Source organism: Xenorhabdus sp. PB61.4, from assembly GCF_963894935.1.
Taxonomy (GTDB): domain Bacteria; phylum Pseudomonadota; class Gammaproteobacteria; order Enterobacterales; family Enterobacteriaceae; genus Xenorhabdus; species Xenorhabdus stockiae.
Genome location: NZ_CAWQJR010000144.1, coordinates 1 through 48,413 on the forward strand (window position 1 = coordinate 1; position 48,413 = coordinate 48,413).

The window sequence follows — 48,413 nt, forward strand, 5'->3', positions numbered from 1 at the left end:
GATGAGCATGACTCGATCCTTTTTTCTGTGATTTTGCGTTTTGGGAACAAAAATTTCGCAAATTTAGGATCGAGTTTCTTTGATACTCCTACCATTTTGACAAGCTATTTAGGCGAGGAGTACGGCTTTCTCTCTTCTTTTATGAGATCTCTGATTTCAACTACATTTCATCTTGAAAAAATGAGAGTTACCGACTTTGGTTAAAGGTGTCAAAACTTAAATCAAAACAAAAAAACAGCTCTCGTATATCATACTGATACACCGCATAAATTTATTTTAATCAAATAGTTATTTTCATTACTCATGCCGTGGTGCAACAGATTAAAAAAGTTTGCTCACAACTACACCACATATTAAGCAAAGACAATCATGCTTCTGCAAGGTAATCAGTATTATTACAGATCATTAAATTTAGCGGGGAGGGATTGCCACGTTAATCAATCAATTCCATGGCATATACAGTGCCGACATCGGGTATCAACTTTTATTCGTGCTAATAGCTGACCTGAGGAATATAAAATTCTTCATCTTTTATTTAAGAAAATGGATCGCCATATTTATTACAATAATTATAATAACCTACCTTGAATAGCTCGTGTTCCTTCTCTATCTCTTCTTTTTTATTGCTATATATTACTTTCAGGATTTGTTCAGAAAACTCTATTGCGGCTGTTCCATTTGCAGTAATAAGGTTTCTATCAGTGACGGATTGTTCTTTGATGAAATTTTTTCCATTTTTATACTCTTGGTATCCATTCCATAGATATTGCGAATTACCCGTATGCTGAAAATTATTTAATAAACCATTTTTAGCTAAAAAGTCTACCGCACCACAAATTGCACCAACAATAACTCCCGAAGTGAGGTAAAAAGTTATCAGGCTTTTCAGTTCGCTATTGTCTATATTCCATGAATTACCTCCAATTAAGATAAAAAGTTCAATATCACGAGGGATCATAGCTAAAGAGTAGTCAATAACTGTGTTAAAGCCTCCTATTGATTTACAGGTTCCTTTGTCTAAAGAGGCGGTTTCCACCAGCCATTCTTTGCTTATATTAAGCCTGGAAGCAAGATACGCACTTTCCCAATCAGCATAATCATTCAATAAGAAAAAAATGGCTTTTTTCATACATTATCCTTTTGTATAAGATATCTGGCTGGCAATAGACTGAATTAACTGGTTATAACCCATGGATAAAGTACGTACTAATTGCGCATAGCCGTTTTCTGTCTGTTTCAACTCTAAATTAAATGCCCGCTTAATCGTCTCTTTTTGATTAGATAAAAGCCAGTATCCCTGAATGATAACCCGACCATCATAGCGCCCATGAAAAGCTGTGATTGTGATATTCAATATGTCAGCATTTTTTTCCAGAAGCTGGTCAGAGACCAGCCTTTGCGGAAATGCGGCGCTCAACTGAGTAGTCAGAATTTGTTGTAACTGCTGTTCCAGCGGGCTAGCCCATAAATGATTCGTAGCATTGATGTAACTAACATCCCCTGTTTGATAAACAATACCCGGTGATGCTAGGTAATCAGCAAGACTGACCTTTTTTATCCATAGTTGAGGTTCATGTTCGATATTTACCCGTTTTACCTCTGAGGATTTTGTGACAACAGGTAGTTGATAATAAGTTTTCTGCGGTTGACTGCTACATCCTGAAAGTAACATTCCCCCCATCAGCAAGAAACCAGCAGGTATAAAAAATGCCAATCTTAACATCAGTTTTTTCATTAATGACTCGCCTTTTTCGGTTCAGGATCCTGTGTGGCTTCCGCTTCAAATACCAGTGCATTGCTCTTATTGTTCAGGGTTTTCAATATCGGCTGCAATTCACGCAAGACCTGATCCAACCGTTGCATATTATCAACCAGTTTATTGTAAGCCTGTGAACCCGGCTGAATCCCCTGCATACTACGGTTTAATTCATTCAAGGTATTATGTAGATCTTTAGGCAGCCCCTGCGCTTCTTTGCTCGCAAGAATACGATTTAACTCATCCATCGTCTTCTGCGCAGCCTTGATGGTTTTCTGACTTTCTTCTAATGTTTGTGTTGCCTGAATAAAGAGAGGTTCAATCGGCATTTGATTAATTTTATCCAGCGCCATGGTGACTTTTTGTTGTATCTGAGCCAATCCGCTACTTGTAGTAGGTAAAATCTCATAACCTGCTATTTCTCTCGGGCCTTTCCATGTCTTTTCATCAGCGTAAAAGTCCAGATCGATGAACAGTGCTCCTGTCAGTAAATTGCCGGATTTCAGAGAAGCTCTTAAGCCCCGGGAAATAATTTTTTCCAGTTCTTTATCTGTGTAAAAGCCATCACCAATTTCTCTCTCAAACCGTTCAGGCTCCATATGAATTAAGACAGGAATGCGAAAATCGTTATCAAGGCGTTGCTTGATCCCGTCAGCGTAAAAAGGAACTTTGGCAACTGTACCCACTCTTATCCCCCGAAACTCGACAGGCGCTCCCGGCTGTAGGCCTCTGATTGAATCAGAGAAGAACAGCAAAAAATCCCTATGTTCGGTATACAGTGAGTTCTCAATATTTCTTTCGTTATCGTAAAGCCTAAATATTTCTTTTTCTTGTACCGGTTTGCCTAAATCCCAGCCTTTGGGCACATCAAAACTGACTCCACCAGCAAATAAAGTGGATAATGCCGCGACCTCAACCCTGACTCCCTGTGATGACACATCAAAAGCAACACCACTGTCTTTCCAGAATCGAATATTGGTTGTTAATAGTCCGTCATAAGGTGAATTAATGAAAATCTGATATCTGGCGAGACGGGATTTAGGATCGAAAGTACTTGTTTCCACTGAACCAACACGATAACCCCGAAACAAAACAGGGTCGCCTGCGGATAATCGCCCTGCTTTTTCACTGGTTAAGATCAGCCGCATACCTTTTGCATCAGGTGAGGCTAATGGTGGTGAATCCAATAGTGAAAATTTTCTTTCTCCACTTCCTTCGCTACCGGGCTGTAATTCAATAAATACTCCCGATAACAATGTACTCAGGCCAGAAACCCCTTCACGCCCAATTTGAGGTTTAACGACCCAAAATGCGGTATCTTTATGTAATAGTCTCTCCATACCATCATTCAGACGAGCTTTGATGATCACTTCACCTAGGCTATCGCTTAATGACACTCTTTCAACCACACCTACATTAACACTGCGACTTTTTATTTTCGTTTTTCCGGCTTCAATACCTTCAGCATTAGAGGTTATCAGTATTACTTCAGGCCCCTGATGGCTAAAGTGATAAAATAGTATCCAGGCACCGATGAGCACAGTAATAATTGGTACGATCCATATAGGTGACCAACTCTTAAGTTTGCTGATCTTGGCTTGAGCCAACGTTTCTTCTTTATCCGTCACCTTATGATTCCCCACTGTTCCGTAACTCAAATTTCTTATTTGCTTTGTCCCATGTCAGGCGCGGATCAAAGGTCATTGATGCAAACATCGTTAAAATTACCACTGAAGCAAACAGTATTGCTCCCGTTGCGGGATAGATACTCATAAACTGCCCCATGCGTACTAATGCCGATAATACTGCGATAACAAAAACATCAATCATTGACCAGCGGCCAACAAACTCCACTATTTCATAAATAAAATGCATAGTTTCAGAGTTGTATCTGCCATGCCTTTTTGCATCCCAGCATAACCAGCAAATAGCGAGCATTTTCAGTAAAGGTACCATAATACTGGCGATAAAAATAACCAGAGCAACGGGATAAGACCCCGTGCTCCAAAGCAAAATAATACCTTCCAGAATGGTTGAATTAATGTCACTTCCTAATGTTTGTGTCACCATTATCGGTAACATATTTGCTGGAATATAAAGTATGGCTGATGTAATCAATAGTGCCATTGTCCACTGAAGACTGTAATGGCGACGGGCATGGCCCTTTGAGTGGCAACGGGGACATTGATGTTTCTGCGCTGGTAGAATAGCAGTACAGCACTGACATAGCCTGACCCCCTGAATTAAGCCGGGTTTTCCCGTTTGTAGGGGAACCCGTATTTTCGGTGCAGATTCTATATCATTCCAGATCCAATACCGGTCCAGACATTGAAAGGCCCTGATCTGAAACAGACAAAAAAGACAGTAAGGCAGAAAACTGAGGCCAACCGCAATATCGCCATACGCCATGAGCTTAACAAAGCTGACTAACACGCCAGCTAAAAATATTTCGGCCATGCACCAAGTTTTCATCTGAAATAAAATGCGCGCCAACTCAATTTTCAGCCGAAGCGCCATTTTTATGTTCTGGCATAAAAGGATGATAGAAAGCATGCAGAATGCAGGTACAAGCTGCACAAAGATCAGGAAGAATACAGCTATACTCGAATAATCTTCACTGAACATGGTCTTGGGGATTTCTGTCAGTGTAATTTCACTGACAATCCCCGCAACATTCATGCTGACAAAAGGGAACAGACAGGCGAGGAATAACATAAATAATGCACTGACTGCATAACCTGTCGGTTGATTACGTGGTTCTTTCCACTTTGCAGTCAGTAAAGTATCACATCGTGGACAAACAGCCTTTTTTCCTTCCTCCAGATCAGGCAATGCCACCAGCATATCGCATTGGTAGCATAAAACCAGCCTATCATGCTGATGATTGTCAGAACACAAGGTGCCTCTCCCATAAACAAAATCAATGCTGCCCTTTATATCATCAGGTTGTCAGATTACCGCGAGTATAGCGGTAATCTGTACACTGTCGGATATCACCGGCAAACATTATCCATTTTTCATCATTTCCAGTTCCTGCCAGCGATCAAAAGCTTTCTCTAACGACTGCTCTTTATTTGCCAGATCCTGTAGAACATTTTGTGTGACTTCGTGTGACTGATTAAAAAAGTCAGGATCACTGACCTTAGCTTGTAACTGTTCTATTTCTTGCTCTAACGTTTCCAATAATGATGGTAGTTGTTCTAACTCTCTGAGTAAATGGTAACTTATCTTATTATTTGAACGTTTTGTGGTTTCTTTAACCTTAGCCGGCTTACTCTCTGCCTTCTCTTTTTTTGCGGAAGACTGACGTAAAGAAACGGTTTGCGCCCGCTGTTGCTGAGCATCGAAATACCCACCAACATAGTTGTTGATCTCACCGTTGCCTTCAAAAATCCAGCATTCTGTCACTGAGTTATCAACAAACTGACGGTCATGGCTTACCAGAATAACCGTACCCGTGTAGCCATCCACTAATTCTTCCAGTAACTCCAGTGTTTCAACGTCAAGGTCATTCGTCGGTTCATCGAGAATAAGCAGGTTGCTGGGCTTCAGGAATAAGCGGGCTAACAACAAACGGTTACGTTCTCCGCCTGAAAGAGCTCGTACCGGTGTCATTGCGCGCTTAGGATGGAAAAGGAAGTCTTGCAGATAGCCTAAAACATGGCGCGGGCGACCGTTCACCATGACTTCCTGTTTACCTTCGGCAAGGTTATCCATCACTGTTTTGTCAGGATCAAGTGCAGCACGGTGCTGATCAAAATAAGCAACTTCCAGTTTTGTACCACAATGAAGCCGCCCACTGTCTGCCTTCAAATCCCCCAGCATCAGTTTCAGTAATGTTGTTTTACCGCAACCATTCGGCCCCACTAAGGCAATTTTGTCACCACGCTGAATCTGAGCCGAAAAGTTTTTAACTAACGTTTTGTCGCCAATCTGGTAATTAACGTTTTCCAGTTCAAATACAATCTTGCCGGAACGGGTTGCTTCTTCAACCTGCATTCTGGCACTACCCATAACGTTACGACGTTCTGAGCGCTCGACTCGCAACGCTTTTAGTGCTCTCACCCGTCCTTCATTACGGGTACGGCGGGCTTTAATTCCCTGCCGGATCCAGACCTCTTCCTGAGCCAGTTTTTTATCAAATTCCGCATTCTGCAAATCTTCAACCCGTAATGCTTCTTCTTTGCCTTCAAGGTACTTATCATAGTTCCCCGGCCAAGACGTCAGTTTTCCGCGATCCAAATCGATAATACGGGTCGCCATACTGCGAATAAATGAACGGTCATGGGAAATAAAAACCAGACTGCCATTAAAGTCTTTCAGGAAATTTTCCAGCCACTCAATCGTCTCAATATCCAGATGGTTTGTTGGCTCATCAAGGAAAAGAACTTTCGGTGAACTGACTAAAGCTCTCCCCAAAGCCGCTTTGCGTAACCAGCCTCCGGATAAAGAAGATAATTTCGCTTCCGCAGGTAAAGCAAGTTGCTTTAATACATCACTGATACGGCTGTCCAGTAACCAGAGGTTACGGGTATCCAACACTTCCTGTAATTCTGCCAGTCGGTTGAGGTTTTTCTCACTAGGATCTGTTTCCACCAATCGTGAAGTATGATGGAATGCCTTAATATACTCCGCCTGCTCTTTGACACCTTCCGCTACAAAATCAAAGACCGTACCTTCTACATCACGAGGCGGATCCTGTTGTAACCGGGCAACAATCAAATCCTGTTCATAAATAACCTGTCCGTCGTCCAGTGGCTGCTCTTTCGCCAACACACGCAGCAGGGTGGATTTCCCTGCGCCATTGCGGCCAACCAGACATACTCTTTCATTTTCTTCAATATGGAGTTCAGTATCATCCAATAATGGCGAATCACCGAATGACAGCCAGGCACCCGATAGATTAATCAATGACATAATATTATTTTCCCTCGCCAACGTGACGCAGTAGCCAGCAGTTGTGGATCTGGCGGTTACGGGCAAAATCCTGCGACAAAGTTTTTTCTGTAATATCTTCTGCTACCAGACCTAATTTCTCCAGTTCAGCAAAATCCATTTTGAAACCGCGTTTATTATTGGAGAACATTAATGTTCCTCCGCGACGGAGTAAGCGCTTTAATTGCTTCATTAAATCGATATGATCGCGCTGAACATCAAATGTATCTTCCATACGTTTAGAGTTGGAGAATGTCGGTGGATCAATAAAAATCAGGTCAAACTGTTCGCGTGTTTGGGCCAGCCAACCCAGACAATCTGCCTGAATCAGACGATGCTGACGGCCAGCCAGACCATTTACCTGTAAGTTTTTCTCCGCCCACTCAAGGTAGGTTCGGGACATATCCACTGTGGTCGTTGAGCGCGCACCACCCAGTCCGGCATGAACTGTTGCTGAGCCGGTATAGGAAAACAGATTGAGGAAGTCTTTACCCTGACTCATTTCCCCGAGTTTTTTGCGGGCAATACGGTGATCAAGGAATAATCCTGTATCCAAGTAATCTGTCAGGTTAACCCAGAATTTCGCGCCATATTCATTCACCAAAAAGAATTCTTTCTTTTCGGCAAGTTTTTCATATTGATTTTTGCCTTTCTGGCGCTGGCGGGTTTTCAGAATCAACTGATTAGATTGCAGCCCGAGTACATTCATTGTTGCGCTAATGACGTCAAACAAACGCTGGCGGGCTTTATTGGCATCTACCGATTTAGGCGGAGCATATTCTTGTACGATAACTTTGTCAGCATAACGATCAACGGCGACATTATATTCCGGCAAATCTGCATCATATAAACGATAGCAATCAATACTCTGCTGTTTCGCCCATTTACTGAGTTTCTTTTCATTTTTACGCAAACGGTTAGCGTAATCTTCAGCAATACCACCATCCAGTGGCTGAGGTTTGCCTGATGCTTGTTCATTTTGCTGAATCGCATCATTTTTTTGAATAGAATAATTTTTCTGAACACAATCTAAAGGGCCATTCTTCGCTTTAAACTCGCGTTCAGCACGCAATTGCAGGCAACTTAACAACTCTGGTGAAGCGCTGAACAGGGATAAACGCCAACCCGGAAAACGGTTTTTTATGATCCGACCGAATACATTGTGCAAAGCAATCAATGCCGGTTCACTTTCGAGACGCTCTCCATATGGCGGGTTACTTAATATCGTACCTGTTACTCCTTCCTGCAATGGATTTTCCAGCTTACTCGCATCGCCCTGCTGAAATTCAATCAGCTGCGAAACACCGGCTCTGCGAGCATTTGAACGCGCCATATCCATAACACGACGATCAATATCCAGCCCCCAAAAGCGTGATGAAGTTTCCTGTAACCCTCTACGGAAACGCACCTGTGCCTCAGTGATGACTTCACGCCAGATAGCTTCATCGAATTTCAGCCACGACGTGAAACCCCAACGCTGACGGTTTAAACCCGGCGCACAATCGGCAGCCATCATCGCCGCTTCGATCAACAGGGTTCCTGAACCGCACATCGGGTCAACCATCGGTGTTCCCATATTCCAGCCGGAACGCAACACAACTGCGGCTGCCAGATTTTCTTTCAGTGGAGCCTGCCCGGCTAAATCACGATAACCACGAATATGCAGCCCTTCTCCACTCAGATCGAGTGATACGCTTGCTTTTTCTTTATTAAGAAAGACATTAATACGCACATCCGGCTGTTGTTTGGCAACATCAGGACGCTGCTTTGTTTTCCGCATAAAACAGTCAACAATCGCATCTTTGACTTTCAGTGCACCATATTGTGTATTTCTGATTTCTTCATTTGTCCCACTGAAATGGACTGCGAATGTGCTATCTACTGAAAAAATTTCAGTCCAGTCAATAGACTGGACACCAAGATACAGATCAAGATCGCTATAAACCTTAAATTCATTAAGCGGTAGCAGGATACGGGATGCTAATCTGCTCCAGAGCAGACTTTTATACATCACCCGTTCGTCGCCTTTAAAATGAACCCCACCCTGAGCAATCTTACAAGATTGTGCCCCCAGCGTTTCCAGTTCGTTCTTTAACAGTTCTTCCAGTCCACGTGCCGTGCTGGCAAAGAGAGAGTTCATGTATTATTCACCAAGACTATTATTTACTAAAAAATGTACCACTAAAAAATTGCTGCCATTATAGCTAATACCAGCAACATGTCATAAGATTGCTCGCTTCAGGTAAAAATAAAGGTGAAAAATAGCCTGTGGCGCAGTGTTGAGGCGCTTATGTACGAAAAATACCGGCAGTTTTCGATGGTCAGGAGTAAGTTAAGATTTGATTAAGATTGAAAAAAACTGTCAGCCTTTAGCTGATTTTTGGATTTGTGTATTGGGATCAATCATAGAACCGGATTAATAAATAATTCTTTAAATCGCCTTATCATATATAGGGGCCTGAGTTGGTTCAGTATAAGGCATTAAACGGTCATTCATTATTTTTATCGGATCACAGAAATTCATTATACGATCTCCGAGATCTAATTTTTGCTCTACTAATAAACAAACACTGGCATTTTCACCTGCTTCAGCAACCATAAATAACGCTTCTGTGCCATCTTCCTGCAAACGAACCTGAATAATTTCACCCTGCTCAGGTTTGTTTATTAAAGAACAGATAGAAAAATACCAGCTCTTAGGCATCTGTGGTTTCATAAAACGAAATGCAACCAATCCATTTAACGCTAATTCAGCTCTGAGTTCTGGGGCAATATTAATACGGCGGGAATATTCTTCAAAAGTATAATAAAGCGCTGCATCATCGACAGAAAAGTTAATTTCTTTCATTGTGGTGACATAGGCAGTCAACATTCTGGCAGGAAAACGAGAACGAAAAACCATACCATTGGCAAGATCGAGCATGACACGATTATGCTCAGTATCAAAATACCAGCGCCATTGATCATCAGGCCTAATTTTCATTGGTTACCCTTTTCTGCTCAAAATAGTTTATTTGTTTAAAAATAAGCACCGCCCTAATGGGAATTTTAAAAAGTTGATAAACTTTTAATCTGTCAAACAAAATATAGACGAGTTGGGGGCAGAAATAAACCCCCAACGCCTTTAATACTAAACCTTAAACACCAGATTTCAGAAAATATTCAGATATGATTAACAATATCTTTGATTAATTTCGGCCCTTTATAGATAAAACCAGAGAATATCTGAATCAATGAAGCACCTGCTTCCATTTTCTCTCTGGCTGAAACTAATGAATCAATTCCACCCACGCCAATAATGGGGATTTCACCTTTTAATTCCTGAGAAAAACGGCGAATGATTTCTGTACTGCGTAGCTGCACCGGGCGGCCACTTAAACCACCAGCCTGCTGGCAGTGATTTAATCCTTCAATAATCTTTCTGTCCAAAGTGGTATTCGTTGCAATTACCCCATCAATTTGGTGGCGCATTAAACTATCTGCAACTTCTACTAATTCAGCTTCGGTAAGGTCTGGCGAAATTTTTACGGCAACAGGAACATACTTTTGATATTTTTGTTGTAGTTCACTTTGTTTATTTTTAATCGCAGACAGAAGATCATCCAGTGCTTCGCCATACTGTAATGTTCTCAGGCCCGGTGTATTAGGTGAAGAGATATTAATCGTAATATAACCAGCATGGGGATACACTTTATCCATGCAAATTAAATAATCATCTTTACCATTCTCTACCGGAGTATCTTTATTTTTGCCAATATTAATTCCGATAATCCCGTCGTATTTTGCTTTCTTAACATTCTCAACCAAATTATCAACGCCGAGATTATTAAAGCCCATCCGATTAATAATACCTTCTGCTTCAACAACACGGAATAATCTCGGTTTATCATTCCCTGCCTGCGGACGTGGAGTTACTGTACCAATTTCAACAAAACCAAAGCCCATTGCACCAAAGGCATCAATACAATCACCATTTTTATCAAGACCGGCGGCTAAGCCAAGAGGATTCTTAAATGACAACCCCATGCAGGTAACGGGTTTAGTGGCAACTGACTGGCGGATGAGGAATTCGAAAGGAGTACCGGTAACAAGTTTGAGCTGGCGAAAAGTAAGCTCATGGGCCTGTTCCGGATCAAGCTGGAACAATGCCTTCTTTAGAAGCGGATAATACATGCAATCTCCTGCGCTGCGAGCATAATGACAGGTTGTGGTGACTGTGAAATAAGCGCGGAGCATCTTAAAGAGATATTGTCAAAATGTAAATGTAACGCAGAAGATATTTATTAATTTCCTCCGGCTGAAGCCGGAGGAAATGTCATTACTCAGCTTTCCAGTGCTTTTGTGATTTTCTCAAATAAATCACCCGATAAGTTTTCCAGTGTTTTCAGTTCTTCTAGCGTTGTACGCATCAACGCCTGACGTTTTTCATCATAGCGTTTCAGGCGGATTAATGGCTCAATTAGACGTGAAGCCACTTGCGGGTTACGCGTGTTCAGATCAGTCAGAACTTCTTTCAGGAACTGATAACCACGACCATTCTCAGCATGGAATGCGACTGCGTTATTGGCAAAGAAGGTTCTCAGCAGTGAATAAGTGCGGTTTGGGTTACTCAGACTGAAAGAGCGATGGCTCATTAAACTACGTACTTTATCAAGTACATCAAATGCCGGGCTGGTTGCCTGAAGCATAAACCATTTATCCATGACCAACCCATCCTGATGCCAGCGTTGATCAAACTCATCCATTAGTTGATAACTGCAAGGCAATTCTGCCGCCATTGCCGCAGATAGTGCTGCAACAGTATCGGTCATATTATCTGCCTGATAATACTGAGCGGCGACTAGTTTATCAGCCTGTGCTTGGTCTTCAATAAAGGATAAATAATGCAGGCAAATATTACGCAATGACCGTTTAGCAATATCCTTATGCTCCACACGATATGCCCCTGTGTAAATACTATGGTACACAGCCGCAAATTCATCTGCCATTTCGTTTGCCAGACTACGTGTGATGACATCAAGCACTTCATGAATGGCCGGTGGATCAATCACTGTAAACAACTCTGCCACTTCATTTTCAGACGGCAGTGTCAGGATCAGGGCCGCCAGTGCTGGGTCAATATCTTTATCCAGCAATACAGCACGGAATGCATCAATAACATGCATTGGCAATTCTACCGACTGGGATTGCTGATAACGGGTAACATTCAGTTTTATATAATTCGCTAACAGTGCCTGTGCCGCATCCCAACGAGAAAATTCATTGCGGGCATATTTCATCAGGAAGGTCAACTGGCTGTCACTATATAAATAATCCAGTTTCACTGGTGCAGAGAATTCACGTAATAAAGAAGGCACCGGCTGTGACGGTACATCATCAAATACAAATGTCTGTTCTGTACTGATAACATTCAGAACATGATGCACAGGCTGCCCATCACGACGTAGCGGAATGACACGACCATGTTCATCATATAGTTCAATATCCAGCGGAATGTGCAGAGGCAATTTCTCTTTCTGATCTGCAGTTGGTGGTGTCATCTGACTGACATGCAACAGATACTGCTGTTTTTCCGCATCATATTCATCACGCACGGTCAGTACCGGCGTACCCGATTGACTGTACCAGCGGCGGAATAGTGTCAAATCAACGTTTGAAGCATCCTCCATTGCCTGTACAAAATCATCACAGGTTGCTGCGCTGCCATCATGACGGTGTACATAAAGCTGGATACCTGCCTGAAATTGCTCTTCACCCAGTAAAGTGTGGATCATTCGAATGACTTCTGAGCCTTTTTCATAAACAGTCAGCGTATAGAAGTTATTCATTTCCATCACCTGCTCAGGGCGGATAGGATGCGCCATCGGGCTGGCATCTTCAGCAAACTGAGCTGCACGCATAATACGCACATTGTTAATACGATTCACAGAGCGTGAACCCAAATCAGAACTGAATTCCTGATCACGGAAAACGGTCAGCCCCTCTTTCAGGCTTAACTGGAACCAGTCACGGCAGGTGATCCTGTTTCCTGTCCAGTTATGGAAATATTCATGCCCAATTACAGCTTCAATGCCAAGATAATCTTTGTCTGTTGCTGTTTCCGTTTTCGCTAAGACATATTTGGAGTTAAAGACATTCAGCCCTTTATTCTCCATCGCTCCCATGTTGAAGAAATCAACGGCAACAATCATATAAATATCAAGATCATATTCCAGACCAAAACGGCTTTCATCCCACTTCATGGAATTTTTCAGCGACGTCATAGCCCAGCCAGCACGATCCAGATTGCCCCGGTCAACAAACAATTCCAGCGCAACTTTGCGACCACTACGCGTAATAAACGTATCATGCAGGACATCAAAATCCCCTGCGACTAACGCAAACAGATAAGATGGTTTCGGGAATGGATCCTGCCATTTAACCCAATGACGGCCATCACTCAGCTCTCCCTGCTCAATACGGTTACCATTGGACAATAAATACGGGTATTTGGATTTATCCGCAGTGAGACGAGTGGTAAAACGGGCCAATACATCCGGCCTGTCCAGATAATAAGTGATATTGCGGAAACCTTCAGCTTCACACTGGGTGCACAAAGCATCACCTGATACATACAGCCCTTCAAGTGCACTGTTAGCCGCAGGATTATTTTCATTCACTATTTTCAGGGTAAACTGAGCAGGCAGTTGTTCAATGATTAATTTGCCATCCTGCTCCTGATAATGCTCCCATGCCTTATCATTAATATGGATACTCTTTAATGTCAGGTTTTCTCCATCTAAAATGAGTGGAGTAATATCATTAATCAGACGTTTTACTTGGCTGGTTGCTGTTACAGTTGTTTTATCTGCATCCAGTTCAAAATCGAGATCAATATCTGTAATAGTATAGTCTGGCGCTTTATAATCCAGACGATGTTTAACAAGCCGCTGTTGTGTCATAAGAAACCTTTTTTCATTACTTAATGTGAGAAGCTAACGCTGCCACAGAGACTCTATCCTTTCAATCCGGAAATCTCTTTTTTCAGATGTTAATCATTTATTAAATAAAGGTATAAAACCTGTTTTGAGAATATTGGTACTTTTGTGCTACTTGCCATCTCATATTGTATTTAACATGATATCATCTATAAATTGATCAACCTTAATCTGTATTGTCCGGAAAAATATATGCGATTATGTAGCTTTAATAACAGAATAATCGCGGTATACTCTTCGGACTTTATCGATTTAGCAGACACAAATGCTCCGCGAGGATGCCTGACGCGCCATGACTTTAGACGCTACCCCGATTATCAAATCACTGCTTGATACTGATGCTTATAAATTTCATATGCAGCAAGCAGTGTACCACCATTACAACGATATTCATGTTGTTGCAGAGTTCCGCTGCCGTGGTGATGAACTACTCGGTAAATACGCCGGGGCATTACGCCAGCAGATTAACATGATGGCTGATCTGACTCTGACAGAACAAGAAGCTGAATATCTGTCTGGTTTACCATTTTTTAAACAAGATTATCTGGACTGGTTCAAAACCTTCCGTTTTAACCCTGAACAAGTAGAAGTTTCTGTTACTGATAAAGGACAGCTTGCTATCAGAATTTCAGGTTTATGGCGTGAAGTTATCCTGTGGGAAGTACCGTTACTTGCCCTGATTAGTGAACTGGTACACCGCGATCGCTCGCCTGAGATTAAAGCAGAAGCGGCTGTCAGCCAGCTCAGAAAATTAATTGAGCTGTTCTATCAGGATGCCGCAGCAGAACATATCGATTTATCGGGTTTCAAACTGATGGATTTCGGCACCCGCCGCCGTTTTTCACACGAAGTGCAATATGCCATTGTTAAGGAACTGAAAGAGAGTTTTCCTTATCTGATTGGAACCAGTAACTACCAGCTGGCACAACAACTTGATCTGGCACCGCTCGGTACGCAGGCTCACGAATGGTTTCAGGCTCATCAGCAAATCAGCCCCGAACTCGCTAACAGCCAGCGCGCGGCGTTGCAGACCTGGCTGAATGAGTATCCGAACCAGTTAGGCATTGCCCTGACAGATTGTATCACTATGGATGCTTTTTTACGGGATTTCGATAAACCTTTTGCTGTTGCCTATAACGGCCTGCGCCATGATTCCGGTGATCCCGTTGACTGGGGCGAAAAAGCGATTGCTCATTATCTGTCACTGGGTATCGACCCACTGACTAAAACACTGGTATTTTCGGATAGTCTGGATTTGCAAAAATCACTGGCTCTTTATCGTCATTTCCATCAACGAATCAATGTCATGTTCGGCATTGGTACACGTCTGACCTGCAATATTCCGGGGATAAAACCGCTAAATATTGTAATCAAATTGGTTGAATGTAACGGTAAGCCTGTAGCCAAATTGTCTGATAGTCCGGGAAAAACCATCTGTGAAGATGTCGAATTTGTCAACAAATTACGCAGAGCATTTGATATCCCTGAAATGAAAAAAGCCGTGTAATTTTCAGGATAGTTTGTACCGCTCTTTAATTGGCGTAATCATCGTCTTTCTGGTTACGCCGATAAAAAACAACTTTTCCCTTTATTTCCGCCTTAACCCCCTTAATTTCTACTTGTTTCCTGTGAAAGGACAAGTAAGATAAGGAGTCATCGTGCCATTTGGCACGACTTACAGTAAGTCTAGTTATCTATATTAATTACCTATTATAAAGAAGAGAGAAATTTATGAGCGTAGCGCCTGTAGTCGATGTACTGCAAGGCCGTGTTCCGGTTGGCAGCGAAGTCACCGTCCGCGGCTGGGTACGTACAAGGAGAGATTCTAAAGCTGGTATCTCGTTCCTCGCCGTTTATGACGGTTCCTGCTTTAATCCCTTACAGGCCGTCGTTAATAATAATTTGCCTAATTATCAGGATGAAGTTCTGAACCTCACAACCGGCTGCTCTGTAGAAGTAACCGGTACTGTTGTGGAATCACAGGGTAAAGGTCAGAGTTTCGAATTACAGGCAACCAACATTGTGGTCGTTGGTATGGTGGAAGATCCCGATACTTATCCGATGGCAGCAAAACGCCATAGCATCGAGTATCTGCGTGAAGTCGCTCACCTTCGCCCACGTACTAACCTGATTGGTGCGGTTGCACGTGTTCGTCACACACTGGCGCAAGCACTGCATCGTTTTTACCACGAGAAAGGTTTCTTCTGGGTATCTTCACCTCTGATCACCGCCTCAGATACAGAAGGTGCAGGTGAAATGTTCCGCGTTTCCACTCTGGACATGCAAAACCTGCCATTGACTGATAAAGGTGAAGTTGATTTCAGTAAAGACTTCTTCGGGCGTGAAGCCTTCCTGACTGTATCTGGTCAGTTAAACGGTGAAACTTATGCCTGTGCATTAAGTAAGGTTTACACCTTCGGGCCGACTTTCCGTGCTGAAAATTCCAATACCAGCCGCCATCTGGCCGAATTCTGGATGCTTGAACCAGAAGTGGCTTTCGCTGATCTGAACGATATCGCTAAACTCGCTGAAGAAATGCTGAAATATGTCTTTAAAGTGGCTTTGGAAGAGCGTGCTGACGATCTGGCGTTCTTTGCAGAGCGCGTTGACAGTGAAGTTATTACCCGACTGGAAAAATTTGTCGATTCTGACTTTGTTCAATTGGATTACACAGATGCCATTGAAATTCTGGAAAACTGTAGTCATAAATTCGAAAACCCGGTTTACTGGGGTGTTGATTTGTCATCTGAGCATGAGCGTTATCTGGCAGAGAAGCACTTTGGTGCACCAGTCATCATGAAGAACTATCCAAAAGACATCAAAGCGTTCTACATGCGTATGAATGAAGATGGTAAAACTGTCGCGGCAATGGATGTTCTGGCACCGGGCATTGGTGAAATCATTGGTGGTTCTCAGCGTGAAGAGCGTCTGGATGTACTGGATGCGCGTCTGGAAGAGATGGGGCTGAATAAAGAAGATTACTGGTGGTATCGTGATCTGCGCCGTTACGGCACCGTTCCTCACTCTGGTTTTGGTCTGGGCTTTGAACGTCTGGTGGCTTATGTCACGGGTGTCTCAAACGTACGCGACGTTATCCCATTCCCAAGAACGCCAAGAAACGCAAGTTTCTAATGAATCCGTTCGAAAAATAACCAAAAATCAATCCTGAGAAAAGCCAGCGAAAGTTGGCTTTTTTCATTTTATCGCCAAAACAGTGCAAAAAAAGTTCCTTGACATTTACATTTTGTAATATGTTTTTTCAGTTTGTTACTAATTTTGTACTTTTGTAGCACTTTGAGGGTGGATAAAAGCCATAACCAATGGAACACTGAGCGCAGATTAATAAGACACCTGATACCCACAAATAGTTCCAAAAATTTTAGTGTTCTGTTTTCAATGTGTGCCAGATGTCTAAATAACACCAATGAGGGTAATAATAATGAAGCGCAATATTCTTGCAGTGGTAATTCCAACTTTGCTGGTTGCTGGTACAGCAAACGCAGCTGAAATCTTTAACAAAGACGGCAACAAACTGGATCTGTACGGTAAAGTTGACGTTCGTCATCAGTTCGCTGATAAAAGAAGCGGCCAAGATGGCGACGATTCTTACGCTCGTATCGGTATCAAAGGCGAAACTCAGATTTCTGACCAACTGACTGGTTTCGGTCGTTGGGAATACAACATGAAAGCTAAAGGTGCAGAATCTGAATCTGATACAGCCACCCGCTTGGCTTTCGCTGGTCTGAAATTCGCTAACTACGGCTCACTGGATTACGGCCGTAACTACGGCGTAAACTACGACGTCAACGCATGGACTGACGTACTGCCAATCTTTGGTGGTGACTCTATGTCCAAAACTGATAACTACATGACTGGCCGTGCGACTGGTCTGTTAACTTACCGTAACACTGATTTCTTCGGTCTGGTTGATGGTCTGAACGTTGCTCTGCAATATCAGGGTCAAAACAGTGAGCGTACCAAAAACAAACGTAAAGATACTGCTGACGTGACCTCAAATGGTGACGGCTACGGTATGTCTGCTACTTATGACGTAGGTTACGGTGTCAACGTTGGTGCTTCTTACGCTAATTCTACCCGCGGAAACGAGCAGTGGAATAATGAACAAGCTCGTGGTAAACGCGCTGAGGCATGGAACATCGGTGCTAAATACGATGCTAACAACGTATACCTAGCAGCAATGTACGGTGAAACCCGTAATATGACTCCGGGTACAGTAGTAACTAAACACGGTAAACTGACCAAAGAGATTGCTAATAAAACCCAAAACGTTGAGTTAGTTGCACAATACCTGTTCGCAGACTACGGTTTGAAACCATCTCTGGCTTATGTTCAGTCTAAAGGTAAAGATCTGGATCGTAACAACAATGCTAAAGGCTTCAACGCAGACTTGGTTAAATATGTTTCTGTAGGTACTTACTACTACTTTAACAAAAACCTGTCTACCTTTGTTGATTACAAAATCAACCTGTTGGACAAAAACGAAGGTGGCGATGCAAACGGCCGCAACGTATTCGGTGTTGGTCTGACTTATCAGTTCTAATCACCGCTGATAAACAGTTTAGCGAAAAGTTAAACCATTTGTCTCAGAAAAGCAGCGCTACGGCGCTGCTTTTTGCATTTCATCTCTCTGTTTTTTCAGACTCTTTTCTTCACTTCGCAAACTACTTCACAAGATTTTATTCTTTTTGCTACAAGTGGTTGGCAAATCGATTTCTTAGGGTTACCCTGAACAGCGTATAATTTATTTCGGGCTTAACTCTCCAAATTTTGGAATAAAAAAATGTTTGAAAAAATCACAGCAGCGCCTGCCGACCCTATTCTTGGTTTAGCTGATAGCTTTAAAGCTGATCCCCGCGAAAATAAAATCAATCTGGGTATCGGTGTCTATAAAGATGAAACCGGTAAAACTCCTGTCCTGACCACCGTTAAAAAAGCAGAAAAATTCCTGCTGGAAAACGAAACCACTAAAAATTATCTGGCAATCAGCGGATTACCGGAGTTTGGTCGTGTGACTCAGGAACTGCTCTTTGGCAACACCAGTGCCATCGTTACTGAAAAACGTGCCCGTACCGTACAAAGCCCAGGCGGAACAGGCGCACTGCGTACTGCCGCTGATTTTATTGCCAAGCAAACTAATGCCAAACGTGTTTGGATCAGTAACCCAACCTGGCCAAACCATAAAGGTGTTTTCTCCAGCGCAGGTTTAGAGATCCGCGAATATAACTATTACGATGCAGAAAAACACGCTCTGAATTTCGAAGGAATGCTGGCAAGCCTATCTGAAGCACAAGCAGGTGATGTTGTTCTGTTACACGGCTGCTGTCATAACCCAACCGGTATCGATCCTACTCCTGAGCAGTGGCAGAAACTGGCAGATTTATCTGCGGCAAATGGCTGGCTACCTGTATTCGATTTTGCTTATCAGGGTTTTGCTAAAGGTCTGGATGAAGATGCTGAAGGTCTGCGCATTTTTGCCAAAAACCATAATGAATTGATCGTTGCCAGCTCTTACTCCAAAAACTTTGGCCTGTACAATGAGCGTGTTGGTGCCTGTACTATCGTTGCAGCAGATAGCGATACTGCAGAGAAAGCGTTCAGTCAGGCTAAATTTATTGTACGTACCAACTATTCTAACCCACCAGCTCACGGCGCTTCTGTTGTTACGACAATTCTGTCCAACGAAGAACTGAAAGCAGAATGGATTCAGGAACTGGCAACAATGCGTGAACGCATTCAGCGTATGCGTCAGTTGTTCGTCAACACCTTACAAGAAAAAGGTGCAAAACAGGATTTCAGCTTCATCTGTGCTCAAAATGGTATGTTCTCATTCAGCGGTCTGACTAAAGAACAGGTTGAACGCCTGCGTGAAGAATACGCTGTTTATGCAGTCAGCTCCGGCCGTATTAACGTAGCTGGTTTAACACTGGAGAACATGGTTCCTCTGTGTGAAGCGATTGTTGCTGTACTTTAAGTAAAATTCAAAATTTCATTGAAGACACAATCCTATATTGATATTAAAGCCGCTGAAAAAGCGGCTTTTTCTTTCCAACTATCTGTAAAACTCAGAAATGCTGAATCAAACAATTATTGGTTAGTTTTGTAAGAATGGATTCGTTTTCCGTTCATGCCCCAACGTTGACATTGGGCCATGGCCCGGAATAAATTGATAGTCATCCCCCAAAGCCAGAACTTTTTCTTTGATGGATTGGATCAATTCATCATGATTCCCACCCGGAAAATCCGTTCTGCCAATACTACCTTTAAACAGCACATCTCCCATCGAAATCAATTTATCAGCATGATTGGCAAAGATAATATGCCCCGGAGTATGTCCCGGACAATGTAAGACAGAAAGCTGAATATTACCGACTTTTACCGTATCCCCATCATCCAGCCAACGTTCAGGGGTAAAAGATGGGCATTCTTCAACGCCAAACATCTGGCATTGAACCTCTAACGCTTCTATCCAGAAAGCGTCACCTTTATGCGGCCCATGCACCGGTACATTAAAATATTTAGCGATATCAACAGTTGCACCAACATGATCAAAATGACCATGTGTCAGCAAAACCTGGGTTAACTTTACTCCCCGCCTCTCGATCTCAGCGATCAGTTTTTCAGCTTCACCTCCCGGATCAACAATTGCAGCTTCCAGTGTTTCATCGCACCAGATCAACGTACAATTCTGCATCGCAACGGTGACAGGCATTATGTGGTATTTCATTGTATTGTTTACACTCCACAATCAGGACAAATTCTTAATATATTCGTCATTTTTCAAGCTATTTTACAGTCCACTTGAAATATGAAAGATATAATAAGATTACCACGTCCTAACCGGGCCTGTATCAATATGAATAAAATTACTTTTTGGGTAAAACCCTACTCCACCAGCTTTCATTTTCAATGCAGCTTTACGGATATGTGATAACTCCATGCCATCAATATGGAAATCCATTGCCTGACCGCGGGTATGGTAACTGTGTTTTGCCACGCCTGAACTTGCATGACGCAACATATTATTCGTCTTTAATGAACGATATCCTGAAACTAACTGAACTGGTTTATTTGTTCCCATCATCATTTGTAACAGGTAAATTTGATCAAATAATTTTGGATCAATTTTCTTTGTTTCATTTTGGCGATAATCACGGAATAAATAATTCAGTCTAATAAGTTCAGATTTATTATAATGACGCCCATCAAAGAACTCGGCTTTAATTGTTTCTCCGGTATGGAGATTATCTACCCGTAGGATCCTGGGGCGTGGTGTTGTCAGTGTGGCTAGTGCATGTTGGGGCAATAAACCTAACCCTAATGCAACCATACTTACGCCGAGCCACTTACGGCGGTTATGATCAATATTATTCATATATTGTGCTCTACTGCTTTCTCTGATTCTTAGATAGTTTCAAAAATATATTAACAGTTAACACCAATCAATTAACAAAACCGCAACGAACAAAAAAGTAGCTTTTACTATTTTTGTACATTAATGTAAATTTTTTAGCTGATGTTTTTATTCTGATTTACAGAATACAGTTTTTATTAAACTGAATTTAAATATTTATATTTGGTTAATGCAAGCTATTAATTTAGTAAATGTGCAATAACTAAAAGAAAAAATTAAAGTATGGGAGAGATGGCAGGTAAAAAAATAGCAGTGAGAACATTCCTCACTGCTAAAATATATTATTAACTTTTTCCATTTATAATTTAACAAAAATAAGAGTATTATCTGGCTACCAAAACCTGAGATATAAGTTCAGATTTTTGTCTGGCATGGCTATCATATTCATAAATATCAGCACGATATTGTGGTTTTCCTTTTTCATCAACCCAGGCTGTCTGGTAATAAAGGAATACCGGAATTCTTTTCGGTATATTCACATATTTCGTTGCCCACGTTTTCAAAGAATTATTGACTTTTACTTTATTCCAACCAGCATCCCCTAACAACATATTGGCTAATTCAGGTGCTTTATTAACACGGACACAACCTGAACTGACAGCTCTCATTTCACGCTTAAATGAAGCCTGATTTGGTGTATCATGCAAATATATTGCTTCCGAATTAGGCATATTAAACTTAAATCTTCCTAATGAGTTTGTTGGGCCAGGTGCCTGCCGTATCCGGTAAGGGAAATTACCGGGAGTTATGACTCCCCAGTTAATTGATGAAGGGTCGACAACGGCTGCATCACTGCTCCAACTGGAAAACACTGTATAACCACGGCTGCGAAAATAACTGGGATCACGCATGGCTCTCGGTGCTATATCTTTGCGGGTCATGCTGACAGGAACCGTCCAGGGAGGATTAATCACTACATTATTCAGTTCACTACTCATAATTGGCGTTTTTCGGCTTGGACGCCCAACAACAACTTTAGAACTTAATGCTTCTTCGCCATTCAAATAATAAACTAGTGAATAATCAGGTATATTCACTAAAATTGCGGTAGGAAGGTTATCAGGAATGATACGCAACCGTTGCATATTCAATGCCATGATCCTTGCGCGGGTTTTCGGGGTGGTATTTAACCATATTCTTGTTGATTGCCCGATGACTCCATCAGCAGCTAAACCATGTAAAGACTGAAAACTCTTTACTGCTGCAACTAACTCTTTGTTATAAAATTTATTCTCAGGGCTAACTACTGAAGATTCTAGAGTACCTGAACGGACCAATATATTTCTCAGCGCAATAACACTCTGGCTACTTTGCCCGGGCCTTAATGTTTCTTTCATTGAAAATTCAGACCATGGTTGTTTGTCCTTCAATTGTTTTAGCATCTCATTACGCATCGGTTCGTACATAGAATGGTTAGGTGATAATGACGAAATGTAATTGCTGAGATTATTATTCTTAACGTGCTGTTGCCACTTTTCAATTAAACTATTCGGGGGTAAATCGATTTTATATGGAGTTTTACCATATAACCATGAATCCCCTTTATTATGAATGTTATTAATATAGTGAAGATAACCTAACATAGCATCAGATAGAATAATATCCCTCCCCATTTCACTTAATTCGGGTGAATTAAGTTGTATCATCCATTTACCAAATTGAGGCTGAAACCCGGCTAACGACAAATCAAGCAATTGATCTTTAAAATTTTGTATGGCAGTTTCATCCCGCCATAACGGTTTCATATTATTTACTGAATATAATCGTGATAATTGTTGATAATATATCGGTTTTACTTGTTTAGGTAATAATTCTTGTAACTGAACTTTATTTTCTTCCGGAGAACCTGATAAAGATACAGGAGCCATTTGAGTAGAGTTGATATCAGTATCTACTTTTTTTTCCCCCCATGATAATGGCTGGGCATCATTTGCTATCAATACGTTTTGTTGACTTGCAAAGGCTCCCTCTGATACTACTAAAATGCTACAGATAAAAGAAACTTTTAGTAACCTTACCGTATTCTTTGCCATAAGAGTTCACCTCGCTTTTATGTATACCCCTTTTTCATAGTGACAAGTTTACCGACTGTATTTATCAGCCATGAAACCATACATGAAATTTACTGGGTATATTTGGCTATCCAATGACTTATTCTAATTATCGGCAGACCAATGTTATCAGAAGAGAATAGTATTAATTATATACATAATTACTTATTAAGACAGAAAGCCTATGAATTATATCCAATTACAAGAACTAAAAGAAAATTATTGATATAATAAATTAACTTATATTAGTTATAAAAAAGAAAAGGCACTCAAAGTGCCTTTAATAATAAATAAACATGATAAATGTTTAAATTAATATTCTGAGTTAATAACAACTTCTTCTCCAAATTTTCCTGCTTTAGGCAAAGGCTGATAGGAGGAATTTGATGCTCTCAATATACGAATACCACGAATATTTAATTCACGGGCTGCGACAATATCAGCATCGGCATCACCATAATAGATTTTCAGGTTATGATCTCTCATCCAACTGATTTTATTATTTTTGCCGGGATCATCTCCTGCAAAGATAACAGCATTCATTTTATCGGCAGGGATATGAAGGTCTTCCTGTAAATATTTAGTCACTGTTTCTGTTTTAGTTCTGGTACGGCCAGTAATGAAATAAATATCATCACCGCGTTTCAGGTGCATATGAACTAAATCGATGCCAACCTGTTTCGGCATACTGAATTTATCCCATTCGTTGTTCATTTTCTCCCAGAATTCCGGGTTTTTCAGGTAGCTATTGTCATTCGGCGAATATTCCTGTTGACCTCGATAAAAGCCGGGGCTGGAAAACAGTACTGTATCATCTATATCGAATCCCACAGACATGGGGGGTTTACTTTGCAAACTTTTTTCAATCTGCTCCACTGAAACCCAGTGTACCGCCTGACGTTGGGAAAGCTCTACTGTAGTGACCCCTGAGCTGACTTGTTCCGGCACTTGTACTTTTGCCTGAACAGTACCACTTAGGCCAACAGCAAGGGCAATTGCACTCAATGCTAACACTACTTTACGCATAGTTTTTCCTTCTTCTCATCCTGATCACAATGGGAGGGAATGATAAGCACTCTAATTGCAAGAAAATGAGATTCAATGCACATATTTCAAAACGTGATTATTATCTTCATAAATTAAAAAGCCGTCATATAATCAATGACGGCTTTAACTTACTCACTCAGAGAGAAATTATTTTCAGAATATCGCCTGAGCCTGTTCCTGCCGCTGTTCAATAGCCGGAGTTTCCTGCCCAAAGCCACGTAAACCAACAACATGCACATGTTCCTGATTATTAAAGATCTTACGTACTAATTTATACGTAGTTCCTTTCTCCGGACTGATATTTTCCGGTGCGGCAATAATCAGCTGCATCTGTAAACGTTCACATAACTCAAACAGTGTGGCGATAGACTTCGCATCCAGACGAGCTGCCTCATCAAGGAATAACAAACGACATGGGGAAATATCTTTGCCACGCAGACGACGAGATTCCTCTTCCCAGCTCTGCACAACCATAACCAGAATCGACATCCCTGTACCAATGGCCTCACCGGTGGAAAGCGCTCCACTTTCCGCTTTTAGCCAGCCATCTGAGCCACGATTCACCTCAACGTCTAATTCAAGGTAATTACGATAATCCAGTAATTCTTCACCAATTGTCTGAGGTAAACGCTGCCCCATATCAATTTGTGGATTTAAGCGCTGATAAAGTTTGGCCATTGCTTCTGAGAAGGTCAGGCGCTGGCTATTAAACAGATCCTGATGTTGTTCCTGCTGTTCAGACAGCACATCCAGTAAAACAGCGTGGCTTTCACGTATATTCACATTCAGGCGTACACCACCGACCTGACCGAAGGAAACCATTTGTAATCCCTGATTCAGCATTCTGATACGGTTCTGTTCACGCTGGATAGTCTTACGGATGATATTAGCCACGCTCTTAGAACTGATCGCCAGTTTTTGCTCACGTGCCGTTAACTCTTCAGTTAAACGCGCTAGCTCGATTTCCATCTGCTCAATCGCATCAACCGGATCATCAGTACGAATAATATCCTGCCGGATCCGCTCACGCAGATGCTGATAAACAGCCACAAAGAACTGTATCTTACGCTCAGGACGTTTTGGATCTTCAGACAAACGCAACGCATCACGTAAATGTTCATTATCTGCTACGGCAAGACGCAGTGCACCCAGCGCCTTATCCGACATTGAACGTAGTGCATCAGCATCCATGTAAGCCAGTTCACGGCGATGAAGACGGCGTTCAACGCCATTATCTTTCACCATCCGCATCACTGCACACCAACCCGCTTTAGAGGATACGACCTGCTCACGTTTCTGATAATAATCACGTTCTGATTTGCGCAGTTTTTTCTGGAGGTTTTCCATTTCCGCCTCACAGAATGCGATCTGCTTCTCAAGCTGATTGACTCGGGAACGATTGGCCTGTACTGCGGCATGAAGCTGATCACGGCGTTCACGGGCACGATTTTCCGCATTAGCGTCAGCCTGTACACCTATATCTTTCATCTCCTGTTCAAGTTCTTTCAACATATCCTGCTTGGTGTCATAAGAACTCTTCAGGGAAGCCAGTACCTGACTGAACTGAGCGCTTTGTGATTGCTGCTGGCGAAGTTGTTCACGGGCGCGTCTGCGGTCAGATTCCGCGTGTTCAAGGCGCTGACGCAATTTATCGTTCAGGTCACTATTTTCGCTGAGCATTCCGGCTGAATCGCTGTAACTGAAATGCACGCGGCGCTGTACAACTTCAGTCAGGGCAAAAGCCTGTTGTTTGGCTTTGATTTGACTGTGTTTCGCCATTTCATAATCCCGCTGCAATTGCTCATGCTGGCGAGGATCACTTTGTAAAACGGATACCATCGGTTCAAGTTTATGCAGGGTATTACCGTGCTGTTGCAGGAAACGAGCCGCATCCTGTGCTTCACTCATTTCTTCACGTACAGCTTCCACCCGATCAATCAGGGCTTCATCCAGCAAAATCGTAATTTGTGGGATCAACCGATTGAGTACAGACAGGCTCTCTTTTACCTGAGCCAGTTTTTGTTGATTCTGTTGTGTGTGGGACTCAAATTGTGACAGTTCTCGCTCCAGCTCTGTTCTCCGATGATTCAGAGTACGGATTTCCAGTTCCGGATCGCTATCAAATGCCACCGACAAGTGTTTACCGACAAAACGGCTGAAAGCCTGATGTGCACGCTGGATTTTCTGCACATCAAATGAAAGTGTTGCATAGCGCTCTGCCAGCGTATCACGCTCCAGACTGAGCGCTTCCAGACGATTTTCCCTTGCCGCCCGTCCGAATAGAGGGACTTCAGGATAGCGAGAATAACGCCACTGACGATCAGAAGATTTAACCAGAACAGCATTTTCCTGCTCTTCAAAATCAAACACGCTGTCATCAAACGATTGTGGATCTCCTTCGATCAGGTAGAGATCTTCCGGGCAATCCTCCAATGCTTCCAGATGTGGGCGTACCAAGGAAAGATCCGGGACAACAATCGCATGACGTGCTGAGCCATAGAGCGCAGAGAAATAAGGTGCATCATCAATGGTGATGTCGTCATAAATTTCTGACAACAACACGCCACCGAAACGCTCCGCCAGAGCCAGCAAACGACTGTCTTCCGCTCCACTTGGTTGGCTCAGCCGTTCAATCTGTTTTTCCAGTTCACGTTTCTGTGTCGAGACATTATCACGTTCAACAGTGATTTCACGTTCCTGCTCCAGCAATTGCTGCATATATTCCGTGACATCATTGCTGTTTTCGAAATTTTCACCACTCTGCTCGCAAAGCTGGTCCAGTGTTTCCTGTGCCGCCAGCCAGACTGGCGCACGGGCAGTCAGCGCCTGTATTTTCTGTTTGAGTTGTTCGAGTTCCTGACGCACCTGCATGCGAGATTCACCGCTTTCATTAGCAGTCAGGCTTAATTCTTCCAGCTGAGCTTCTAACTCACCCTGCAACATTTCCAGATCTTCTGGCTGATATTGCTGCTGATGACGCTTACAGAATTCTTCCAGCATGCGTTCTGCATTTTGCTGACTGTTAAGACGCTGTTCCAGCTCAGCCAACTGAATACGTAGCGGTTGAACACGGTCTGACAGATGGCGTTGAGATGACCATTCACGCAATACTTCACGGGCACTGTGCCATGCTTCACTACGGCTGACTTCACCAACAATATTTTTCACCAACTGATAAGCCTGCTCAAACTGACTATGAGCAGCATCAGCCACACTGAGTTTTTGTTCCAGTGCTAACAGGATTTCGGTTGCCTGTTGTTCTTTGGCCTGATAAGTCTCCTGCCATTCATCAGCATTCTCTGCCGATAATTCAGGAAGCTGGCAAAGCTCACGAGCTCGCTCCAGCGCTTGCAGTGCCTGTTGATACTGAATAGCACGGGTCTGCTGAACATCCAGTGCCTGCTGATAATCAGCAAGCTGGCTTTTTAATTCATCAACTTCCTGCTCTGCGGCCTCAGAAGCAACTTCATATTCCGCCTGCATCTCTTTCGCTTCTTCAACGACTTCAGTCTGTTCTTCCAGTCGATAAGTCAGCTCTTCGATATCAGCCTGATAACGATCAATTTTTTCCTGCTGACGCATGGCTGTCTGAACCAGATTCAGATGATCGCTGGCTGCCTGATAATCCATTTCCAGATCAGAAGATGCGCCACTTTGTTCTGTCAGCTCCCGCGCCATTTCTACATGACGGTATTGTTCCGTCACTAACTGCCGCCGACTGCCAAACAATTCACTGCGCAAAGCCAGCGCTTCATCCAGATGAACGCGACGTTCATTGGCATGGCGCATATAGTCAGCAGAAACATAAGCTGTCGCTTCGGTAATGAGGTGCTTAAACAGGTCACGGTCAGATTGAGTGACGCGGATAGCTTCCAGTGTGATACGGTTTTCACGCAGAGCAGCTTCCATATCCTGGAATGCTTTCCTGACGCCGCTATTTTCTGGTAATAGGTAATCACGCAATGAACGTGTAATCGCGCTGGAAATACCGCCGTACAACGATGCTTCTATCAGGCGATAAAACTTGCTGCGATCACTGGCAGAGCGTAGGCGTTTCGGGATCACCCCCAAATCAAACATCAGGGCATGGTAATCAGTGATGGAATTAAATTGTTTGAACTGAACACCATCCATTTCTTCGACGCGCTCTTTCAGTTCATTCAGTGGCAGAACCCGCGCCTGACGTTCGTTGATGTTTTCAGTCAATAGTTGTGTTGGCTGTATTGAAGCAGGTACACCCTGAATCATAAAGGGCTTGATATCAACTTTTCGGTCTCGCCCTGCGATTTGTTGTAAGCGTACACCAGCAATAATTCTCTGATGGCGGGAATTGACCACATCCAGCGTAGAATAACAGACACCTGCCCGCAGTTTACCGTGCAGACCTTTATCACGGGAGCCACTGGTTGCCCCTGCTTCCGTTGTATTACGGAAATGCAGTAGTGTTAAATCCGGAATTAATGCGGTGACAAATGCCGCCATCGTTGTGGATTTACCTGCGCCGTTACCCCCGGATAAAGTCGTTACCAGTTCATCAAGATCAAATGTTCTGGCAAAAAAACCGTTCCAGTTAACGAGTGTCAGTGAGCGAAATTTACCGCGTTCAATCATGACTGTTCATCCTCCGCACCTGCTGCTGAATCTGTTGGTGCTTCTTCGTGTTCATTACCTTCCTGCGATAAACTGCTCTCCACTGGCATTGCTTCTCCATCACGGATCATCCGTAACTGAGCTTCACGTGGATCATCACCGCTACGTACATCTGCACCGAAACGAAATACCGCTTCGGTAATCATAAATTTATTGCTGTCATTTTGTAGGAAATAGGCCATCCCCAAACGACGCAGGCGGTTCAGAGAAGTGCGTACTTTTTCCTGTAATTTTTGTTTATCCAAATCTGAACCGGTTGAACGCTGATTCACCAATTTCATCAGTCTGTTTTCATCAGCCAGTGACAACAGCTCTTCATGCAGTTCCTGAAAGGTGAATATCCCCTGATTAGATAAGCGCTCCGGGCTGAGATAGAGGTAACACAGAATTTTCCCCACCATCATGTCCAGCTCAGATAAAACAGAGCGGGAGATCAGCGTATTTGAACGCGGCCGCAGGTAGAAAAAACCTTCTGGTGCACGGATCAATTCGACGTTATAACGCGAGTAAAATGTTTCCAGCTCTTCCTGAAAATCCATCAGAAAAGCATGATTATCAAGATCATCCATTCCAATATGACGCCCTGAACGAAGCTGGCTGTCTAATTCTGGAAAAAGTGTGTTGGATAATGCCTGAGCCAGTTTAACTGGCATAAATTGTTCAATATGTGTCGATGACATGTGCCTGCACCTTGGCTCCGTAATCATTAATCGCTAACCATTCCGCTGGCAACCCAGAGAAATCTGCTTCTGCAACGCCCAGTCGTACTGCCTGATCCACCAGAATACGTGCAACATCAAAATGACGTTTGTGTGGATATTTGGCCAGGTAATCACGCAATACTGCGCCCAAATCCAGAGGGAGTTTAGCCTGTTGGTAAATTGCCAGTGCCTGTTCTACCATTTCCGCCAGTTGCTCGTGAATTTCATTAAATTCTTCGTATTCCATTTCTGGTGGCAATTCACCCATGACTTCTTCATTGCGTAATGTCAGTTCTTCATCACGCATATCCAGCAGACGCTCTGCACTGGCAACATTCAGCACCCACGGGTTATCAAAGTAATTCTGGATAGACTGGCGAAGACGCTGAGCAAAAATGCGGTTCTTATCCATATCAATCGCTGTTCGGATGAACTTGTGAACATGTCGGTCGTAACCGATCCAGAGATCGATGGATTGCTGCCCCCAGCTAATAATGCGGTCGAGTTTATTTTGTAGATCAAAAACCAGCTTATCCACCAGTTCAGAACCGCCACTCATCATATTGGCATCCTGGATCCGCAGCAGATTAGCCTGTAATTTATCGCCCGCTGCCTCCAGAGTATCCTGAAGCTCCCGCAGAGTTCCGGAGGTTTCAGACAATAATTGCTCACAATTCGCTATAGCAGCTTGCCAGTCCTGATTGAGCAAGGCGGCAATATCTGCTTTTACACTGTTTTGCTGCTCATCCATGATGCGCTGTGACAGATCAATACTGTCAAAAATTTCAGCCACCGAATATTTAAGAGGTGCAAATACATTGCGATGCCAGTGAAATTCATCACCACCTTCTTCAGCCGCTTCGGCCGCACGATGTAGTTCATTGGCAACAATGGAAAGCTGCATAGAAAGACGCAACGTGGAAAATTCACGCTGACGGATATAGTAGTCACTAATGCCAATGCCTAATGGGGTCAAACGATAGATAGCGCTACCATCCGCCAGTTCACTGGTAAAACGGTTAAGTAGCTTTTGCCTTACCATATCGTTAATTGCATTATTTGCCCTGACCGCCACGGCTTCTGAAGTCTGCTCAAAACCTTTACAGACTTCCCGGAAAGCATCAATCAGCTCTCCTTCGCTCATTTCGCCATCAAGACGTTCATTATTCAGTACGGCAATTGCCATTAAAAAAGCCAACCGTTCCGGTGGCAACGAAATGGAAAAATCATTCTTTCTGGCCCAGGACACAAGTTCAGGAACAGTCTGGGAATATTCACTCATAATTCGCTCTTTAAGGTAGGCTTGCGTGCCGTCACATGAATATAGCGCCCAAGGCTAATATAAGGCTCTTGTCTACAATAACGCTGTTCAAGCTCAAGCAGCGCCGGAAAATCTGTATTTTGCAATTGGCGGCTTTGCAGGTAGTCGTGAAAGACCCTGACTCCGGTTTTACCCACTATTTCCATATTAAGTTCAGTGAGCCATTGATATACCTGTTCAGGTATTAATGGATTCTGTGGCGATAGGGAACGTTTCCGGCGACGCTGAATATTTGGCGTTGCTAAATGAAAATTACCCAGAATGGCATTGCGCATAACCAGCCCATTAGCATTATAAAACATTAATGAGAGTGCACCACCGGGCGTAATAATATCACCCAATATTTCTATCACATCTTTTTGATCGGTGATCCATTCCAATACCGCATGGAACAGGATTAGATCAACAGGCTGAGTAATATGTTGGTGAATATCCTGTACCGGGCTCTGAATAAACTGCATCTGCTGAAGAACTCCCCTCTCTTCAGCGTTGCTTTTTGCCCGTTGGATCATTTCTTCGGAAAGGTCACATAATATAACCTGATGACCTAATTCAGCGAGCTGACAGGCCATATTCCCTTCACCGCCCCCTGCATCCAAAATACGCAAAGATCGTTGAGGCAAATGATTCAGCAATTCTTCGATATCCTGCCAGACAACGGCCTGTCTGATTTTACCTTTGGTGGTGCCGTAAATATTACGCGAAAATTTGTCTGCAATATCATCGAAATTGCGATCCCGCATGAAAAAACGCCTCATTAATAAACTAAGCTTTATGTATCTATTGAGTATTTATAGAGTCTATCGAGTAGAGATAGTGTCTAGTGCTATTTTTACTACCGTTATTCTGGCACAGTAATCGGTAAATTCACTACTTTTACCCTTGAATTTACCCCTGTGCGGTGATAATTCAATCAGATTAAGGCCAGTTAATGCTATTTCTGCTAAAAAAATACGTTGGTGCGCTATTAATGCCGCTCCCTTTAATCATTTTAATCGCTTTCGTCGCTTTATTCCTGCTGTGGTTTACCCGATGGCAAAAAACAGGGAAAACAATTCTTTCACTAAGCTGGCTTACCCTGCTTTTATTGAGTTTACAGCCTGTTGCAGATAACTTACTACTCCCTGTCGAAGGAAAATATACTCAACGTTACGAGCCAGATGCGATACACGCACCTGCGGTAAAATACATTGTTGTTCTTGGCGGCGGCTTCACTTATAACCCCAAATGGGCACCCAGTGCCAACCTTATCAGCAATAGCCTGCCCAGAGTAACCGAAGGTATCCGCTTATACCGTCTTAACCCCGGCGCTAAAATGATTTTTACCGGTGGTAAGGGGGTTAATTCAATCAGCAGTGCTGAAATCGCGGCTATGGTAGCACAATCACTGGGGGTTCCTGTAGCTGACACGATAGCATTAAAAAATCCGCTGGATACAGAGGAAGAAGCAGCCGAAGTCGAAAAGGTTATTGGTCAGCAACCTTTTATTCTGGTTACATCCGCAAACCATATGGCCCGCTCACTGAAATTCTTTGAACAACGTGGTATGCACCCTATTCCCGGCCCGGCAAATCAGCTGGCAGTAACAACACCACTGTATAACTGGGAAAAATATATTCCGTCACCCCATTATTTTTCTCACACGGAGCGGGCATGGTATGAAACGCTGGGTAGTATCTGGCAGGCAATTAAACCTTCCGGTACAGATAAAGGTGAAAAGAGTGAAAGTGGGAATTAATGATACGGTTTTTTTGCTGAGTAGCCGAGAAAAATTAGGCGAATTTAATCGCCTAATTGCTATTACTCTGCTTTGTTATTTTTTATATCAGGCCACAAACGTTTTTCTGACTGCTTCCAAATCTTCCGGGGTGTCGACTCCAGCGCCCGGAGCCTGTAATGCCTTCGCTACATGAATTTTTTCCCCATACCAAAGTACTCGTAGTTGTTCGAGCATTTCGATATTTTCCAGTGGGCTTGGTTCCCACTGCACATAGCGGCGTATAAACCCAGCTCTGTATGCATAAATCCCAATATGACGCAGGAAATTATCCCCGATAGTCTCTTTGGACTGCATAAAACGATCCCGCTCCCACGGAATAGTTGCACGAGAAAAATAGAGAGCATAACCCTGTGCATCCATGACCACTTTTACGGCATTCGGATTAAATGCTTCTTCTGCATTCTGGATCTGAACGGCGAGGGTTGCCATACCTGCATCACTCCCAGCCAGATTATCAGCAACCTGCTTGATGATTTGCTCAGGAATAAGTGGCTCATCACCCTGAACATTGACAATAATTTCATCATCAGAGAATTGGTATTTATCAATAACCTCTGCCAGACGCTCTGTGCCTGAATGATGATTTTCACTGGTCATACAGGCTTCACCACCCGCAGCAGTGACTGCATCAAAAACAGCCTGATTATCTGTGGCTACAATCACGCGACCAGCACCGGAACGGATAGCACGCTCCATAACCCGCACAATCATCGGCTTACCATGAATATCAGCCAACGGCTTTCCGGGCAGGCGGGATGAAGCAAAACGTGCGGGGATAATGACTGTAAACATAAATTATTTCTTTTCCTCTGTTGGTAAAGCACGTGCTTCATGCTCCAGCAGCACAGGAATACCATCACGGAAAGGAAAAGCGAGACGGTCAATTTTACAAATCAGCTCAAAATTTTCTTTATCGTAACTGAGTTTGCCATGACATACCGGACAAGCGATGATTTCGAGTAAACGGTGATCCATACATCCCCCAAATGACGGGTTTTTGAAGTTTAATGTGGCTCAGAATACCACAAGCGATGTATCACCGTTAACTCTGTTGTTTTATTTAATATTTGCCTGACGTTACGGCGTTACCGGCAATATTCTGAACTTCATGAAATAAAAGACACAAATCCGAGAATAACTGCCGTTATGTTTTGCCCTTGATCGGCTGAGGGATTAAGGCACAAATTTCATCCAGCAATTTTTTCCCCTGAACTTCCGGCAAGTAAGCTGATACCGGTAAATACCACCAATTATCCTGCGCAAACCGGCCACATTTGACAGCATCTTTTTCTGTCATCAGTAAATTCTGCCCAGTATTGGTTAAAGCTAATAGCTGTACCTTTTCATAAGCCTGATGATCAGCAAATGCATGTGTCGCCTGCAAATCTACGCCTAATTGCTGCAATGCAGCAAAAAAACGAGGTGGATGACCAATACCCGCCATTGCAACTGCATCCGGAATGCCGCTGACTTTCCGCTTTTCTCCGGTCAGGAGATTAACGGCAATTTCTCCTTTTAACGTCATCGGTAATTCACCAGTTTCTGCTGTTCCACCGTTAACGATAATGGTATTTACAGTATTTAATCGCCCTGAAAGCTCCCGCATCGGCCCTGCCGGTAACCAATAGCCATTACCAAAACGGCGTGTACCATCAATTACAACGATTTCATAATCACGCCGCAAAGCATAATGTTGAAGGCCATCATCTGTGATAACAATATCAAGGGAAGAATGCTTCAATAGTTTTTTGACTGCATCAATGCGTTTTGGCGCAACTGCAACTGGGGCACCTGTGCGACGATGAATTAAAACCGGCTCATCACCTGCCTGACCAGTAGTTACCTCATCCGTTACCAGCAAAGGGTAATGTTCAGACTTCCCACCATAACCACGGGAAACAACACCTACCCGATAACCTTTCTGCTGTAAATGTTCCACCAGCCAGATAACTACCGGTGTTTTTCCATTGCCTCCGGCAGTTAAATTACCGACGACGACAACAGGAACGGAAGCTTTCCATGAACGGAATAATCCTGACTTATAGCCCAGCTTACGTAAGCCACTAACCAGCCCATAAAGGGCTGATAGTGGTAATAACAGGATATAGAGCCATGAACGACCCGACCAAATGCGCTCAATCATAGGCCAAACTGCATTCGATGAAGCTGAGCATATGCGCCATTTTTCTCCAACAGAACGTTATGATTGCCTCTCTCGATAATATTGCCATCTTCAATGACAATAATTTCATCAGCACTTTCAATCGTAGAAAGACGGTGTGCAATTACCAGAGAAGTTCTGTTTTTCTGCAATTCATCCAGTGCAGCCTGAATCGCGCGTTCAGATTCCGTATCCAGTGCCGAAGTTGCCTCATCCAAAATCAAGATAGGAGAATCACGCAGTAAAGCACGGGCAATGGCAATGCGCTGGCGTTGGCCACCAGAAAGCAGGACGCCATTCTCACCAATCATAGTATCAAGGCCGTTATCCAGTTTCTTGATAAAGTCCATTGCGTAAGCCATTTCTGCCGCACGTTCAATTTCTTCACGGCTGAACTGGCCTTCGCTGGCATAAGCTATATTGTTAGCCACGGTATCATTGAACAAATGTACGTTTTGCGATACCAGTGCTATCTGATTACGTAAAGAAGGTAATGTATACTCACGTAAATCATGACCATCCAGCGAAATACTCCCTTCACTGACGTCATAAAAACGGGTCAGGAGATTGGCAATTGTTGATTTACCCGAACCAGAACGCCCGACCAAAGCAATAGTTTTACCTGCCGGAATTTCCATAGAAATATTTTTCAGAGCAGGACTCTCTTTGGTTGGATAACAGAAAGTCACATCACGGAATTCAAGATCACCTTTCGCTTTTTTAATTTCACGCTTTCCGTCATCTTTTTCCTGCTCCATATCCAGAATAGTAAATAACGTCTGGCAGGCTGCCATACCACGCTGGAATTGTGCATTAACGTTAGTCAGTGATTTCAGTGGACGCATTAAAGCAATCATGGATGAGAATACAACTGTAATTTTACCCGCAGTCAGTGCACCCATAATTTCAGGAAAGCTGGCAGCGTACAGGATAAATGCCAGAGCAAATGAAGCGATAAGCTGGATAATAGGATCTGAAACAGAATCAGCGGAAACCATTTTCATTCCCTGCTGACGCATATGATTACTGACTTTATTAAAGCGCTGTGTTTCAACTTTCTGACCGCCAAAGATTAAAACTTCTTTGTGACCTTTCAGCATTTGTTCTGCGCTGGTTGTCACCATTCCCATACTGTTTTGCATATTTTTACTGATACGACGAAAACGTACAGAAACCAGACGAATAACTCCCGCAACAATCGGAGCAATAACAATCAGGATCAAAGATAGCTCCCAACTGTAATAAAACATCAGTGCAAAAAGGCCGATAATTGATGCCCCTTCCCTGACAACAGTCACCAGCGCACCGGAGGAAGAAGATGCAACCTGCTCTGAATCATAGGTAATACGGGAAAGTAGCGTCCCCGTAGATTGCTGGTCAAAAAAAGCGACTGGCATGCCCATCATATGGTTGAACAAACGACGGCGCATCTGCATCACAACTTTACCGGAAACCCAGGAGATACAATAACTTGATACAAACCCAGATATGCCACGCATAAGCATCAGCCCGATAACCACCAGTGGCATCCATTTCAATACACTCATGTCTGCCTTGCCAAATCCTTCATCAAGTAAAGGCTTTAACAAAGAAAGCATCAATGTATCACCGGCAGCATTTATAACTAGCGCAACCGCCGCAACTAACAATCCGGCCTTAAATGGTGTGATGATCGGCCATAGTCGGCGAAAGGTCTGCCAGGTAGAAAGGTCTTTATCATTCATTATTGAGTTACCAAAACCAAAAGAAATAGCGGCTTATTCTACTCATGATCACCGCGAATACCAAACCACTGATGATACCACCGTGACATTAACTGTTGTCGGTATCCTTCTAATTTAATGTGATCATGATAAACATAACCGGTAATCTGGCCTGAAACTGCCGTGCTATTCCATTGAATTCCGGAATTTTTATAGCGGTCCTTTACTTTTATTGAAGGCAGTTTCCAGGGGCTGTAGCGAGCGACGGAAGTTAAAGCATATTCAGGCCTGACCCTACGTATAAATGCCGCTGTAGAGGAAGTATTACTCCCATGATGGGGAACCTGTAAGACAGTCGAATTAAGATTTTCCTTTTCAAGCCCGATCAACTGATATTCTGCCTGTTTCTCCAAATCACCTGTCAATAATAAACTATACTTGCCATCATCAATGCGGATAACACAAGATTGATTATTACCCACATTTTCTGCCTTTTCCGGTGGCCAGATAACCCGGAAAGTTAATCCCTGCCATACCCATTGTTCACCACGAACACAGGGTAAATTCTCTGATTTACTGGAAGGGCTGCGAATATGAATATCCGGATTTTTTTTATGCAGGTACTCCACTCCTCCCGTATGATCCAGATGATCATGGCTCAGAATAATTTGTTCAGGTGTTAGTTGATGCCAACGCAGGTAAGGCTGGATAACTTTTTCCGCCATACTCCCCGTCTCCCAGCGGTTTCCTGTATCGAATAAAATCGCCTTTCCTCCTTTATCAATAACAATAGCCAAACCATGACCAACATCCAACATGGAAAAGCGCCATAGGTATTCATCATCATGCTTAAAATAACAGAGCGTCATTCCGGCAAAAGCAAATAACAGCCCGATATATGATTTCCACCAGCCAAAACGCCAGATAACAACGGACATCCAGCCAGAAAAAGTAATGAAGAAAGGAATATGGCCTGTTTCAGTCCATGAATGGACAAACGCAGGCAAGGGCATCAAAGCAAACGAGATAGTGTAATCAACCAATTGCCAGAAAAATGGCTGAATAAACTGGCTAAAAGGTAATAAAACGCTCAATAATATCAACATAATCAGCGGAACTGTCAGAAAAGAGATTATCGGGACAGCCCATAAATTCGCGATTAATGATGCAATATTGATCCCCTGAAATAGCAAGAGTTGTAACGGCATTAACATAAGCATCATTCCCAATTGCATATGTAATCCACGCAACCAGACCCAGCGCCATCCATAACGGATCCTTTCGGGCAAAGGCATCCAATGAAACCAGAATAACAGTGCCACGACTGCAAAAAATGAAAGCCAAAAACTGTCAGAAAGGATTGCCAATGGGTCAAAAAGCAAAATCAGCGCAGCACTCCATAAAACCCACTGCCATGAAAAACAAAAATGATTCTTGCAACGTAAATAAATCCAGACTGTTAACCCTAACATCGCTCGGATAGCCGGAAGACCCCAGCCTGAAAGCCATCCATATAGCATTGCAATTAACCATCCGACAAGAAGCGGGAAACGAAATCCAACCCACGATGCGGGAAGCAAGAACTGAATTCCTCTGGCAAAAGCCCAGCCAAATAAACTCGCTATCGCAACATGTAACCCAGAAATCGCCATCAAATGCGCAATTCCCGTTTGTTGTAACAATAGCCGAGTTTGTTTCTCCAGCCATGCTCTTTCGCCAAATGTAAGTGCGAGAGCAATACCCGAATTTTTCAGAGAGTGTATTTCCGAGGTCAGTTTATAGATTAACCTCTGTCTTACACTACAAGTATCATCCAATAAATGCGCTTTAATAATTTTGCCATTAAGCGGCTGACGGATTGATAATGCATAACGTTGGCTATCATAACTTCCTTGATTTAATTGGGCATGAACAGCTCTGAGTTTCATTGTGACCAGCCATTTTTGGCCTGCACAAAGTGGTGTGGGAAAATTTTGCGGTATTGAAGGATCCCATAAAACTGAGGCATATAAAGCAGGAAAAATATATTTTCCATCACTCTCAATTAACCTGACCCTATAACGCGGTTTCTCATCTCTATTTGTTTCATTTAATGAAACGCTGTCAACCATAATAGTTGCAGATCTTGTCACATCGCTAAAATAGATTATTTGATCCAGAATTTGGTGACCATTCCAACATCCCCAAAGTAATCCCCATAATATCAGCGAAATAAGTCGGCCTAATTTATAAGAAATCAGCCATAAAACAATTGCGGCTACGGATAAGAGCAATATTTCTCGTGGTTGAGGTAATTCTGGCAGTAATAAAAGAGGGAGCATTCCCAATACAACAGTTATAGCTGCTTGGTTTAGGCTAATAATAGATAATGGTTTTCTCCAGATAGAAAAAAGTGGAGAAAAAAGAAACTGAAGAGCCTGCTGCATCCGTATCTGTCCCTGCATTTAAATTCCATTTATGCAGAAAAGACTATTCGATGGTAGACAATACAGCCAGTCAGATAAAGTTTATTTTAGAAACACTTCGCAAGTTAATTTCAAATGAAAGAACATACATGAAGAAGTTGAGAGAATAATCGCAAAAACAAAAAATAATAAAAAAGAACGGCACCCTAAGGTGCCGTAGCAATTAAGTAATAACTTTTATCTTAGCTGTCGCCATAGATATTCACGCGGTCGCGTAATTCTTTACCTGGCTTAAAGTGAGGAACGTATTTACCGTCCAATTCGACTTTATCACCTGTTTTTGGATTACGACCCACACGCGGAGCTCGGTAGTGAAGAGAAAAGCTGCCGAACCCGCGAACTTCAATACGTTCACCGGAGGCCAGTGTTTCTGCCATATGATCAAGCATTTCTTTCACTGCATCTTCAACGGCTTTAGCCGGCATATGAGATTGTTGCTCAGCAAGTCTTTCAATTAATTCAGACTTGGTCATGGTACCTCCCTAAACTACCGTGTTCGGGTAATATTATCGTAACCGAAAATATTACCCGCCGTTATTGACTTAGATTATTCGCCTTTAGCTGCTTTGAAAGCTTCAGCCATTGCGTTGTTAGCAAAGTTTGCGTCTTCTTGCTTGTTCACAGAAGCGATAGCGTCTTTTTCATCAGCTTCGTCTTTCGCACGAACAGACAGGTTGATTACGCGGTTTTTGCGATCAACACCAACGTATTTAGCTTCAACTGCATCGCCAACGTTCAGAACTTGAGTTGCATCTTCAACGCGGTCACGAGAAGCTTCTGATGCACGCAGGTAACCTTCAACACCGTCAGCTAATTCAACTGTAGCACCTTTTGCATCAACAGCAGTTACTTTACCGTTAACAATAGCACCTTTCTTGTTTACAGACAGGTAGTTATTGAATGGGTCTTCTGCCAGTTGCTTGACGCCCAGAGAGATACGCTCACGCTCTGCATCTACTTGCAGAACTACAGCAGCAATTTCGTCGCCTTTTTTGTATTCACGAACTGCTTCTTCGCCTGCAACGTTCCAGGAGATGTCAGACAGGTGAACCAGACCGTCGATGCCGCCGTCCAGACCGATGAAGATACCGAAGTCAGTGATTGACTTGATTTTACCTTCAACACGATCATTTTTGTTGTGAGTTTCAGCAAATTGCTGCCAAGGGTTGGATTTACACTGTTTCAGACCCAGGGAGATACGACGACGTTCTTCATCGATATCCAGAACCATAACTTCCACAACATCACCAACGTTAACAACTTTGGATGGGTGGATGTTTTTGTTAGTCCAGTCCATTTCTGAAACGTGTACCAGACCTTCAACGCCTTCTTCGATTTCAACGAAGCAGCCGTAGTCAGTCAGATTAGTTACGCGACCAGTCAGTCGAGTACTTTCTGGGTAACGCTTAGCGATTGCTACCCATGGATCTTCACCCAGTTGTTTCAGACCCAGAGATACGCGAGTACGCTCACGGTCGAACTTCAGTACTTTAACTGTGATTTCATCGCCCACATTGACGATTTCGCTTGGGTGTTTAACACGCTTCCAAGCCATATCAGTAATGTGCAGCAGGCCATCAACGCCGCCCAGATCAACGAATGCACCGTAGTCAGTCAGGTTCTTAACGATACCTTTAACTTCCATGCCTTCTTGCAGGTTTTCCAGCAGCTGATCACGCTCTGCACTGTTTTCAGATTCGATAACAGCACGACGGGAAACAACTACGTTATTGCGTTTCTGATCCAGCTTGATGACTTTGAACTCAAGCTCTTTGCCTTCAAGGTGAGCAGTATCGCGAACTGGACGAACGTCAACCAGTGAACCTGGCAGGAACGCACGGATGCCGTTCAGTTCTACAGTGAAGCCGCCTTTTACTTTACCGTTGATAATACCAGTAACAGTTTCAGCTTCTTCGTATGCTTTTTCCAGCATCAGCCATGCTTCATGACGTTTCGCTTTTTCACGGGACAGGATAGTCTCACCGAAACCATCTTCTACCGCATCCAGAGCTACGTCGATTTCATCGCCAACCTGGATTTCCAGCTCGCCCTGAGCGTTTTTGAATTGCTCTACAGGAATCGCAGATTCTGATTTCAGACCTGCGTCGACCAATACAACGTCTTTATCGATAGCAACTACAACACCACGTACGATTGCACCTGGACGAGTTTCGATAGTCTGTAGGGATTCTTCAAAGAGTTGAGCAAAAGATTCTGTCATTTTAATGATCTTCAAGGTTTTAAATTAACGTCCATCTAGCATCCGGCCGAATGGGGTTGTTTTACATACCTCGCAACTATTCCCTGTTACAAGGTGTTTTAGTATGCCAGCATATTTCACTACTCACATACCAGAATTCTATATACATCGTCTTGATGTGCCGTTGCAATAGCATTATACGCGAAAATACGCAGATTAAACGGTTAATGCTAATGTATTTCTCGCATAATTTAGTGCCTTATCAATGACTTCTTCGATAGACATACTGGTTGAATCCAGTATTAAGGCATCCTGTGCAGGCACTAACGGCGCAACTGCCCGATTGCGATCGCGGAAATCCCGCTCCTGTATTTCGGACAAAAGGCTTTCAAAGTTAACACTAAAACCATTTTCCTGCAACTGTAACATGCGCCTGCGGGCACGTTCTTCCGCACTGGCGTCAAGAAAAATCTTCACAGGTGCATCAGGAAAAACAACTGTTCCCATATCACGTCCGTCAGCAATCAGACCCGGGAGAAGACGAAATGCCCGCTGCCGGCGAAGTAATGCTTCACGTACACGAGGGAATGTTGCTGTCTGTGAAGCGGTATTACCTACCGCTTCAGTGCGGATTTCATTGCTGACATCTTCACCTTCGAGAATAACCCTGAGCCTGCCGTTTGCAGGGACAAAGCGAACATCCAGATTTGCAGCCAGAGGAACCAGTGCGTCTTCAGACTTGATATCCACCTGATGGTGAATAGCTGCCAGTGCCAGCACACGATAAATGGCTCCTGAGTCAAGTAATTGCCAATTCAATGCCTCAGCCAGTGCCTGGCATAGAGTTCCCTTGCCAGCACCACTCGGACCATCAACGGTTATTACCGGGGCTATTATCGTCATTCATTCTCCTCCTTTTTGCTTTGCATGGCGCTTGTCGGCTCTTTTCTACACAGAACATTTTCCTATACAGAAAACAGGTCACTCACCCAATGCAGAACACTGCTCAATAAGTGAGCAGCAGAAATATGAGCTTATTATACCTACTCGGAGAATGAGTGGAATAAATACATCAACATTAATCAACAATTTTCACTAGGAGTATCACTGATAGATTTAAGTTGCTTAAAATAATCTGGGAATGTCTTGGCAGTACAGCCAGGATCAAGGATCGTCACAGGGGTATCTGAAAGGGCCACTAATGAAAAACACATGGCTACCCGGTGATCATTATAGGTTTCAATTTCAGCATGGTTAAGTTTTGCTGGTGGAACAATGCGAATGTAATCATGCCCTTCTTCTACTTCCGCTCCCACTTTACGCAGTTCTGTTGCCATCGCATTAAGACGATCAGTCTCTTTTACCCGCCAGTTATAGATATTGCGGATAACTGTTTCACCTTTAGCAAACAATGCCGTTGTCGCGATAGTCATGGCCGCATCAGGAATGGCGTTCATATCCATATCGATACCAGTCAGTGTGCCACGTTCACATTCCACAAAATCATCACCCTTGCGTATGATCGCCCCCATCTTTTCCAGAACATCGGCAAATTTTGTATCACCCTGTAAACTGTTTTTACCAATACCTGTAACACGCACGGTTCCGCCTTTAATTGCTGCGGCGGCAAGAAAATACGATGCGGAAGAAGCATCACCCTCAACCAGATAATGCCCGGGAGACTGGTACTTCTGTTGCCCTTTGATCCGAAAAACCTGATAGTGATCGTTTTCTACAATCACCCCGAAACTGTTCATTAATGCCAGCGTAATATCAATGTAAGGTTTAGAAACCAAATCTCCTTTGATATCAATTTCGCTATCATTTAATGCTAAAGGAGCGGCCATCAGTAACGCAGTCAGGAATTGACTGGAAACACTGCCATCGACAGTCACTTTTCCACCTGAGAAACCACCTCTGATTCGCACTGGTGGGTAATTTTCCTGCTCAAGATAGTCAATTTTTGCCCCAGCCTGACATAGAGCATCCACTAAATGACCAATCGGACGCTCTTTCATCCGTGGTTCACCGGTTAACACTACGTCATTATTTCCGAGACACAATGCCGCAGCCAGTGGACGCATCGCTGTTCCTGCATTTCCCAAAAATAGTTCCAGCTCATTTTTATCGGATATGACTCCACCAATACCATCAACCTCACAGGTAGTACGATCTTCAGACAATCGATAAGCAATACCCAGTGCTGTTAACGCATTGAGCATATGGCGAATATCATCACTGTCCAATAAATTGGTCAGGCATGTTGTTCCCTGAGCAAGAGCAGCAAGTAACAGCGCACGATTGGAAACACTTTTAGAACCGGGTAAGTTAATAGTTCCATGAATGTGAGAGATGGGTTGTAACGTCAGGGATTGCATAAACGGCAGGATCTCCGGTTGGTAATTCTTGTATTTTTAATTAGTTATCGATTTAAAAGATTCATATCGGGGGATTCATCCCCCGATAAAGAAAATCATTATGCATTACGGCGTTCAAAATCAGCCATAAACTCAACCAATGCCAGTACCCCTTCATGAGGCATCGCATTATAAATTGAAGCTCTGGCACCTCCGGCGACTTTGTGCCCTTTCAAAGCATGCAAACCATGCGCATAGGCTTCTTCTAAAAACTTACCATCAAGAGCAGGATTAGCTAACTGGAAAGGTACATTCATAATAGAGCGGTTTTGTGGCGCAACACGGTTGATATAAAAATCACTGTTATCAATCGCGTGATACAGAGATTTCGCTTTGGCATGATTGCGTTTTTTGATTTCTTGTAATCCACCCTGCTCTTTCAGCCACTTGAACACCATACCGGAGAGATACCATGCAAATGTTGGTGGTGTGTTATACATAGAATCGTTGTTCACCTGCACGGTGTAATCCAGAATGGATGGCGTGTGCTTATGGGCCTTACCCAATAAATCTTCACGAATAATAACGACGGTAATCCCTGCCGGCCCGATGTTTTTCTGGGCGCCTGCATAAATAACACCATAGCGGCTCACATCAATAGGTGCAGAAAGAATGGTTGAAGAATAATCAGCAACAACAATTTTATCATCACCAAAATCAGGCTCTTCAAAAATAGCAATACCACCAATGGTTTCATTAGGGCAATAATGCACATAGGCCGCATCATTACTCAAATCCCATTCATTCATTGGTTTTACACTTTTAACGCCATCTGTTTCAGTAAGAATATTAATGACATTGGGTGTGCAATATTTTGCAGCTTCTTTAGCTGCACTTTCAGCCCAATAACCGCCAACGATATAGTCTGCTGACGTTTTATCACCAAGTAGATTTAATGGTAGAGCGGAAAACTGACCACGGGCACCACCATGACAGAACAGCACTTTGTAATTTTCAGGTATCGATAATAAATCCCGGAGATCTTTTTCTGCTTCAGACGCAACCGACATAAACTCTTTACTGCGATGACTGATTTCCATAACGGATGTTCCCAGTCCATGCCAGTTACAAAGTTCCTGCTCTGCTCGACGTAATACTTCTGCTGGTAACATGGCTGGACCAGCACTGAAATTATATACCTGACTCATTAACTCCACCCTATCATTACGGATACAATAAAATCGGATGTATTGGTTTTATCACTCCCGCTCTACCTCTGCAATGGTTATTACTAGATTGTTACCAACTAAAGCATAATGGCTACCGGATAATATTGTTTATATATACGTCGTCTTTCAGGTTGCCTCTTTGTTGGCTGCGTTCATTCACCCCAGCCACCGTTTTATCAATATACGGTTATCTGTGCTCCCGGGAATTCTCTCCTTTACCACAGCAACACATCTTGAATACATTGTTTATAGGAAAAAAATTAAGGAATTAAATAAAATACATTCAACTATTATTCTGATTATATAAATCCAGCCTATTTTAATAAAAACATTACTATCAAATTATATGTCACACGGGTTTAAATTAATCATAATAAAACATCTATTAAGCATACTCTTTTAATCTGGAAGCACTTTAAAATAAACCACATGTTTTATTAAGTTAAAATAGAAAATTTCTTTTTTACTCTATATTCAATGAGAAGAAAACGTATTAAAAAAACAGAAAGACGCCTAAAAGCGCCTTTCTGTATATTTAATTCAGGAATTAATATTTAGAAAACATTTCCTGAATTTTTGCTGTGTCAGCAGTCTGAGTCAGAGCCAATTGCAGAAGAACACGAGCTTTCTGCGGGTTCAGGCGTTCTGATGCAACAAAACCGTATTTGCTGTCATTAACTTCAGCATTCTGAGTAGTGAAACCGAAAGGAATACGGCTGGAACGAACAACAACAACACCATCTTTAGCCGCTTGTGACAGAGAGTCCAGAATAGACTTATAGATGTTACCGTTACCAACACCAGCACTGATAATACCTTTATAATCATTCTCTACAAATGCTTTAACCGGCAGATCAGAAGCATTAGAGTAGTTATACACAATACCTACTTTTGGCAGTTCAGTCAGTTTGCTGACATCAAAAACAGCTTTATCTGCTTTCACTGGTGCTGCAGAGTAGTAGTTTACTTTACCGTTATGAATGAAGCCTTGTGGGCCTGCGTTCACTGCCTGGAAAGCCTGAACTTCAGTTGTGCTCAGTTTACCGATGTCACGTCCATGAATTACAGAATCATTCATAGCAAGTAAAACACCACGGCTTGCAGAGTCTTTATCTGACGCTACAACAACAGCATTATAGAGGTTCAATGGGCCATCAGCACCCAGAGCCGTTGATGGACGCATTGCGCCAACCATTACGATAGGTTTATGACACTGAGTGGTCAGATCGAGGAAATAAGCAGTTTCTTCCATGGTATCTGTACCGTGGGTGATGACAAAACCGTCAGTTTTATCACAATCTGCATTGATTTTTTTCGCCAGAGTCAGCCAGACCTGATCGTTCATGTCCTGGGAACCGATGCTAACAACCTGCTCACCTTTCAGATTAGCAATGTTTTTGATAGCAGGAACAGCATTCAGCAATGAATCAACACCGACTTGACCCGCAGTGTAGCTGGATTTAGTTGCAGATTCACCACCACCAGCGATTGTGCCACCCGTTGCCAGAACAGTAATGTTTGGCAGTGCAAATGCAGAACCACTGACTAAAGCCAAAAAGCTGGCTATTGCTGTTTTTTTAATACTTTTCATCATTCAACCTCTTGTAAAAAAAGCTATTCTAGTATGTATTGGACAAATAAATAAACTCTAATTAACAATAATTTTTGGGAATTAAATAGAGGAGACAAAAAAAACGCCGTATGATATGTAACTCTTTACAGAAATCAAAGTGAATAATGATGACGCAGACCTACATTCCAGGCAAAGATGCCGCATTAGAAGACTCTATTAATAATTTCCAACAGAAACTGAGCACACTGGGTTTCAATATTGAAGAAGCCTCATGGCTGAACCCTGTTCCTAATGTCTGGTCAGTACATATCCGCGATCGTGACTGCCCACTCTGTTTTACTAACGGCAAAGGAGCCAGTAAAAAAGCGGCATTGGCCTCTGCGTTAGGTGAATACTTTGAACGTCTATCAACTAACTATTTTTTCGCTGATTTTTATCTTGGTGAAGCCGTAGCTCAGGGCGATTTTGTTCATTATCCGAATGAAAAATGGTTCCCTTTACCGGAAGATGATTCCCTGCCAACCGGGATTCTGGACGAACATCTGCACCGTTTTTACAACCCGGATAATGAACTTTATGCCAGCCAGCTGGTTGATTTACAGTCTGGAAATGAAGAACGAGGGATCTGTGCCCTGCCATTTACCCGCCAGTCTGATAATGAAACCGTCTATATTCCAATGAACATTGTTGGGAACCTGTATGTTTCAAATGGCATGTCAGCCGGTAATACCAAGAATGAAGCCCGTGTTCAGGGGCTGTCCGAGGTATTCGAACGTTATGTGAAAAACCGCATCATCGCAGAATGTATTAGTTTGCCTGAAATCCCGCAAACCGTTATGGATCGCTATCCCGGTGTTGTAGCATCAGTCAATAAATTACAGGAAGAAGGCTTCCCGCTTTATTGCTACGATGCTTCTCTGGGCGGTCAGTTCCCGGTTATCTGTGTTGTTCTATTTAACCCGAATAACGGTACCTGTTTTGCTTCTTTTGGTGCTCACCCTGAATTTGGCGTTGCACTGGAACGTACCGTCACTGAGCTTTTACAGGGCCGCAGCCTGAAAGATCTGGATGTCTTCACAGCACCAACTTTTGATGATGAAGAAGTTTCTGAGCACACTAACCTTGAAACCCATTTCATTGACTCAAGCGGAGCAATCAGCTGGGATCTATTCAAACAAGATGCTGATTACGAATTTGCCGACTGGAATTTCAGTGGTACAACCGAAGAAGAATTCGCAACCCTGATGAGCATTTTCAATACGCTGAGTGCCGAAGTCTATATTGCTGACTATGAGCACCTTGGTGTTTATGCCTGCCGTATTCTGGTACCGGGGATGTCAGATATTTATCCGGTTGAAGATTTGCACATTGCCAATAATACGATGGGAACTCACCTGCGTGATACCATTCTGGCCTTACCGGATAGCCAGTGGCAGCCTGAAGAGTATCTGGCGTTTCTTGAGCAGATAGACGAAGAAGGGCTGGATGATTTTACCCGTGTTCGCGAATTATTGGGCATCGCCTCAGGTAAAGACAATGGCTGGAGCAATTTAAGGATTGGTGAACTGAAATCCATGCTGGCGCTGGCTGGTAATGATCTGGAGCAAGCCCTGATCTGGGTTGAGTGGACACAAGATTTCAACTCTTCTGTCTTCACCGCCGAAAGAGCAAATTATTATCGCTGCCTACATACATTGCTGCTATTAACCCAGGAAGAAGATCGTAACCCAAGCCAGTATTATCAAGCATTTGTCAAAATGTATGGTCAGGATACAGTTGATGCCGCCTCCTCAGCTCTAACTGGTAAAAATTGTTTCTACGGGCTGTGGTCTGTCGATTCAGAATTAAAAGCATTACCCGCTCATCAGGCATTATTAAATGCTTATGAAAAACTACAAAAAGCTAAACGCACTTTTTGGTGTAAATAATCTGAAATATATAAACTGTTAAATTAATGCTTATTAATTAACAAGAGTAAAAATCAGGTTAAATTGAATTTTATTTAAAATAACAAATAAATGACAATTTAACCTGTTATTTTACCTTTCGTCTATTTCACACTAAATTCCTTATAT

General features: G+C 42.9%; 35 protein-coding genes. 7 read left to right on the top strand and 28 right to left on the bottom strand.

Annotated features, from left to right (window positions below; translation table 11 throughout):
* Positions 1-204 (top strand): hypothetical protein (locus tag AACX68_RS07625; RefSeq protein ID WP_228858700.1); only part of this gene is annotated, 204 nt, incomplete at its 5' end.
* 331 nt (positions 205-535) lie between these two features.
* Here the strand turns inward: AACX68_RS07625 and AACX68_RS07630 are convergent.
* The 9 genes from AACX68_RS07630 to pepN form a co-directional block, all read right to left on the bottom strand.
* Positions 536-1,129 (bottom strand): DJ-1/PfpI family protein, encoded by a 594-nt coding sequence (locus AACX68_RS07630; RefSeq protein WP_228858701.1) that lies wholly within the window; start codon positions 1,127-1,129, stop codon positions 536-538.
* Positions 1,130-1,132: 3 nt separating this feature from the next.
* Complete coding sequence (gene pqiC / locus AACX68_RS07635) at positions 1,133-1,681, bottom strand: membrane integrity-associated transporter subunit PqiC (RefSeq protein ID WP_370630281.1); 549 nt, start codon at positions 1,679-1,681, stop codon at positions 1,133-1,135.
* A gap of 53 nt (positions 1,682-1,734) precedes the next feature.
* Positions 1,735-3,384, bottom strand: a complete 1,650-nt coding sequence (gene pqiB / locus AACX68_RS07640; protein WP_228858703.1) for an intermembrane transport protein PqiB — start codon at positions 3,382-3,384, stop codon at positions 1,735-1,737.
* Position 3,385: 1 nt separating this feature from the next.
* Positions 3,386-4,654: a membrane integrity-associated transporter subunit PqiA gene (pqiA, locus tag AACX68_RS07645; RefSeq protein WP_255705390.1), complete on the bottom strand. Its 1,269-nt coding sequence runs from the start codon at positions 4,652-4,654 to the stop codon at positions 3,386-3,388.
* A gap of 108 nt (positions 4,655-4,762) precedes the next feature.
* A complete protein-coding gene (locus AACX68_RS07650; RefSeq protein WP_228858704.1) occupies positions 4,763-6,673 on the bottom strand; it encodes an ABC transporter ATP-binding protein in 1,911 nt (636 codons plus the stop codon).
* A 4-nt stretch (positions 6,674-6,677) separates the two neighbouring features.
* Positions 6,678-8,831, bottom strand: coding sequence for a bifunctional 23S rRNA (guanine(2069)-N(7))-methyltransferase RlmK/23S rRNA (guanine(2445)-N(2))-methyltransferase RlmL (gene rlmKL / locus AACX68_RS07655; RefSeq protein WP_228858705.1), 2,154 nt, complete (start codon positions 8,829-8,831; stop codon positions 6,678-6,680).
* Positions 8,832-9,122: 291 nt separating this feature from the next.
* Positions 9,123-9,674, bottom strand: a complete 552-nt coding sequence (locus AACX68_RS07660; RefSeq protein ID WP_228858706.1) for a cell division protein ZapC — start codon at positions 9,672-9,674, stop codon at positions 9,123-9,125.
* 179 nt (positions 9,675-9,853) lie between these two features.
* On the bottom strand, positions 9,854-10,864 hold the full coding sequence (gene pyrD / locus AACX68_RS07665; RefSeq protein ID WP_228858707.1) for a quinone-dependent dihydroorotate dehydrogenase: 1,011 nt from the start codon (positions 10,862-10,864) through the stop codon (positions 9,854-9,856).
* 149 nt (positions 10,865-11,013) lie between these two features.
* Complete coding sequence (gene pepN, locus AACX68_RS07670) at positions 11,014-13,632, bottom strand: aminopeptidase N (RefSeq protein WP_228858708.1); 2,619 nt, start codon at positions 13,630-13,632, stop codon at positions 11,014-11,016.
* Positions 13,633-13,960: 328 nt separating this feature from the next.
* Here pepN and pncB point away from each other — a divergent pair, with 328 nt between their 5' ends.
* The 4 genes from pncB to AACX68_RS07690 all read left to right on the top strand — a co-directional run bounded on the left by pncB (position 13,961) and on the right by AACX68_RS07690 (position 19,660).
* Positions 13,961-15,175 carry a nicotinate phosphoribosyltransferase gene (pncB, locus tag AACX68_RS07675; RefSeq protein ID WP_228858709.1) on the top strand — a complete coding sequence of 405 codons (1,215 nt, stop codon included), beginning with the start codon at positions 13,961-13,963 and terminating at the stop codon, positions 15,173-15,175.
* 224 nt (positions 15,176-15,399) lie between these two features.
* The gene (asnS, locus tag AACX68_RS07680) at positions 15,400-16,800 is read left to right on the top strand and encodes an asparagine--tRNA ligase (RefSeq protein WP_228858710.1); all 1,401 of its coding nucleotides are present in this window, start codon (positions 15,400-15,402) and stop codon (positions 16,798-16,800) included.
* Between the two features lie 307 nt (positions 16,801-17,107).
* Positions 17,108-18,229 (top strand): porin, encoded by a 1,122-nt coding sequence (locus AACX68_RS07685; RefSeq protein WP_228858711.1) that lies wholly within the window; start codon positions 17,108-17,110, stop codon positions 18,227-18,229.
* Positions 18,230-18,469: 240 nt separating this feature from the next.
* Positions 18,470-19,660, top strand: a complete 1,191-nt coding sequence (locus tag AACX68_RS07690; RefSeq protein WP_228858712.1) for an amino acid aminotransferase — start codon at positions 18,470-18,472, stop codon at positions 19,658-19,660.
* A 120-nt stretch (positions 19,661-19,780) separates the two neighbouring features.
* Here the strand turns inward: AACX68_RS07690 and AACX68_RS07695 are convergent, their stop codons facing one another.
* The 8 genes from AACX68_RS07695 to cmoM all read right to left on the bottom strand — a co-directional run bounded on the left by AACX68_RS07695 (position 19,781) and on the right by cmoM (position 31,613).
* Positions 19,781-20,413 (bottom strand): MBL fold metallo-hydrolase, encoded by a 633-nt coding sequence (locus AACX68_RS07695; protein ID WP_228858713.1) that lies wholly within the window; start codon positions 20,411-20,413, stop codon positions 19,781-19,783.
* A gap of 99 nt (positions 20,414-20,512) precedes the next feature.
* Positions 20,513-21,061, bottom strand: coding sequence for a YcbK family protein (locus tag AACX68_RS07700; protein ID WP_228858714.1), 549 nt, complete (start codon positions 21,059-21,061; stop codon positions 20,513-20,515).
* A gap of 362 nt (positions 21,062-21,423) precedes the next feature.
* Complete coding sequence (gene ldtD / locus AACX68_RS07705) at positions 21,424-23,133, bottom strand: L,D-transpeptidase (RefSeq protein WP_228858715.1); 1,710 nt, start codon at positions 23,131-23,133, stop codon at positions 21,424-21,426.
* 330 nt (positions 23,134-23,463) lie between these two features.
* Entirely contained in the window at positions 23,464-24,177 is a 714-nt protein-coding gene (aphA, locus tag AACX68_RS07710) for an acid phosphatase AphA (RefSeq protein ID WP_228858716.1), read from the bottom strand.
* A gap of 174 nt (positions 24,178-24,351) precedes the next feature.
* Positions 24,352-28,809, bottom strand: coding sequence for a chromosome partition protein MukB (gene mukB, locus AACX68_RS07715; protein ID WP_228858717.1), 4,458 nt, complete (start codon positions 28,807-28,809; stop codon positions 24,352-24,354).
* Positions 28,806-29,528, bottom strand: coding sequence for a chromosome partition protein MukE (gene mukE / locus AACX68_RS07720; RefSeq protein WP_099110708.1), 723 nt, complete (start codon positions 29,526-29,528; stop codon positions 28,806-28,808). The genes mukB and mukE overlap by 4 nt, the downstream gene beginning before the upstream one ends.
* The gene (gene mukF, locus AACX68_RS07725) at positions 29,509-30,831 is read right to left on the bottom strand and encodes a chromosome partition protein MukF (RefSeq protein ID WP_228858718.1); all 1,323 of its coding nucleotides are present in this window, start codon (positions 30,829-30,831) and stop codon (positions 29,509-29,511) included. Before mukF ends, mukE begins: the two co-directional genes overlap by 20 nt.
* Positions 30,828-31,613: a tRNA uridine 5-oxyacetic acid(34) methyltransferase CmoM gene (gene cmoM / locus AACX68_RS07730; RefSeq protein WP_228858719.1), complete on the bottom strand. Its 786-nt coding sequence runs from the start codon at positions 31,611-31,613 to the stop codon at positions 30,828-30,830. The genes mukF and cmoM overlap by 4 nt, the downstream gene beginning before the upstream one ends.
* 188 nt (positions 31,614-31,801) lie before the next feature.
* On the opposite strand from cmoM, the gene elyC reads away from it, so the two are divergent.
* On the top strand, positions 31,802-32,608 hold the full coding sequence (elyC, locus tag AACX68_RS07735) for an envelope biogenesis factor ElyC (protein WP_228858720.1): 807 nt from the start codon (positions 31,802-31,804) through the stop codon (positions 32,606-32,608).
* Positions 32,609-32,695: 87 nt separating this feature from the next.
* Here elyC and kdsB read toward each other — a convergent pair whose 3' ends face one another.
* The 11 genes from kdsB to ansB form a co-directional block, all read right to left on the bottom strand.
* Positions 32,696-33,442: a 3-deoxy-manno-octulosonate cytidylyltransferase gene (gene kdsB / locus AACX68_RS07740; protein WP_228858721.1), complete on the bottom strand. Its 747-nt coding sequence runs from the start codon at positions 33,440-33,442 to the stop codon at positions 32,696-32,698.
* A gap of 3 nt (positions 33,443-33,445) precedes the next feature.
* Positions 33,446-33,625 carry a Trm112 family protein gene (locus AACX68_RS07745; protein WP_099110703.1) on the bottom strand — a complete coding sequence of 60 codons (180 nt, stop codon included), beginning with the start codon at positions 33,623-33,625 and terminating at the stop codon, positions 33,446-33,448.
* 169 nt (positions 33,626-33,794) lie between these two features.
* The gene (lpxK, locus tag AACX68_RS07750; RefSeq protein WP_228858722.1) at positions 33,795-34,793 is read right to left on the bottom strand and encodes a tetraacyldisaccharide 4'-kinase; all 999 of its coding nucleotides are present in this window, start codon (positions 34,791-34,793) and stop codon (positions 33,795-33,797) included.
* Positions 34,790-36,538 (bottom strand): lipid A ABC transporter ATP-binding protein/permease MsbA, encoded by a 1,749-nt coding sequence (gene msbA / locus AACX68_RS07755; protein WP_228858729.1) that lies wholly within the window; start codon positions 36,536-36,538, stop codon positions 34,790-34,792. The genes lpxK and msbA overlap by 4 nt, the downstream gene beginning before the upstream one ends.
* A 35-nt stretch (positions 36,539-36,573) precedes the next feature.
* Positions 36,574-38,958 (bottom strand): ComEC family protein, encoded by a 2,385-nt coding sequence (locus AACX68_RS07760; protein ID WP_228858723.1) that lies wholly within the window; start codon positions 38,956-38,958, stop codon positions 36,574-36,576.
* Between the two features lie 203 nt (positions 38,959-39,161).
* On the bottom strand, positions 39,162-39,452 hold the full coding sequence (gene ihfB / locus AACX68_RS07765) for an integration host factor subunit beta (protein WP_099110700.1): 291 nt from the start codon (positions 39,450-39,452) through the stop codon (positions 39,162-39,164).
* 74 nt (positions 39,453-39,526) lie between these two features.
* Positions 39,527-41,200: a 30S ribosomal protein S1 gene (gene rpsA, locus AACX68_RS07770; protein ID WP_228858724.1), complete on the bottom strand. Its 1,674-nt coding sequence runs from the start codon at positions 41,198-41,200 to the stop codon at positions 39,527-39,529.
* 195 nt (positions 41,201-41,395) lie between these two features.
* Positions 41,396-42,082, bottom strand: a complete 687-nt coding sequence (gene cmk / locus AACX68_RS07775; RefSeq protein WP_099110698.1) for a (d)CMP kinase — start codon at positions 42,080-42,082, stop codon at positions 41,396-41,398.
* 179 nt (positions 42,083-42,261) lie between these two features.
* A complete protein-coding gene (gene aroA / locus AACX68_RS07780; RefSeq protein ID WP_228858725.1) occupies positions 42,262-43,557 on the bottom strand; it encodes a 3-phosphoshikimate 1-carboxyvinyltransferase in 1,296 nt (431 codons plus the stop codon).
* Positions 43,558-43,655: 98 nt separating this feature from the next.
* Positions 43,656-44,744 carry a 3-phosphoserine/phosphohydroxythreonine transaminase gene (gene serC / locus AACX68_RS07785; protein WP_228858726.1) on the bottom strand — a complete coding sequence of 363 codons (1,089 nt, stop codon included), beginning with the start codon at positions 44,742-44,744 and terminating at the stop codon, positions 43,656-43,658.
* Positions 44,745-45,312: 568 nt separating this feature from the next.
* The gene (gene ansB / locus AACX68_RS07790; RefSeq protein WP_228858730.1) at positions 45,313-46,356 is read right to left on the bottom strand and encodes an L-asparaginase 2; all 1,044 of its coding nucleotides are present in this window, start codon (positions 46,354-46,356) and stop codon (positions 45,313-45,315) included.
* Between the two features lie 149 nt (positions 46,357-46,505).
* On the opposite strand from ansB, the gene ycaO reads away from it, so the two are divergent.
* A complete protein-coding gene (gene ycaO, locus AACX68_RS07795; RefSeq protein ID WP_228858727.1) occupies positions 46,506-48,266 on the top strand; it encodes a 30S ribosomal protein S12 methylthiotransferase accessory factor YcaO in 1,761 nt (586 codons plus the stop codon).
* Positions 48,267-48,413 lie beyond the last annotated feature (147 nt).

What these genes read in the sequence shown, in the direction of transcription:
- pyrD (WP_228858707.1), bottom strand. Translation starts at nt 10,864, where the DNA reads ATGTATTATCCGCTTCTAAAGAAGGCATTGTTCCAGCTTGATCCGGAA.
- aroA (WP_228858725.1), bottom strand. Translation starts at nt 43,557, where the DNA reads ATGCAATCCCTGACGTTACAACCCATCTCTCACATTCATGGAACTATT.
- pqiC (WP_370630281.1), bottom strand. Translation starts at nt 1,681, where the DNA reads ATGGGGGGAATGTTACTTTCAGGATGTAGCAGTCAACCGCAGAAAACT.
- serC (WP_228858726.1), bottom strand. Translation starts at nt 44,744, where the DNA reads ATGAGTCAGGTATATAATTTCAGTGCTGGTCCAGCCATGTTACCAGCA.
- rpsA (WP_228858724.1), bottom strand. Translation starts at nt 41,200, where the DNA reads ATGACAGAATCTTTTGCTCAACTCTTTGAAGAATCCCTACAGACTATC.
- AACX68_RS07760 (WP_228858723.1), bottom strand. Translation starts at nt 38,958, where the DNA reads ATGCAGGGACAGATACGGATGCAGCAGGCTCTTCAGTTTCTTTTTTCT.
- cmk (WP_099110698.1), bottom strand. Translation starts at nt 42,082, where the DNA reads ATGACGATAATAGCCCCGGTAATAACCGTTGATGGTCCGAGTGGTGCT.
- AACX68_RS07690 (WP_228858712.1), top strand. Translation starts at nt 18,470, where the DNA reads ATGTTTGAAAAAATCACAGCAGCGCCTGCCGACCCTATTCTTGGTTTA.
- cmoM (WP_228858719.1), bottom strand. Translation starts at nt 31,613, where the DNA reads ATGCGGGATCGCAATTTCGATGATATTGCAGACAAATTTTCGCGTAAT.
- ycaO (WP_228858727.1), top strand. Translation starts at nt 46,506, where the DNA reads ATGACGCAGACCTACATTCCAGGCAAAGATGCCGCATTAGAAGACTCT.
- AACX68_RS07700 (WP_228858714.1), bottom strand. Translation starts at nt 21,061, where the DNA reads ATGAATAATATTGATCATAACCGCCGTAAGTGGCTCGGCGTAAGTATG.
- mukF (WP_228858718.1), bottom strand. Translation starts at nt 30,831, where the DNA reads ATGAGTGAATATTCCCAGACTGTTCCTGAACTTGTGTCCTGGGCCAGA.
- AACX68_RS07650 (WP_228858704.1), bottom strand. Translation starts at nt 6,673, where the DNA reads ATGTCATTGATTAATCTATCGGGTGCCTGGCTGTCATTCGGTGATTCG.
- asnS (WP_228858710.1), top strand. Translation starts at nt 15,400, where the DNA reads ATGAGCGTAGCGCCTGTAGTCGATGTACTGCAAGGCCGTGTTCCGGTT.
- AACX68_RS07660 (WP_228858706.1), bottom strand. Translation starts at nt 9,674, where the DNA reads ATGAAAATTAGGCCTGATGATCAATGGCGCTGGTATTTTGATACTGAG.
- lpxK (WP_228858722.1), bottom strand. Translation starts at nt 34,793, where the DNA reads ATGATTGAGCGCATTTGGTCGGGTCGTTCATGGCTCTATATCCTGTTA.
- ihfB (WP_099110700.1), bottom strand. Translation starts at nt 39,452, where the DNA reads ATGACCAAGTCTGAATTAATTGAAAGACTTGCTGAGCAACAATCTCAT.
- AACX68_RS07685 (WP_228858711.1), top strand. Translation starts at nt 17,108, where the DNA reads ATGAAGCGCAATATTCTTGCAGTGGTAATTCCAACTTTGCTGGTTGCT.
- kdsB (WP_228858721.1), bottom strand. Translation starts at nt 33,442, where the DNA reads ATGTTTACAGTCATTATCCCCGCACGTTTTGCTTCATCCCGCCTGCCC.
- mukE (WP_099110708.1), bottom strand. Translation starts at nt 29,528, where the DNA reads ATGTCATCGACACATATTGAACAATTTATGCCAGTTAAACTGGCTCAG.
- ldtD (WP_228858715.1), bottom strand. Translation starts at nt 23,133, where the DNA reads ATGGCAAAGAATACGGTAAGGTTACTAAAAGTTTCTTTTATCTGTAGC.
- rlmKL (WP_228858705.1), bottom strand. Translation starts at nt 8,831, where the DNA reads ATGAACTCTCTCTTTGCCAGCACGGCACGTGGACTGGAAGAACTGTTA.
- aphA (WP_228858716.1), bottom strand. Translation starts at nt 24,177, where the DNA reads ATGCGTAAAGTAGTGTTAGCATTGAGTGCAATTGCCCTTGCTGTTGGC.
- ansB (WP_228858730.1), bottom strand. Translation starts at nt 46,356, where the DNA reads ATGAAAAGTATTAAAAAAACAGCAATAGCCAGCTTTTTGGCTTTAGTC.
- elyC (WP_228858720.1), top strand. Translation starts at nt 31,802, where the DNA reads ATGCTATTTCTGCTAAAAAAATACGTTGGTGCGCTATTAATGCCGCTC.
- AACX68_RS07695 (WP_228858713.1), bottom strand. Translation starts at nt 20,413, where the DNA reads ATGAAATACCACATAATGCCTGTCACCGTTGCGATGCAGAATTGTACG.
- AACX68_RS07745 (WP_099110703.1), bottom strand. Translation starts at nt 33,625, where the DNA reads ATGGATCACCGTTTACTCGAAATCATCGCTTGTCCGGTATGTCATGGC.
- AACX68_RS07630 (WP_228858701.1), bottom strand. Translation starts at nt 1,129, where the DNA reads ATGAAAAAAGCCATTTTTTTCTTATTGAATGATTATGCTGATTGGGAA.
- pepN (WP_228858708.1), bottom strand. Translation starts at nt 13,632, where the DNA reads ATGACACAACAGCGGCTTGTTAAACATCGTCTGGATTATAAAGCGCCA.
- pncB (WP_228858709.1), top strand. Translation starts at nt 13,961, where the DNA reads ATGACTTTAGACGCTACCCCGATTATCAAATCACTGCTTGATACTGAT.
- mukB (WP_228858717.1), bottom strand. Translation starts at nt 28,809, where the DNA reads ATGATTGAACGCGGTAAATTTCGCTCACTGACACTCGTTAACTGGAAC.